The 52,093-nt window shown below is 60.1% G+C and carries 49 protein-coding genes and 2 pseudogenes; 21 read left to right on the top strand and 30 right to left on the bottom strand.

Annotation, left to right across the window (positions count from 1 at the left end):
- Both FXV83_RS38550 and phnF read right to left on the bottom strand, forming a co-directional pair.
- A partial coding sequence (locus tag FXV83_RS38550; protein ID WP_148745179.1) for an ATP-binding cassette domain-containing protein occupies positions 1 to 257 on the bottom strand: 257 nt, incomplete at its 3' end.
- 325 nt (positions 258 to 582) lie between these two features.
- Positions 583 to 1,329 carry a phosphonate metabolism transcriptional regulator PhnF gene (gene phnF, locus FXV83_RS38545; RefSeq protein WP_210250789.1) on the bottom strand — a complete coding sequence of 249 codons (747 nt, stop codon included), beginning with the start codon at positions 1,327 to 1,329 and terminating at the stop codon, positions 583 to 585.
- Positions 1,330 to 1,522: 193 nt separating this feature from the next.
- Between phnF and FXV83_RS38540 the strand changes: the two genes are divergently transcribed.
- From FXV83_RS38540 to FXV83_RS38495, 9 genes are all read left to right on the top strand, one after another.
- A complete protein-coding gene (locus FXV83_RS38540; protein ID WP_148745175.1) occupies positions 1,523 to 2,692 on the top strand; it encodes an alpha-D-ribose 1-methylphosphonate 5-triphosphate diphosphatase in 1,170 nt (389 codons plus the stop codon).
- A 17-nt stretch (positions 2,693 to 2,709) separates the two neighbouring features.
- Complete coding sequence (gene phnG / locus FXV83_RS38535; RefSeq protein WP_283811748.1) at positions 2,710 to 3,189, top strand: phosphonate C-P lyase system protein PhnG; 480 nt, start codon at positions 2,710 to 2,712, stop codon at positions 3,187 to 3,189.
- On the top strand, positions 3,186 to 3,782 hold the full coding sequence (phnH, locus tag FXV83_RS38530) for a phosphonate C-P lyase system protein PhnH (RefSeq protein WP_235940553.1): 597 nt from the start codon (positions 3,186 to 3,188) through the stop codon (positions 3,780 to 3,782). Before phnG ends, phnH begins: the two co-directional genes overlap by 4 nt.
- Positions 3,779 to 4,963: a carbon-phosphorus lyase complex subunit gene (locus FXV83_RS38525; RefSeq protein WP_148745171.1), complete on the top strand. Its 1,185-nt coding sequence runs from the start codon at positions 3,779 to 3,781 to the stop codon at positions 4,961 to 4,963. The genes phnH and FXV83_RS38525 overlap by 4 nt, the downstream gene beginning before the upstream one ends.
- Positions 4,953 to 5,819 (top strand): alpha-D-ribose 1-methylphosphonate 5-phosphate C-P-lyase PhnJ, encoded by an 867-nt coding sequence (locus FXV83_RS38520; RefSeq protein WP_283811747.1) that lies wholly within the window; start codon positions 4,953 to 4,955, stop codon positions 5,817 to 5,819. Before FXV83_RS38525 ends, FXV83_RS38520 begins: the two co-directional genes overlap by 11 nt.
- A complete protein-coding gene (gene phnK / locus FXV83_RS38515; protein WP_148745167.1) occupies positions 5,816 to 6,595 on the top strand; it encodes a phosphonate C-P lyase system protein PhnK in 780 nt (259 codons plus the stop codon). Before FXV83_RS38520 ends, phnK begins: the two co-directional genes overlap by 4 nt.
- A 15-nt stretch (positions 6,596 to 6,610) precedes the next feature.
- A complete protein-coding gene (gene phnL / locus FXV83_RS38510) occupies positions 6,611 to 7,345 on the top strand; it encodes a phosphonate C-P lyase system protein PhnL (protein WP_148745165.1) in 735 nt (244 codons plus the stop codon).
- Complete coding sequence (locus tag FXV83_RS38505) at positions 7,345 to 8,079, top strand: DUF1045 domain-containing protein (protein ID WP_148745163.1); 735 nt, start codon at positions 7,345 to 7,347, stop codon at positions 8,077 to 8,079. The genes phnL and FXV83_RS38505 overlap by 1 nt, the downstream gene beginning before the upstream one ends.
- Positions 8,080 to 9,032: 953 nt before the next feature.
- Positions 9,033 to 9,980 (top strand): LysR family transcriptional regulator, encoded by a 948-nt coding sequence (locus FXV83_RS38495; RefSeq protein ID WP_148745161.1) that lies wholly within the window; start codon positions 9,033 to 9,035, stop codon positions 9,978 to 9,980.
- A 140-nt stretch (positions 9,981 to 10,120) separates the two neighbouring features.
- Here FXV83_RS38495 and FXV83_RS38490 read toward each other — a convergent pair whose 3' ends face one another.
- From FXV83_RS38490 to FXV83_RS38480, 3 genes are all read right to left on the bottom strand, one after another.
- Positions 10,121 to 10,570, bottom strand: a complete 450-nt coding sequence (locus FXV83_RS38490; protein WP_148745159.1) for a CopG family transcriptional regulator — start codon at positions 10,568 to 10,570, stop codon at positions 10,121 to 10,123.
- A gap of 8 nt (positions 10,571 to 10,578) precedes the next feature.
- Positions 10,579 to 12,555: a conjugal transfer protein TraG gene (locus tag FXV83_RS38485; RefSeq protein WP_148745157.1), complete on the bottom strand. Its 1,977-nt coding sequence runs from the start codon at positions 12,553 to 12,555 to the stop codon at positions 10,579 to 10,581.
- Positions 12,556 to 12,647: 92 nt separating this feature from the next.
- Positions 12,648 to 14,375, bottom strand: coding sequence for a relaxase/mobilization nuclease domain-containing protein (locus FXV83_RS38480; protein ID WP_148745155.1), 1,728 nt, complete (start codon positions 14,373 to 14,375; stop codon positions 12,648 to 12,650).
- 43 nt (positions 14,376 to 14,418) lie between these two features.
- On the opposite strand from FXV83_RS38480, the gene FXV83_RS38475 reads away from it, so the two are divergent.
- On the top strand, positions 14,419 to 14,901 hold the full coding sequence (locus tag FXV83_RS38475; RefSeq protein ID WP_148745153.1) for a hypothetical protein: 483 nt from the start codon (positions 14,419 to 14,421) through the stop codon (positions 14,899 to 14,901).
- 608 nt (positions 14,902 to 15,509) lie between these two features.
- On the opposite strand, the gene FXV83_RS38470 is transcribed toward FXV83_RS38475, so the two are convergent.
- From FXV83_RS38470 to FXV83_RS38435, 8 genes are all read right to left on the bottom strand, one after another.
- Positions 15,510 to 15,905, bottom strand: a complete 396-nt coding sequence (locus FXV83_RS38470) for a hypothetical protein (RefSeq protein WP_148745151.1) — start codon at positions 15,903 to 15,905, stop codon at positions 15,510 to 15,512.
- Positions 15,902 to 16,636 carry a lytic transglycosylase domain-containing protein gene (locus FXV83_RS38465; RefSeq protein ID WP_235940552.1) on the bottom strand — a complete coding sequence of 245 codons (735 nt, stop codon included), beginning with the start codon at positions 16,634 to 16,636 and terminating at the stop codon, positions 15,902 to 15,904. Before FXV83_RS38465 ends, FXV83_RS38470 begins: the two co-directional genes overlap by 4 nt.
- A gap of 164 nt (positions 16,637 to 16,800) precedes the next feature.
- Positions 16,801 to 17,307: a S26 family signal peptidase gene (locus tag FXV83_RS38460; protein WP_148745147.1), complete on the bottom strand. Its 507-nt coding sequence runs from the start codon at positions 17,305 to 17,307 to the stop codon at positions 16,801 to 16,803.
- Positions 17,307 to 17,771: a DUF2840 domain-containing protein gene (locus FXV83_RS38455; RefSeq protein WP_148745145.1), complete on the bottom strand. Its 465-nt coding sequence runs from the start codon at positions 17,769 to 17,771 to the stop codon at positions 17,307 to 17,309. The genes FXV83_RS38460 and FXV83_RS38455 overlap by 1 nt, the downstream gene beginning before the upstream one ends.
- A 446-nt stretch (positions 17,772 to 18,217) precedes the next feature.
- Positions 18,218 to 18,496: a helix-turn-helix transcriptional regulator gene (locus FXV83_RS38450; protein ID WP_148745143.1), complete on the bottom strand. Its 279-nt coding sequence runs from the start codon at positions 18,494 to 18,496 to the stop codon at positions 18,218 to 18,220.
- Positions 18,497 to 18,628: 132 nt separating this feature from the next.
- Positions 18,629 to 19,171, bottom strand: coding sequence for a DUF2285 domain-containing protein (locus tag FXV83_RS38445; protein WP_148745141.1), 543 nt, complete (start codon positions 19,169 to 19,171; stop codon positions 18,629 to 18,631).
- 46 nt (positions 19,172 to 19,217) lie between these two features.
- The gene (locus tag FXV83_RS44595; RefSeq protein WP_235940551.1) at positions 19,218 to 19,349 is read right to left on the bottom strand and encodes a transcriptional regulator domain-containing protein; all 132 of its coding nucleotides are present in this window, start codon (positions 19,347 to 19,349) and stop codon (positions 19,218 to 19,220) included.
- A 212-nt stretch (positions 19,350 to 19,561) separates the two neighbouring features.
- Entirely contained in the window at positions 19,562 to 19,849 is a 288-nt protein-coding gene (locus tag FXV83_RS38435) for a DNA -binding domain-containing protein (RefSeq protein ID WP_148745137.1), read from the bottom strand.
- A gap of 344 nt (positions 19,850 to 20,193) precedes the next feature.
- On the opposite strand from FXV83_RS38435, the gene FXV83_RS38430 reads away from it, so the two are divergent.
- Positions 20,194 to 20,421: a helix-turn-helix domain-containing protein gene (locus FXV83_RS38430; RefSeq protein ID WP_148745135.1), complete on the top strand. Its 228-nt coding sequence runs from the start codon at positions 20,194 to 20,196 to the stop codon at positions 20,419 to 20,421.
- A 429-nt stretch (positions 20,422 to 20,850) separates the two neighbouring features.
- Here FXV83_RS38430 and FXV83_RS38425 read toward each other — a convergent pair whose 3' ends face one another.
- The 6 genes and pseudogenes from FXV83_RS38425 to FXV83_RS38400 form a co-directional block, all read right to left on the bottom strand.
- Positions 20,851 to 21,174, bottom strand: coding sequence for a DUF736 domain-containing protein (locus tag FXV83_RS38425; protein WP_148745133.1), 324 nt, complete (start codon positions 21,172 to 21,174; stop codon positions 20,851 to 20,853).
- 758 nt (positions 21,175 to 21,932) lie between these two features.
- Positions 21,933 to 22,856 (bottom strand): DUF2493 domain-containing protein, encoded by a 924-nt coding sequence (locus FXV83_RS38420; RefSeq protein ID WP_148745131.1) that lies wholly within the window; start codon positions 22,854 to 22,856, stop codon positions 21,933 to 21,935.
- Positions 22,857 to 23,196: 340 nt separating this feature from the next.
- Complete coding sequence (locus tag FXV83_RS38415) at positions 23,197 to 24,255, bottom strand: DUF7146 domain-containing protein (RefSeq protein WP_148745129.1); 1,059 nt, start codon at positions 24,253 to 24,255, stop codon at positions 23,197 to 23,199.
- A pseudogene (locus tag FXV83_RS38410) lies at positions 24,255 to 24,491 on the bottom strand (hypothetical protein); the annotation flags it as partial. The gene FXV83_RS38415 and the pseudogene FXV83_RS38410, both read right to left, overlap by 1 nt.
- Positions 24,492 to 24,842: 351 nt before the next feature.
- Positions 24,843 to 26,960, bottom strand: a complete 2,118-nt coding sequence (locus FXV83_RS38405; protein ID WP_148745127.1) for a ParB/RepB/Spo0J family partition protein — start codon at positions 26,958 to 26,960, stop codon at positions 24,843 to 24,845.
- 267 nt (positions 26,961 to 27,227) lie between these two features.
- Complete coding sequence (locus tag FXV83_RS38400; protein ID WP_148745125.1) at positions 27,228 to 28,421, bottom strand: DUF932 domain-containing protein; 1,194 nt, start codon at positions 28,419 to 28,421, stop codon at positions 27,228 to 27,230.
- A 158-nt stretch (positions 28,422 to 28,579) separates the two neighbouring features.
- Here FXV83_RS38400 and FXV83_RS38395 point away from each other — a divergent pair, with 158 nt between their 5' ends.
- Positions 28,580 to 28,933 (top strand): hypothetical protein, encoded by a 354-nt coding sequence (locus FXV83_RS38395; protein ID WP_148745123.1) that lies wholly within the window; start codon positions 28,580 to 28,582, stop codon positions 28,931 to 28,933.
- Between the two features lie 854 nt (positions 28,934 to 29,787).
- Here FXV83_RS38395 and FXV83_RS38385 read toward each other — a convergent pair.
- Positions 29,788 to 30,054 carry a DUF3551 domain-containing protein gene (locus FXV83_RS38385; RefSeq protein WP_148745121.1) on the bottom strand — a complete coding sequence of 89 codons (267 nt, stop codon included), beginning with the start codon at positions 30,052 to 30,054 and terminating at the stop codon, positions 29,788 to 29,790.
- Between the two features lie 405 nt (positions 30,055 to 30,459).
- Positions 30,460 to 30,732 carry a hypothetical protein gene (locus FXV83_RS38380; protein ID WP_148745119.1) on the bottom strand — a complete coding sequence of 91 codons (273 nt, stop codon included), beginning with the start codon at positions 30,730 to 30,732 and terminating at the stop codon, positions 30,460 to 30,462.
- A gap of 680 nt (positions 30,733 to 31,412) precedes the next feature.
- Here FXV83_RS38380 and FXV83_RS44585 point away from each other — a divergent pair.
- The gene (locus tag FXV83_RS44585; RefSeq protein WP_148745117.1) at positions 31,413 to 31,667 is read left to right on the top strand and encodes a helix-turn-helix transcriptional regulator; all 255 of its coding nucleotides are present in this window, start codon (positions 31,413 to 31,415) and stop codon (positions 31,665 to 31,667) included.
- Between the two features lie 175 nt (positions 31,668 to 31,842).
- Here FXV83_RS44585 and FXV83_RS38370 read toward each other — a convergent pair whose 3' ends face one another.
- The 5 genes from FXV83_RS38370 to FXV83_RS38350 all read right to left on the bottom strand — a co-directional run bounded on the left by FXV83_RS38370 (position 31,843) and on the right by FXV83_RS38350 (position 38,577).
- Positions 31,843 to 34,269 (bottom strand): hypothetical protein, encoded by a 2,427-nt coding sequence (locus tag FXV83_RS38370; RefSeq protein ID WP_148745115.1) that lies wholly within the window; start codon positions 34,267 to 34,269, stop codon positions 31,843 to 31,845.
- A gap of 107 nt (positions 34,270 to 34,376) precedes the next feature.
- Positions 34,377 to 34,787, bottom strand: a complete 411-nt coding sequence (locus FXV83_RS38365; protein ID WP_148745113.1) for a hypothetical protein — start codon at positions 34,785 to 34,787, stop codon at positions 34,377 to 34,379.
- A gap of 84 nt (positions 34,788 to 34,871) precedes the next feature.
- Complete coding sequence (locus FXV83_RS38360; protein WP_148745111.1) at positions 34,872 to 36,533, bottom strand: phospholipase D-like domain-containing protein; 1,662 nt, start codon at positions 36,531 to 36,533, stop codon at positions 34,872 to 34,874.
- Positions 36,534 to 36,592: 59 nt separating this feature from the next.
- Positions 36,593 to 37,696 (bottom strand): LOG family protein, encoded by a 1,104-nt coding sequence (locus FXV83_RS38355; RefSeq protein ID WP_148745109.1) that lies wholly within the window; start codon positions 37,694 to 37,696, stop codon positions 36,593 to 36,595.
- A 23-nt stretch (positions 37,697 to 37,719) separates the two neighbouring features.
- Complete coding sequence (locus FXV83_RS38350) at positions 37,720 to 38,577, bottom strand: S1/P1 nuclease (RefSeq protein ID WP_148745107.1); 858 nt, start codon at positions 38,575 to 38,577, stop codon at positions 37,720 to 37,722.
- 117 nt (positions 38,578 to 38,694) lie between these two features.
- Here FXV83_RS38350 and FXV83_RS38345 point away from each other — a divergent pair, with 117 nt between their 5' ends.
- Together FXV83_RS38345 and FXV83_RS38340 are read left to right on the top strand one after the other, a co-directional pair.
- Complete coding sequence (locus tag FXV83_RS38345; RefSeq protein WP_148745105.1) at positions 38,695 to 39,786, top strand: DUF3616 domain-containing protein; 1,092 nt, start codon at positions 38,695 to 38,697, stop codon at positions 39,784 to 39,786.
- A gap of 471 nt (positions 39,787 to 40,257) precedes the next feature.
- Positions 40,258 to 41,064 (top strand): hypothetical protein, encoded by an 807-nt coding sequence (locus tag FXV83_RS38340; protein ID WP_148745103.1) that lies wholly within the window; start codon positions 40,258 to 40,260, stop codon positions 41,062 to 41,064.
- A 698-nt stretch (positions 41,065 to 41,762) separates the two neighbouring features.
- Here FXV83_RS38340 and FXV83_RS38335 read toward each other — a convergent pair.
- A complete protein-coding gene (locus tag FXV83_RS38335) occupies positions 41,763 to 43,739 on the bottom strand; it encodes a tetratricopeptide repeat protein (protein ID WP_148745101.1) in 1,977 nt (658 codons plus the stop codon).
- Positions 43,740 to 43,742: 3 nt separating this feature from the next.
- Positions 43,743 to 44,264, bottom strand: coding sequence for a hypothetical protein (locus FXV83_RS38330; protein WP_235940550.1), 522 nt, complete (start codon positions 44,262 to 44,264; stop codon positions 43,743 to 43,745).
- Between the two features lie 503 nt (positions 44,265 to 44,767).
- Between FXV83_RS38330 and FXV83_RS38325 the strand changes: the two genes are divergently transcribed.
- Genes FXV83_RS38325 through FXV83_RS38310 form a run of 4 tightly spaced genes read left to right on the top strand, consistent with a single transcriptional unit; the run spans position 44,768 to position 49,255 of the window.
- Positions 44,768 to 45,748 carry an ABC-three component system protein gene (locus FXV83_RS38325; RefSeq protein ID WP_148745097.1) on the top strand — a complete coding sequence of 327 codons (981 nt, stop codon included), beginning with the start codon at positions 44,768 to 44,770 and terminating at the stop codon, positions 45,746 to 45,748.
- Positions 45,736 to 46,221 (top strand): ABC-three component system middle component 2, encoded by a 486-nt coding sequence (locus tag FXV83_RS38320; RefSeq protein WP_148745095.1) that lies wholly within the window; start codon positions 45,736 to 45,738, stop codon positions 46,219 to 46,221. Before FXV83_RS38325 ends, FXV83_RS38320 begins: the two co-directional genes overlap by 13 nt.
- Complete coding sequence (locus FXV83_RS38315) at positions 46,218 to 48,089, top strand: hypothetical protein (protein WP_148745093.1); 1,872 nt, start codon at positions 46,218 to 46,220, stop codon at positions 48,087 to 48,089. The genes FXV83_RS38320 and FXV83_RS38315 overlap by 4 nt, the downstream gene beginning before the upstream one ends.
- A 47-nt stretch (positions 48,090 to 48,136) precedes the next feature.
- Positions 48,137 to 49,255, top strand: coding sequence for a GIY-YIG nuclease family protein (locus FXV83_RS38310; protein WP_210250788.1), 1,119 nt, complete (start codon positions 48,137 to 48,139; stop codon positions 49,253 to 49,255).
- A 50-nt stretch (positions 49,256 to 49,305) separates the two neighbouring features.
- On the opposite strand, the gene FXV83_RS38305 is transcribed toward FXV83_RS38310, so the two are convergent.
- Positions 49,306 to 49,722: a hypothetical protein gene (locus FXV83_RS38305; protein WP_148745091.1), complete on the bottom strand. Its 417-nt coding sequence runs from the start codon at positions 49,720 to 49,722 to the stop codon at positions 49,306 to 49,308.
- A gap of 365 nt (positions 49,723 to 50,087) precedes the next feature.
- Entirely contained in the window at positions 50,088 to 50,792 is a 705-nt protein-coding gene (locus tag FXV83_RS38300; protein WP_148745089.1) for a hypothetical protein, read from the bottom strand.
- A gap of 245 nt (positions 50,793 to 51,037) precedes the next feature.
- On the opposite strand from FXV83_RS38300, the pseudogene FXV83_RS38295 reads away from it, so the two are divergent.
- Together FXV83_RS38295 and FXV83_RS38290 are read left to right on the top strand one after the other, a co-directional pair.
- Positions 51,038 to 51,270: pseudogene (locus FXV83_RS38295) on the top strand (JAB domain-containing protein); the annotation flags it as partial.
- A gap of 67 nt (positions 51,271 to 51,337) precedes the next feature.
- Complete coding sequence (locus FXV83_RS38290) at positions 51,338 to 52,078, top strand: bestrophin-like domain (RefSeq protein ID WP_148745087.1); 741 nt, start codon at positions 51,338 to 51,340, stop codon at positions 52,076 to 52,078.
- The last annotated feature ends 15 nt before the right edge of the window (positions 52,079 to 52,093 follow it).

The following is a 52,093-nucleotide window of genomic DNA, read 5'->3' as shown; positions in this document are numbered from 1 at the left end:
AGCGCGTAGGACTGGAACACCATGGCGACATCACGAAGCTTCGGCCGCACGCCATCGACCATGCGCCCGCCGATTTTCACCGAGCCGCTATCCTGCACTTCCAACCCTGCCAGAATTCTGAGAAGCGTCGACTTACCGCATCCCGACGGGCCCAGCAGCGCCACAAACTCCCCATCTTCGATCGCGAGCGAAACGCCGCGAAGCACGGGCGTCGGACCGAAGGATTTGGTGATGTGATGGAGGTGGATGTCACTCATCTGCCAAAGTCTTTCCAGCGAGGTTTGGCCCTCCTCTCGCCGAGGCGCCTCTAGGGATCTCTACCGGGCGAGGATGAAGCCGCGCTGACAGAACCGGGACCATTGCGCCAATCATACCCATTTCGACGGACCTAGAGCGGCCCGATCTAGAGCGAGCTAGAGTGCGTTCAGAAGCCGGATGCGGGCCGGATGACGGGCAAAGATATAACCTTTACCACCGTATCGGCCAGGATGGTACGGTGCGTACCATGTCGGCACCGCCCGGGGAGAGAGCGCGGCGCGTCACAACTCTGCCCTGATAGAAGGACGAGACGGACGAGACGAGCTAGTCGAAGTTGAAGACCAAATCCATGTGCTGGGGGGCGACGCGCACCCTCGACAGCACAATGGGAACGCCAGCGGCGTCGACATTGACGTTGGTCACCAGGATCATTGGCTGGCGCTGTGGCAGCCCGAGCGACGCCGAATCGGCCTTGGAGAGTGCGATTGCCGAAATCCTGGTTTCGTGGCGCTTGTAGGTTGTCACGCCGAATCTGCGCCAGGCCTGCGTGAAACTGCCGGTTTCAACGATGATTTGCTCAATGCGTTCGAAGCGCGGCAACGGAAAATAGCTGGATGCGACGGCGATGGCGAGGCCGTCCACCATCGTGATCGTGTCCACCTTGCGGGCGAAATGGTTGCGGTCGAGCCTGAGGTCGCGACCGAGGTCCCTTTCAACCCGAACCCGGCTGAAACCGAGAACGCGCCTTTCGCCGATCCGATGGATGTCGCGCAAAGCCGTACTGAGGCGCGACGTCGGATCGATGTGATGCCGCACCAGCCGTTCCTTGACGAAGGCCCCGCGCCCCTGCTCGATTCTCAAGAGATTGCGCTCTCTCAGAGAGGAGAGCGCGTGACGAATCGTCTTGCGGTGGACCTCGAAACGGGCGGCGAGTTCGAGTTCCGCTGGCAACCGGGCGCCAGGCCTCCATGTCCCTGCGCGAATCTCTTGTTCGATTACCCGCTCGATCAGGCGCCAGCGTGAGGTTACGCCACGCCGCTGTTGCAGCGTCTCGTCATTCGCAGATGGCATCGGATCTCGCACGTTCAGCCCTCGCAGCCCGCTTCGTGGCCAGGCAAGATTATCACGGGCATAGCCGCTCTATTTGAAGACAAGGGTACAAGTCCGTCAAAGTGACATGATTTGTCATTGAGCTGTCTCTCGTCGCCTCTTTGATAGCTGATAGAACCCAAGCAGTTCAAAGACAGGAAAGAGGCGCCCTCCGATGGGTCAATCGGCAAATTCTCCAATTCGAAGGCGGCAAAACGCCACTCGATTTTGCGAAGTTGTTTTGACGAATGCGAAGATCGTGACCCGATCGGAGTGTTTCAACGGAACGGTTCAGATTGTCGATGGAATGATTGCCGACATTTCTACCGGCCTGACGACCGCCTCGGGCGCGCTCGATGTTGACGGCGACCACCTGTTGCCTGGCTTGATCGACGTTCACACCGACCACCTCGAAAAGCAGATTCTGCCCCGCGCCGGCGTGACGTGGGATCCCCTCGCCGCTGCGGTCGCCCACGACATCCAGCTCTGCGCCGCCGGCACCACGACCGTGTTCGATTCGCTCATCGTCGGGGCGATGGGTAATCCAGAGCGGCGGCGGCTGTTGCCGATAATGCTGGAGGGCCTCGGCGAGGCACGCCGGCACGGGCTGCTTAGGGCCGACCACCTGCTCCATCTTCGCTGCGATGCCCGCGAGCCCAAACTTGTAGACCTCTTCCTCGCCCATGCCGATCATCCCGAACTTCGATTCGTGACAATCATGGATGATAGCCCACGCCGGGACCCAAACCGCTTCCGCTATCTTGAACGGCGGAAGAATACGCCTGAGGTAGAAATCGAGGCGGCGATCACCGCCGTGGCCAGCACAGCGGACTGTACCGAAGACAATCGACGTCGCTTGGTGGCGCACTGTCGTGCACGGGGGCTGCCCTTCGCAAGCCATGACGACACCACGGCCGCTCAGATCGCGGAAGCGGTGACCTACGGCCTCGCGATCTCTGAATTCCCAATCACGTTGGCGGCGGCAAAGGCGGCCCGCGCCGCCGGCATGACGATTATCGTCGGCGGTCCCAACCTCGTCGCAGGACGCTCCCACATCGGCAATGTATCGGTGAGGGAGTTGGCGCAGAACGGGCTCATCGACATCATCAGCTCGGATTATATTCCCGCGAGCATCTTACGCGCGATCTGGTACCTGGCAGGTCAGTCCGACGGGCCGACTCTTGCGGAGGCGGTGGCGCTTGGAAGCTTGCGCCCGGCAGAGGCCTTCGGGCTCGCCGATCGTGGCGAGATCGCGACGGGCAAGCGTGCCGATCTCGTCCGCGTCGCTGACCGGGCCGGTCCGATTGTCCGCGCGGTTTGGACGGCCGGCCGGCAGGTGCTCTGACGCGGGGTGAGAGAGAAGTGGATATATCCCCGACGCACATCGCTCCAGGCGATCAATGCAACCGTCAAGATTGGATAACCTTGCTCGCGAAGGCGCCGCTCTCCGAACTGGAGCGACACTGGGCGACGATCGTACGTCCTAAGTTTCAATGGATTCGTCGGCCGGAATATGGCGCCGTCATGCTCCAGGGAGCGGTTGGGCGCACTGGCGCGGTCTTCAATGTTGGGGAGGCAACGGTAACGCGTTGCACAGTTCAGATCGAGACGGGCGAGATCGGCATCGCCTATGTGCTCGGTCGCAACAAGCGCCACGCCGCACTTGCTGCGCTATTCGACGGGCTGATTCAACGCGACCAAGTCAAAGCGACTGGCACGATCACCGCGATCATCGCCGCGCTCAGGCGTTGCGTGCACGTAGAGGAGGAAGCGGTCCGGCGCGAGGCTCAACAGAGCAAGGTCGATTTCTTCATGCTGGGGCGGGAGGCCAGCGGCGAATGACGGCTGATCTGATACCGCCCGCCTTCCGCGATCCCGTTCACGACTCGCAGTCGGCCTTCCGCCGGCTCCTGAAGGCACTCTCACGACCCGGCACCCCCGTTTCGCTTACCGGCCCTGCGCAGCCGCCGGCGCCGATGGGCGGGCCGCTCGCCGCGATCGCTCTTACGCTCGCCGACGCCGATTGCCCGATCTGGCTTGACCCGGCGCTGTCGACTGAGCCGGTCCGGCGCTACCTTCATTTTCATACAAACGCGCCGCAGATTGCCGATCCGAAGGCCGCAGCCATCGCCCTGATCGGTGATGCCGGCCGGCTGCCGGGGCTCAACGAATTCCATCCGGGCGAGGCCGCCTACCCCGACCGGTCCACAACGCTGATCCTCCAGTTGCCCGCACTCACTGGCGGGCCCTCCGTCCGCCTCTCTGGGCCTGGGATCGAGACCACCGCAAGCCTCGCACCCCGCGGCCTGCCGGGCTGGTTCTGGCAGGCCTGGCATGAGAACGCCGCGCGCTATCCGCTCGGCGTCGACATCTTCCTCACCGATGACCGCATCGTCATCGGCCTCCCGCGTTCCACCAAGGTTGAGGCACCATGATCACCTCGATCAAGGGCGGTGAAGCCGCCATTGCCGCCTCGCACCGTCTGCTTGCCAAGCGCCGGCGCGGCAACCCGGCGATTGTCGATCTAAGCGTCGACCAAATCCGCGAGCAATTGTCGCTCGCTGTTGACCGCGTGATGAGCGAGGGCTCGCTCTATGACCCGGGATTGGCGGCGCTGGCGATCAAGCAGGCCGAAGGCGACCTCACTGAGGCGATCTACCTATTGCGCGCCTTCCGGACAACGCTCACCCGTTTCGGGCATGCCAAACCGGTTGACACGTCGGCAATGGTGGTGCGCCGGCGGATCGCGACGACCCACAAGGACGTGCCGGGCGGCCAGCTCCTCGGGCCGACCTACGACTATACCCACCGCATCCTCGATGTCGCCCTGATGGGAGAAGCGGGAAGTGACGATCTCTCCGATCTCGACGGCGAGGGAGCGGAGAAAAACGAGGGGCGCAACCGAGATTGTATGCTTGACGCGGCGGCCTGTGCCTTGACGAGAGACTGCGGTGTGCTTGCGCGGGCCGAGATCGTGGAGAACGCCCGGCCGGATGAAGAAGGAAAGGTCGCTGACATCACTCGCGACCCCGTGGTGTTTCCGTCCAGACGGGACCAGCGGCTGCAGAGTCTTGCCCGGGGTGACGAGGGATTCCTGATGGGGCTTTGCTATTCGACTATGCGGGGCTATGGGCGCAGCCATCCCTTCATCGCCGAACTGCGCTACGGTGACGTGACGGTAGTCCTAAGCATCCCCGAACTCGACATATCGGTCGGCATCGGCGCCATCCGTCTGACCGAATGCCAGACAGTACATCTGACCACCCGCGACGGCTCGCTGCCCCCCCGTTATACGCGGGGCTATGGCCTCGTGTTCGGTCATGGCGAACGCAAGGCGATCTCGATGGCGATGCTCGACCGGGCGCTGCGATCAGCCGAACTGGGCGAAACGGTCGCCTATCCAGCACAGGATGACGAATTCGTCCTCTCCCATTCAGACAGCGTTGCGGCCTCTGGCCTGGTGCAGCACCTGAAGCTGCCCCACTACGTCGATTTTCAGGCCGAGCTGCAGTTGCTCGGCCAGATGCGGGCGGACTACGCGGAACGGCATGCAGACCCCGGCCTCAAACCCGTCGCCGGGTTGGCCCCGATCATGGAGGCGCAGGGTGGAGACTGACCTCGCATTTGACGACGACGACGTCTACAGCTTCGCCTATCTCGATGAGATGACGAAACGGATGATCCGGCGGGCAATCCTGAAGGCGGTGGCCGTGCCCGGCTACCAGGTGCCGTTCGGCAGCCGCGAGATGCCGCTTCCCCCCGGCTGGGGCACTGGCGGCCTCCAAGTGACGGCGAGCCTTCTCGGCCGGGACGACCGGCTGAAGGTGATTGACCAGGGCGCCGATGACACTACCAATGCCGTCTCCATAAGGCGATTCTTCGCCGAGGTCTCCGGTGTCGCCACGACTGAGCGCACTGGCGAGGCGACGATCATCCAGACGCGCCACCGGATTCCCGAGCGAGCACTCACCGAAGATCAGATCATCGTCTTCCAGCAACCGCAGCCAGAGCCTTTGCGCCGCTTTATTACGGAGGAAGCGGTCGCCCGGAAGATCCATGCCTTTGCGCGCTACGGCGTAATGTACGTGCGTCTCTACGAGGATATTTCTCGGCTTGGCCACATCGCCATGTCGAGCGACTATCCGGTCGTGGTCAACGGGCGCTATCTTGCCTCGCCATCGCCGATCCCGAAATTCGATAATCCAAAACTTCATCGCAGCCGCGCGCTTGCGCTTTTCGGTGCGGGGCGAGAGCGACGAATTCACGCCATCCCACCTTTCACAGAGGTCAAAAGCCTCGATTTCGCCGACTACCCCTTCACGGTGCAGCGCTTCGAGGCGTGTTGTTCGGCTTGCGGCGCGCAGGACAGCTATCTCGACGAAATCCTGCTCGACGATGGCGGTAGGCGGGCCTTTGTATGTTCGGATACCGCCTATTGCGCCGAGCGGCGCGGCGAAAGGACTGAGTCATGAAACCGAGAGCGAGGGAAATTCTCCGGGTGGAGCGTCTTTCCAAGACTTTCGGGCGTGTTCCGGCTTGCAGTACGGTATCGTTCTCGCTCCGTCAGGGTGAGGTTCTCGGCATTGTTGGAGAGAGCGGCTCGGGTAAATCGACGCTGCTCCGCTGCCTTGCGGGCCGCATCCAGCCGGATGAGGGCAAAGTGCTGGTTGCCTCCGATGATCATGTCGTCGATATCTGGGCAATGGACGAAGCCTCGCGCGAGCAATTCCTGCCGACGACGGCCTCACTTATCCACCAAAATCCGCGTGATGGATTGCGCCTCGATATCAGCGCCGGAGGCAATATTGCCGAGCCTCTGATGGCCGCCGGCGGCCGCCACTACGGCTCCTTACGTGCGACGGCGCTGGAATGGCTTGAGAAGGTCGATATCGAGGGGTGGCGCATCGACGACCTGCCCGAGATCTTCTCCGGCGGCATGCAACAACGGCTTCAGATCGCCCGGGGCCTCGCTACCCACCCACGCCTCGTGCTGATGGACGAGCCGACCGGCGGCCTCGATGTCTCCGTCCAGGCAAAGCTGCTTGACCTGCTGCGTGGCCTCGTTCGCGAACTTGGCATTGCCGTTGTTGTCGTCACCCACGATATCGGCGTGGCGCGTCTGCTCGCCGACCGGTTGATGGTGATGCAGCGCGGGCGCGTCATCGAGGAGGGACTCACCGACCAAGTGCTGGATGATCCTCACCACCCCTATACGCAACTGCTCGTCTCATCCGTGCTGCAGGTCTAAGGAAAGGCACCGGTCATGATCATCCTCATCAGCGTTGGCGGCCTTTCCAAGACCTTCACGCTTCATACCCAGGGCGGCGCAGAGATCGGCGTCTTTGACGACATCTCACTTGAGGTCCGCGCGGGAGAGTGCATCTGCCTGCATGGCCCCTCCGGGGCCGGCAAGTCGACGTTGCTGCGATCGCTGTATGCCAACTATAAGCCGGACGCTGGGCACATCATCGTGCAACATGGCGACGAATCGATCGACCTCGTCAACGCCGAGCCTTGGGAAGTGGTCGAGGTGCGGCGCCGCACGATCGGCTATGTCAGCCAATTTCTCCGGGTCATCCCTCGCGTCGCCACCATCGACATCGTCACCGAACCGGCGACCACCATTGGTATTCCGGCGGACGAAGCGCATGCGAAGGCGAAGGCGCTGCTTGCCCGCCTCAACATCCCCAAGCGGCTCTGGTCGCTGGCGCCCGCCACATTCTCGGGGGGCGAGCAGCAGCGCGTCAACATCGCTCGCGGCTTCATGGTCGACTACCCGGTCCTGCTACTCGATGAACCGACAGCCTCGCTCGACGCCGCCAACCGCCAGAGCGTGGTCGAACTGATCAAAGAGGCCAAGGCGCGTGGGGCTGCCATCGTCGGCATTTTCCATGATGAGGAGGTGCGTGAGGCTGTGGCCGACCGCCTGTTCAAAGTGGCCCAGTCGTCCGTTCGCAAGTCTCGGCGCAATATTACAGCGGTAGAACCTGTCGCATAATGCCCGAAGCGTCCTCGCCCCGCTATGCGATCTACTACACTCCGGCGCCGGAACACCCGCTGACGGTGGCGGCGAGAGCCTGGCTCGGACGCGATGCGTTTGCTGGGAGCTCGTCCACTGCGTCCGCTGGACTCGCTGACACTGGTACGAACTCGGCTCGCCGCGCACGGACCACCGCGGCGAGCCGCTATGGCTTCCACGCGACGCTCAAAGCGCCCTTCCGGCTGAAAGAGGGGTGTTCGGTTGAGGAGCTGGAGCGGGCGCTTCGCACGTTCGTAACAGCTTGGCCTTCATGCCCAATCGGTCCTCTGAAAGTCGATCTGCTGGGTGGTTTTTTTGCGCTGGTTCCTGTGAGTCCGATTCCCACTTTGCACGGCTTTGCCTCGTGCATCGTAGAAGAGTTCGACCGCTTTCGAGCGCCGCTGAGTCCGGGCGAGTTTCAACGACGTTTATGCAGTCCGCTTGACGACATCGAGACCACTCATCTTGCGCGATGGGGCTACCCGTACGTTTTCGATCGCTTCCGCTTCCACATGACCCTAACCGATCGTATTCCTGCTGATAGTCAGGCCGAAGTACGGCAGGAGTTGGATGCGGTCTTCGTACCTTTGCTCCTCGAAGATTACAGCATCGACGCCCTTTCCCTCTTTGCTCAGGAACATTCCGACGCTGATTTTGTCGTGCGATCCCAGTTTGCCTTGAGGAGCCGTAGCCTCCTCAAGGAGGCGGTATGAGCCCATGTCCTCTGCGCGTGGCCCACCTGATTCTCGTCGTTGGCCCCAGCGGTGCGGGCAAGGATACCCTGATCGATTATGCGCGCGCGCAGTTGCGGTCCGATCCAAGCTTTCATTTCGCCCGTCGGGTTATCACCAGGCCTCCATCCGTCGGCGAGGATCACGAATCTGTCGATATCGAAGAATTCCAACGCCGCGCCGGCGCGTTCGCCCTGCACTGGCAGGCGCATGGGCTTTTCTACGGGATTCCTGCGACAGTCGAGGACCAGCTTGATTGCGGCGCCGTCGTGATCGCGAATGGCTCCCGGGCCATTGGCCCGTCAGCGCTATGCGCAACTACGTGTCGTCAATGTCACTGCACCCGTTGCGGTCTTGTCCAAGCGCTTGGAGGGGACGCGGACGGGAAAGTGAACCTTTGTTGAAGCGACGCCTTGAGCGAAGCGTAATGGGGCCGATCGGAGGAAATGACGTGCTGCACATAGAGAACGCCGGTTCCGTGAACGTCGCCGGTGATCGGTTCATCGATGCGCTGCGCACCTACGAAGTCAGGCGCGATCACGAAAAGTGTCCTGACTGGAATCATGCGGACAACGCCGTGCAGGGATCAGGAGGAAGTAAGTAGAACTTTAAGAGTGCTCGCCATCACGAAGCTTCATCGGATTCGTCAAGGATATGGAGACCAGTCAGCCGGTGTTTTGGGCCTATATTCGTAGGTGCGCGGCCGGTTTCGCTTCCGCTTGAGGGACACCAATAGGATTCCGACTGTGGCGTCAGCCGTCGGTCCGTCTTAGTCGTCAGACCGAGCAGCCGGCCAGGAGAGTTGACGGACTGTGGCCAGCATGAGCAGCGATCGGGGTGTTTTCTCCTGATTTCGCCGTGAGCGGCACGCAATCGTCCGGGCGTGCAGCCAAACCAGCATGGATCATTTAAGACACAGACATCACGAGCAAGAGATGGCGCGCGCTGCAAAACGCAACCTCAACACACCAAGGAAGAACAGTACAATCCACCTTCAGCAACTGCGTTACGCCGTTGCGGCCGCGGATCACGGCAGTTTTCGAGGTGTGGCGGAGACGATGAAGGTTCAACAAGTGACGGTGAGCCGCTGCGTTCGTCAGCTTGAACAGACGATTGGCACTCGCGTGTTCGACCGATACAGCGGGGGTGTTCGGGCGACTCAGTTCGGACAGACATTCCTGCGCGTCGCAAGAGGCATCCTGGAGCAGGCCGACAGTTTGGTAAACTCGGGGCGGATGACCGGACGTGGTGAATCTGGCCGACTTTCTATCGGCTTCTACACGTCCATTGGCGCTGGCAATCTTCGCGCGACGCTTGTCGAGTACACGCAGCAATTTCCGCAGGTCGACATCGAAATGATTGAGCGTTCGAGGGACCGTCTCACGACGGCCTTGCGCAACAGGGCCGTCGACGCCGCAATTGTGACCGGCGAACGAGCTCTGCCTGGAGCGAAGTCGATGCCGCTCTGGAGCGAACGCATTGTGGCTGTCTTACCCGAGAACCACAGATTGGTCGAAAGCCAAACCGTTACGTGGACAGATCTCAGCGGCGAGACTCTCTTGCTGGGTCGCAGAGATCCCGGACCTGCAATTCACGAGTGTCTCATCGCAAAGCTCATTTCGCCAGAAGATCGACCTAAAATCGCATGGCACGATGCAACCCGAGAAAGTATCAAAAGCCTGGTTGGCGCGCGTCCAGGTATTGGGCTCACACTCGAATCCTCCCTTGGCACGAGCTGCGACGGCGTCGTTTACAGAGAAATTCAGGATAGCGCTGGTTTGACACGAATCGGGCTCTCTGTGAACTGGCGAGCAGACAATGAAAGTCCAGCGCTGGCAAATTTCTTGAAGTTACTGAAACAACGCTATCCATCACCGTCCTGATCCGTCTGGGGCCGCAACACCGACGCTCCGCATGGATTGATGAGTAGTGACGGCGACAGAAAGGCAGCAGCGCAACGATATCAAGCGACAGGAGACGGCGCTCGAGTTCTGGCGTAGGAAAAGAAAGGATGGTCGGTCGATCAATGAGAGCCGGGATCGCCTGTGACTGGCGTAGTACTCCCAGGATCGCTTGATTCCATGCTCACTTCCTTAAGTACCGTCGATCCACTAGAAAGTCGTCGCCCCAGAGCTTCGACAAAGCGGTCGTAGCGCTCACCGCCCTTGGCACGCGCGGCTGGGCTCGACTGCTCGGGCAAGGCGGGGGTAGACGTCAGCCAGAAGCGGACGAACAATGCGATCGTCTCCAGCGTGACGCTGTCATTCCGTTCGAGTCGTTCCAGCATGCGTACGATGCGGTCGAGCCGCTTGGCTATGGCCGCCTCCCGCCGGTCGGAGTCGTCCGGCGAGAGGAATGAAGAGATCGCGGCCTCGGCGACCAGAGACTTGGGCTTGCTGTGACGTTTTGCCAGAGCCTCGAGGCTGCCGAAGATACCTCGATCGAGGTAGATGCTCAGCTGGACCTTTTTCATGGCGACGCTCAAAGCCCCATTTTGTCGTCAGGGTCGAGGCTGACAGAACGTGCAAGACCCCGCATCGAGCGCCTCATGGCCTGCGCCTGGACGACGTCGGCGTCGCCATCGTCGGGGGCGGTGTCGAACTCGTTTTCGGCAAGCGGGGCGCTGATCACCACTTCCTCATGTTGCGGCAGTTCGGGTTCGCGGCGAATACCGCCATTCGTATCCCGGGCTCTGTGCTTTAAGGTCGCGAGAAGCTCGACGGAGGGCGGAATCGGCGTTTGGCCCGACCACTCATCCGGCAGAGCGATCGGTACGGCTGGACCTGCGCCCGACGGTTTCAATATCCGGCTTTGGAATTGCGGATCCTCGTAGTACCGAACCTTGCGGGCGCGCACTGGGTGCACGCCCGAGACCATCACGACCGCCTCATCGGGCGAGAGCTGCATGACTTCCCCGGGCGTAAGCAGCGGCCGGGAGGTCTCCTGGCGGCTTACCATCAGGTGGCCGAGCCAGGGCGAGAGGCGATGCCCGGCGTAGTTCTTCATCGCCCGCATCTCGGTCGCGGTTCCGAGCGCGTCCGACACCCGCTTGGCGGTGCGCTCATCGTTGGTCGAGAACGCGATCCGGATATGGCAATTGTCGAGGATCGCGTGGTTCGGCCCATAGGCGCGTTCGAGCTGGTTCAGGCTCTGGGTGATCAGGAAGCTGCGGATGCCGTAACCTGCCATAAAGGCGAGCTGGCTCTCAAAGAAGTCGAGCCGGCCAAGTGCTGCGAACTCATCGAGCATGAGGAGCAGCTGCTGCCGCCGGCGGTTGGTGTCGAGGCTTTCGGTCAAGCGTCGGCCGACCTGGTTGAGCACAAGCCGCATCAAGGGCTTGGTGCGGGCGATATCGGAGGGCGGCACCACCAAATAGAGCGAGATGGGTCGGGGTCCGTCCACGAGATCTCGGATGCGCCAATCACATCGGCCGGTGACCCTAGCGACCACCGGATCGCGATAGAGCCCCAGGAAGCTCATCGTCGTCGATAGCACGCCGGAACGTTCGTTTTCGCTTTTGTTCAGGAGTTCTCGCGCCGCCGAAGCGACCACGGGATGAACCCTCTTTCCCAGATGCGGCGTTGCCAGCATCGCATTCAGCGTCGCTTCGATTGGCCGCAACGGGTCGGACAGGAAGTTGGCAACGCCGGCGAGCGTCTTATCGGCTTCCGCGTAGAGGACATGCAGGATCGCGCCGACGAGCAGGGAGTGGCTGGTCTTCTCCCAATGATTGCGGCGCTCGAGCGCTCCTTCCGGGTCCACGAGGATGTCGGCGATGTTCTGTGCGTCCCGCACCTCGCAGTCGCCCTTGCGGATCTCGAGCAGCGGATTGTACGCGGCACTTGCCGGATTGGTCGGATCGAACAGGAGCACCGGGCCAAAGCGGGCGCGCCAGCCCGATGTCAGCTGGAAGTTCTCGCCCTTGATGTCGTGGACGATGGTGGAACTCGGCCAGGTCAGAAGTGTCGGAATGACAAGGCCGACGCCCTTGCCCGAGCGCGTCGGAGCAAAGCACAGCACATGTTCCGGACCGTTGTGCCGCAAATAGTTGCGGCCAAAGCGGCCGAGCACGGCGCCGTCGGGACCAAGAAGCCCAGCACGCCGAATCTCCCGCGCATCCGCCCATTGCGCCGAGCCATAGGTCGTGACGTGCTGCGCTTCCTTGGCCCGCCAGACCGAGAGGAAGATGGCAACGCCAACGGCTGCTATTCCGCCTCCAGCCGCGATGCATGCGCCCTGCATGAAGATGACGGGCGCGTAGGCATCGAACTTGAACCACCAGATGAAAAACGCGGCCGGCTGATAGATTGGCCAGTGCCCGATCATGAACCAGGCGGGCCCGAGCTGCGGCTGGAAGGCCAGACGCCAGGCCGTCCATTCGGTCGCTGCCCAGAGGAAGGCGAGCACGACCAGCGAGACGACGATCAGTTGGCTCCAGACAATCTTTGTCGCGGACATGGACCAAGGCAATGCGGCAACGCCAGCTGCTGGCGCAACGGCGATCCGCTCGGCATCGTAGTCGCGCGCAGGTTGGCGCGGAGATCGGCGGGTCAGAGCGAGAGGTCGCGCTTGCGGCCGAAACTCCAATCCACCCCGCCGGGACCGGCAATGCCGCTCACCTGCCTGCCCAGTTCACGCTCCAGCGATGGTAACCAGGGCACGAGCTGGAAACCGAGGCCGTTGTCGATCATGGCGAAGCGGCCGGAGGCGAGCGATAGCCTCCGGCTGTAAACCCCCGAAACGGACTCTCCTGCCTCCGCGGGCAAATGCGCCAGCCCGGTTTCGGAGGCCAAGCGCCGCCCCACGGTCTCGAGCTCGCGGTTGCGCAGGGTGCCAATCAGGTTGCGACCGAGTGTGACCTTGTCGCCATCCCGGCTGGCGAGGCCCTTCTCTACGAGGGCGTCGATCCTGTGGTCGAGCGCGGCGCGGACTTCGGCGCCGAAACCGGCACGAGAGAAATCGGCGCCTTCACGAGCGACTAGGCGCCGGTCGAGCCAGGTCGCCCCATCCGCCGTCACCTGCTGGTCAAGATTGAGGTCTGAGCGGACAGCCAGCGCGATCCGCTGCCGGCCCCTCGTATCCTCGAACCGCCGCAGCTCCATGATGCCACCGATAGGCCCGTCGCCAGCCGCTTCGACGTCCGGCAGCTTCAGGTGATGAACGCGCCCATCGATCCCATCGACCACCGCGAAGGCCGTGCCCCTGAGCTCATCGTCAAGCCCACGTGCGATAAGGCGGCCGATCACGGGTTCGCCATGGCGTTCGCCTTCGAGTGCCCAGGATGACGGTGCGCGTGCGGCGCCATCCTTCGTGAGGCTCTTGTGCAGCCGCTTGATGATATCGCCGCGCTCCCCGAGCTCTCGCAGGCGCTGCTCCGCGTCAGCCGCCAGCACCCAGCGCGCCGGCCCGGCCGGCTCGGCCAGGCCCAGCCGCTCGAGGTTGCGCATCCTTCCGATCCGGATCTCACGTAACGGGTCGCGCGCGAATTCCCGGTCCGGCCGGAGATCAATGACCCCGTCCGCCGCCCCTGCTTCCCGGGCCAGCACCCGATCGAGCCTGGTCCAACGTTCAGCCGTCACTTCCCTGTCCAGGTTTTGGCGGATCTCCAGCTCTGATCGCGGGCCGAGTTCACGCGTGACGAGATCCCCAGCACGGGCGCGCAAGCCCCTCGAGATATAGTCCCGGCTGATGACAAGGTCCTTGCCGTCATCGCCACGGCCCCTCACGAGGACGTGGATATGCGGGTGCTCCGTGTTCCAATGATCAACCGCCACCCACTCGAGTTTGGTGCCAAGGTCGCGCGAAGCCTGATCCATCAGTTCGCGGGTGAAGGTTCGTAAGCTTTCCAGCTCAGTGGCATCATCGGGCGAGACGATGAATCGGAAATGATGCCGATCGTCCTCGCAGCGCTCGGCGAAGGCGCGGCCGTCGGCCTCATCGCCTGCGGCGTCAAAGAGCTTGCCGGGCGCTCCGTCGCGGGTGACGCCGTCGCGCTGGAGATAGCCGATATGGGCACGCAGCGCGCCTGGCGAACGCATCCGGCGCACAACACGCGCCTTGACGATGGCGCTGCGGGCACGGTTGTTGAGGAGCCGGGTCGCGGCAAGGCTCGCCGCGCGGCCACGCCCAAACGTGCTGCCATAGCTGCGGCCACCACGTGAGAGGCCGCCGGCCTTCTGCGCAGCTTTGAGAGCCTGCGCCAGGAACGGTTTTGTCCGAGCCGGGCGCGACGAGCGGATGCGGCCGGGACGGATGCGGAAATCATCGTTACCGGCCATCGTCCGCTCCGCAGGGTGTCGAAAGCTGAACGAAAATAGCGCGTTGCCGAAAGTCGCAAAGTTTGCTGGACATTGGCAATGTTTGCAGCGTGATTTGAATTTTCTGCTGATTCCTGCCCCGACCGACCGGCCGCACCTTGCGGCTTTTACCCTGCCATCGTCGGCTGGCTTCACTGTCGCACCATCTCACCCATCGTCTAACGTCTCTTGTGCTGCGACAAGGCGCTCTGATGTGCGCCACGGCTTCCGGCTCTTCGACACCAGCCATTCCCGACGGGCCATGCAGTGTTTCGCAGTCATCGACGGGATGATGTCGCTGCAGCAAAGCAGCACGGAGGCCGCCGCGGCGCATCTTTCGACCGGATCGACCAGGTCGCATCACGGGCGGTCCGGCGTCGTCGAGCTTGCAATCGAGCTGCATGGCAATAGGCAGGTCCGCGTGTATCCGGTCCTGATTCATCTGACCAACTCTATTCCGCTGTGGCGGAGCTCGATATTCAATGTCTTGCACTCGATGTGTCATTGATCTGCGAGTATCCGGGCTCAACTAAGCAGCGCTGCTAATTGGGCGCAGGCACCGCAAGCGGAGGACAGAGGTCAACCAGGCACCGGTTCGACGACGAATAAAACGGAAGATTCCGCAAGGGGCAGCGTCAGGGTGGCGCGGGTTTGCCGCCGGCACCAAGTCAGCACCAGAATGGTGGACTCCACGTTCAGGTGTTGCGCTGATCTCGCCATTGATTTGCAAATCCGCTGTTCTGTTCATGCGTTTGCCCCGAGCAGCTTGCGCTTCACGTCCGCGCGAAATGCGCTCAAGCGCGCCGGGGATGATGCTCAGTTGCTGCAGCAAATGGCGCCGTGGCCCGCACCGTATGTGTGATCACGGCTAGCCTGGGCGCGACCACCACGCTGGCTTGGCGTTGCAAGGAGCGCATGGTATCGCCAGCCATCCCACATGGAGGGTCCTTCTCCGCGCGCTTGAAACGCGAACGGCTTCGGCGAATGCAAGATCGTGTTCTCGACAAGGGAACTTGCGCTTCAAATTCCGGCGTGGGTTCAACAACGATCGCAGTCGGTAGCAGGCTGCTCCACCTAGCAGGCGTCTTGCCAAACAGCCGGTGCGAGTGAGCTATGCTATGCAATGCCGAGCACATCGATCTTGCCATTCTTGTTGCACTGTGCGCTCGTCGCCGAACACACATGCAGCGTCCCAAGGGAGATCGCCGACAAGCCGAATTTGGGCAAGTTGGGATGCACGCAAGTTGACGAGAGGCCGGAGTCGCGCTCGATCCGGCGTAGCCGTCCGAGATACGGCTTCAGGGCCAGTTTGATCACATCCGGATGTGTGATCAACATCTGCATGACCACCCTGCCCGTGTCGTTCACCAGGTAAAGGCCGGCGCGTTCATGCCGACATCCAGTCACGAGAAGAATTCCATGCGCTGGCTCGCGTTGCTCAACGTGAGACGTTTGCACCATAGGCAACTTGCCGGTCGCTTGATCGTGGGACGTCAATCCGGAGGCCGTCATCGGGATTGTGCTTCGTTTAATCGCTGCACAAACACGCCGGTCGGGTGAGGTGCGAGTGCAGATTGAGCCGCTGTAGGTGTGTCGTTTGGCGCCTCCATTGAGTGCACATCGGATGCCGATTTGCGGCCAGCCGATGAACTGCCGGGCCGCTGTACAAATATGGGCGCCTGCTGCCACGCGACGATATGTCTGGCGACTGCAGTAACGCGCACGCGCTGCTCAAGGCCAATGAGTGATGCGACTTGAGCGACGTATGCTTGCGTTTCTTCCGGAAGCGGGCGACCGGCAGCCAAATGCTCTTCGTATCGCTTCGGCCCGGCGTTGTAGGCCGCGAGGAACCCTTCAGTTCCGAAGCGGTCAAGCATCTGGCGAAGGTATGCCGTACCGGCCGTGATGTTGTCGCGCACGTCAAACGGATCGACGCCGAGGTCGTAACGAGCACTTAAGTCGACCCAGGTCTGCGGCATGATTTGCATCAACCCCAGCGCTCCCTTGGGCGACGTCGCACGTGCGTTCCAGTCGCTCTCGACCTGTATTACTGCGTGGACCCAACGCTCCGGGATCGCAAAGCGATGGGAAGCTTCGGTTATAAACGCTGCGTACGCGTCAACCGAGTTACTGCTCGACGAGAGCGGTGTTTGCACGCGGCGTGCAATTTCAGCTCCGCCGGTCGGTGGCGTTCCGAGCGTCAGCAGAACTGCGAGACCGCAAGCAACGGTCCCGCGCAGCATCGTGCGCGCTGCCGGGAACGACGGAGTGCTGCTGCGCCCGGCTCGCAACCGCCCTGGCCCGCCGGGAGGTGCGCTGAGTGTCGAGAATCTGGCCGGGACGGAGGAATGGTGGAGCAACTCGCCGGCTAGAGAAATGGCGGGCCATTGGAGCAAAGCAGGCATTGTCACTCCTCCCTGGTCCACACCGGGATCGCCTGCCCGATGACCGCCGATTTCAGCATCGGTCCGAAATAGCGGCCATCGAACGAGTCGCCCGACTGCCAGTTCATGAGAAAGACTTCGTCGTCGGCGATGACCCGGCAGCCCTGCCAAACTGGCAGCGGCCGGCCGCGGCCATCGCGCTCGCGTGCCTCGCCGATCTCGATGCTGTCGACGACGATGGTGAGCCCGGTTCTGCAGACGGTTTGTCCCGGCAGCGCCAGGAGGCGTTTGAGCATCGGTAGACCGCTCGGCAGATAACCGTTGAAGTCGAGGAAGCTCGCGAGCGGCTCGGGCGGCAGAACGGCCACGAGCTCAGTGACCTCCAACGGTCCGGGCTCTTGCAAGCGATAGAGGCCGATCGGCACGCTTGCTGAAGCGTTCCAGATGTACAATGGCGTTCCACCTTTGAGCGACGACAGAGTGAGAAGAGTGGCGCCACACGCCGCTAGAATGATCGAAATCCGTCCCATCAGAGTGTCACCCTTCGCCGCTGCAGCCACGCCTGGTGGCGGGCACGAGTGTAGGTTCGCGGGGTTTCGTTGACGGAGAGACGGTTGTGAACGTGATGCCAATACTCAGGCGCAGCCTCGGCGGGATTGATGCCAAGTGCCTCCACCGCATCGATCAACTGGAGAGCGCGCTCGACCTTCGGCCAGCCAGATAACCGCAGCAGGCTTTCGCCGCCGGGGCTGACCCAAGGCACGGTGGAATAGCGCTGCCCCGGCGCGACCGCGCGCAAAATGTCGAGGCGAGACAGGACGGTTCCGAAGTCGTTGGACGTCCAGCGCACGAACGCGAAGATGTTGCCGGGTGCGAATGAGAGGACGCGGCGCTGACGGTCGATGATCTTTTCGGCTGCGGGCTTGCCGAACCGAATTCGGTTCTCGATCCGCTTGGCGAGCCACAAGAGCTCGACGGTTGTGAGTTCGCTCACCTGGCCGCTCCGTATGGTTGAGAGAGATTTGTGGGCTGTAACGACAGGCAAGCCGCCGCTGGCAAATGAACACCAGAGCCATGGCTGTGCCGAACCGCGGTGGTGAAGCAGCGCCGCATCGGCGTTGCTGAAGCCCTGCGGGCATGCTGCCGACATCGCAGCCGAAAGGCTACGATCTCGGCGAGGTCTGCCGCATCTGGAAGGCCCGCGCCACAGATCGTCGGCACGCCGTGCTCGGTCGCGTCTGCGATGTTGATCGCGATTGCTTCCCCGCGAAGGGCGATCGGTACAATTCGCTTGGAATTCGCGAGCGAACGGAACGGATATGTCGTTAGGTCGTGTCGTCCACGGGGCACCAGATCGCCGGGAATCGCGCGAGCCAGATCAAGCTGGTCGCGTTCTGAGTGACGCCACCCGCGTGGAGAGGAGCTGCGGTTCGACATGGATCAGCGTCGCTCTTTGCCGGCATAGGGAATGGGTGTCTGCCGTTTGGCGGGCAGCACGGTGCCTTTGCCGGGATCGCTGGTCGACGTCTTGGCTCCGCGATCCACCCAGGCCTTCAGGTCTTCGATCGCGTAGACGACGCGGCCACCCAGCTTCCGGTAGATCGGACCGGTGCCGTAGGTACGGTGCTTCTCAAGCGTGCGGCTGGACAGGCCGAGAAAGCGCGCAGCTTCGGGCGTACGCAGGTATCGCGGTGGCAAGCCGGCGGTGGGATCGGGCATCTGCGAGGCTCCGTGATCGTCTGGAGCGCGACCGGGTTTGGTCGCGCATCGGCGGTCATGATGGCGGAGTAGAAGCCCTTAGGGGGATGACGAAGTTGAGGGGGTGTAAATTCGGCACCCCCTGAACGGCGCCTATTTCTTTTTCTTTCGGGAAGCTGGACGGAGTAACTTGCGATAGCCGCCGCGAATTAAGCTGCGGCCGTACTGGACCAGGCGACGCATCTGGCCGCGCAACTCGTGGGTGCTCCACTCACGTTCGGAGATGCGATTCAGCCCAAACAGGACTTCGGCGATTTCTCGATAGGTAGCTCCCTTGATCCGCGCATCCTGCGCGCGCAGAGCGAGGACCACGCGGCGACGGCGCAGCCGCGAAAGGGCGCGCAGGGGATCCCCAGGAGGCCTGCCATTTGCAGCGCGCCACAAGCGCGTGCATGCATGCGCCCGGAAATCAACGTCGCGGTCGAACAGAAATTCAATCGTATACGCGGGGGAATCGAGCGCTGGCTCCTTCAGCCAGACACGGTGCTCCACTCCCTGCAGTTGAAAAATGGCGTGCCAACCGTCTGGGCCTTGTCGGACCTGGCCTTGGCTCAAGTCCCTGAAGTTCAGGGGAACGACGTCCGCGTCCGGACCTGCGAACAGCGCGGGCCGTACAGGAACGACCGTCGGCAGCACCTCCGGCGCCCAGAAGACAGTCTGTTCGAGGTGGGACTGATCGGGATCAGCTGCGAAAAACTAACCCCCAACGCTGTCGAAAGTCAGGAGTCACGCTGGGAGCGGCGGGCGAAGAATTCTGGTGATCGTGTTGGAAATCGGCATTGCGGCGCAGACATTCCCAGGCAAGCGCGGGCATCTCCGCGTCATAAGCTCGATCATACGCATCCGACGACCTCCAATCGAAGTTAGGCATCTCGCTCCTCACCATATTGCAGATTGCATTACGTAAATTTGCGGCGCGCAAGTTGCAGGAAACGTCGGAGAGTCGTGAAGTACGAAATCATGCATCGCGTTGTGCATGCGATCGCAGTCCGAGAAGTTTCTTCTACAGATTATCGAAACGGGAGCTTAAAGATTTGGGTTTGCAGTGCCGCCTCGCAACAACTGACGATATCCTTGCTCGGACATCCATTTTGCGCGGGCCAGATGCGTGTCGAACGCGCGTCTCGCGCGATCGTGCTCTCGTTCGGGATCAATATGTAGCACGAGTTGCGCCACTTCCCGCCAATCCGCTCCTTCTTTATCGGCGTCGAGCATGCGCCAATAGGTTACGAGGTGCTGCTCGTCGTACTCCGTTAGCTTGGAATCCGTCGGGGCGACGTCAGCAACCGCGGTATCGGGAGGTGGTTTTTTCATGTGTGTAACAAATAGCCAATGACTGCAACGTTCCGACAACAACGCAAGGTCCCGACGGGCTTACTTTAGCCCCATTTTGATCGGTGCCGCCAGTGCGACTTAGTCGCAGCAGCCGGTAGGTGCTCCTCAAATCGCATCGCTGATCGCTCATAGAACGTCCCGCTGTCGGTGCGCGAAGTTTCGCGACGTTCTCCCGGCGAGTCGTGCTTTACAGTACGAGTTCATAGAGCCTCAGTTCGCGCATTACGGAACATCGACAGTGGCTTTTACAAATAGCACATCCTCGGTCGAATAGGAACTATCGTTCCTGTAACGATCGTTCGTGTTCGAGTTCCCATACTGCCATGGATCTCAAGGAGATCATGGCGGTGAACCTGCGTCGGAAACGCCACGATCTGCAAATGACGCAAGAGGAGCTAGCCGATCGCGCTGGCTTAAGTACTCGCTACGTCGGCAAAATTGAGCGCGCCGATGTTTCGGCGAGCGTCAGCGTGCTTGGAAAAATTGCTAAAGCACTGGGGGCCGAACCGGGAGACTTGCTCAAGAGAGCTGGGCACGGAAGGAAATCGTAGCCGCGAGACAGGGTTGACGGACGTTGCGCTATCGCGACGGACTGACGGCCGCCCAAATGTAGCCGTTTGCCATCCGGACTCACCTGCATACCCGGGGCGCGGTAGCTCTTTCTCTTCAAAAGCTGCCGGCGCCGTGAGCGCGATTGCGCAATTCACCATGGCAGACGTTGATCTGGCGGTTCGCACGGCAACAGCTGCAGGCGCCGTGATTCGTAACCGATCCAACCGGATCAAGCCGGGCGGCGCGCCGCGTCCGTGTTCGACCCGTTCGGCCACATCTGGGGACTCGTCGATGACAAGATGACCACACAACCCGCGGCGGTGTAAGAAGCCGTTAGCGAGCCGGCGATCTTCAAATTGATGCTTAATGCGATGCCAGCCTTACAGGAAGAAAGCCCCGCCCGTGGGCGGGGCTTGGGGAGCCGAGCTCTACTCCCCGTTCTTCCGCGGCCGCGACCAGAGCAGGGTGTAACCTTCGCCGCCCTCGTCGTCGAACAGGTTTGCGTAGATCGGCGCGTTGAAGGAAGGATCATCCAGCTTGAGCGATAGGTAATCGCGGCCTTCGTCGGAGCGCTTCGACCATGCTGCGCCGATCTCAACTCGTCCCAAGTAGACGCGGTGGCTCGGAGCGTTCTCGCTTGCGCGGTTAGCTTCTGCGACGATGCGGACGCCCTTGGCCTGCAAGCTCAGGGTGATGATTTCGCCCTGGAATTCGGAATCGCCGACTTTCTTGAAAGAACCGATTGTAGCCATTTCTCTTCTCCTGTTTTGTTTCGAGCCCGCGACCACCGCGGCCTCGATGGCGATCTAAAGGCCGAGGACGATCGGCGACGCACCCGCTTGCGGGCCGGAGCGCAGCGGAGGACGCTGTCGTGAGACTTTCTTGTCTTCCGCGAGGAATGGGCGTTAGCCCAGGGGAAGAAAGTCTTGAGCGACGGCGTTGCGGCTCAGACGATCGAGGCGCAGCCGGTCTTCGGCCAGATCAAGCCATCACAGAGGCCAGGTGGGTCCGCATGCTGAACAAAACTCTCGGGAGAAGATCTGGCGGGTCTCGGTTAGGCTATACAAGAGGTCGGAACGTTCCGGCGTAGAGAAAGAAGAAATTTGCAGGCAAACGGCGGTGTCATAGCCCAAGAAACGGGCGAGAGCGAATGTCCTTCCCAGCGTGTCTCGCGGCGGGGCGGCATCGGCACGGCATGGTCAAAGCGCTCGGAAAACGATCGTGACCACTCTTCCCTTGAGCTCGCTGGCTCCTTTCAACGCCGATCTGCGCTGATCTGCTCGACGACCGAAATGACGAAGACCATCTCTCGCGCGCGGCTGCTTGAGAACTGGCTGAGATGCAGTCTGCCGACAGCATTGAGGGCGAGCATGGTGGTGGTCCGGCTGCATGGATGTAGGGTCGTGCCTTCCACCACCACCGCGGCGCAAATTCGGACATAGAATCGAAAGCAGGCGCAGTTGCGGCATGCTCCTACTGCATCTCGGTGTGAGACGGAGCAAGATGGCGCTTACGCACCACCGAACTTCCAGACGATGATGCCCAGTCGCTTCGCCTTGTCGGCAAGATTGTCCTGGATTCCCGTGCCGGGGAAATGCATGACGCCGATCGGCAGGAGTTCGAGCATGGCGTCGTTGCGCTTGAAGGGCGCCGCCTTGGCGTGTTTTGTCCAGTCGGGCTTGAAAGCGATCTGTGGGACCTTTCGGGTCGTCGCCCATTTGGAGGCAATCAGTTCAGCACCCTTTGGCGAGCCGCCGTGGATCAGGACCATATCGGGATGCTTGGTGTAAACTTTGTCGAGACGATCCCAGATCAGACGGTGGTCGTTGAAGTCGAGACCGCCGGTGAGTGCAATCTTCGGCCCGGGCGGCAACATGACCTCGGTCTCAGTTCGACGCTTGGCGGCGATGAAGTCGCGGGAGTCGATCATCGCCGCGGTCAGCGTGCGGTGGTTGACGAGTGATCCCGATCGAGGATGCCAAATCGAGCCAGCGTGGATTTCAAAGCGCTCCGAGGCATGGTCGCGGAAGAGCTCCAGGCAATTGCGGCGCTCGACCAATGTGATGCCTTCGGCCGTCAAGCGCTCGAGTTCGACCGATCTCACTTCCGAGCCATCCTGCTCGCGCTGGCTCTTGCGTTGCGCCTGTTCGTTGTCGTCGAGCTGGCGGCGGACTCGGTCTGTGGCACGATGGAACAGATTGACTGTCGACCAGAGCAGATCGTTGAGGTCCGGTTCGAGCCGGGTGTCGCTTAGGGTCCCAACCAGGGCGTCGAAGATGTCGGCGACGGCATCAGCGATCATCCGGTCTTCCGGGAGTGGTCGCGGATCAGGCTGGTCGTCGAGTGGACGGTAGCCGAAGAGCTGCAGTTCGCTAAGGACGTGCTGGGTCGGAGATGCGGCATGCGGCGGTTCGATTTCGTCACGGTCGGTCATGAGAGGAGGTCCTTTGTCGGATCGGCCGCGCCCATCGCGGCCTTCGTGGCGATCACTCAGGCGGCGGGCGGATCGGGCCAGAACCCGAATGGCCGAAGCGGCAGTGGAGGATGGCGGAGGCCGGCTATTTTGCTTCGCGATGCAAAGGCGGTGATCTAGCCGATAACTCTTCGTGGCCTTATGAGCACCGCCGGCGGAAAATAGCCGGACGCAGCCATTGCCGGCCCGAGCCGCCTGCCGTCCGATCGCCCTCTAGAAGGCCGTGGGCGCGGCCAAGTCCGGCAAGTTAGTTGGCCTTCCGTCAGCCGTTGATCGACATCGATCGAGAGCAGTGAGCGCTCTATGCGACGGACGTCGACGAGAGCAGGAAGCGGACCACGTCCTCCGGTGCGAGCTGAATCCGCAACGCTGCTCGCAGCGCCTCGAGGCCGAAGATGTGGAGATCTTCGTTGAAGTCGCCGAGCCGTGGCGACAACGTGATCGCTTCAATGCCGGCGTCTTCTGCACGCTCGGTCAAAACTGTCTGCACGATGTCTCCGGCAGCATCGTCATCGCGGGCGATATAGAGCCGACGCAAGCCCTCAGGCAAGGAGATGGCCGAGAGGTGATTGGCCGAAAGCGCAGCAAGCATCGGCAAGGCCGGCAACACATAGCGCAGCGACAGCATGGTCTCGATGCCCTCGCCGGCAGCGAGCACATCATCAGCCACACCGAAGCGCACCGCGTTGCCGAGCAGGTCACCCATGGCTCGTCGTGGCGTGTCAATCGGAGCCTTGCCGAGCCGAACGCGGTCAAAGCCGTCCGGGTCAAGCCAGGTGCGGTGCACGCCGGTGATCTGGCCATCGAGGTCGGTGACGGCAGCGATCATCGCCGGCCAGGTCTCGGTCGGCAGATGTTCTTCGGGCCGGTAATAGCAGCGCGGGTGGAAGCGCAGGCTACCACCATGGTGGACTTGAACAATTCCACGACGCTGCAAATAAGTCTCGACCATGGTCCCTCGAGTGGGAACTGAGCTCGAAAACAGCCGTCTGGCAGCCTCCTGTGATCCTGCAGGTACTGCCGGGCGAACTGGTTTCGCGTCAGGTTCGAGTTCAGGACGCGGCAACTTGAGAAAGCGTCTCGCCTCTTCGGCGACCTCACGGAAGTCGCGCAAGCCGCAAGTTTCTCGAATAATGTCGAGGAGATCGCCGTGTTGTCCGGTCGCGCTGTCGGTAAACTTGCCGGCAGGCCCCTTTGGTGATTCCTGAAGCCGCACGAACAGCGAGCGGCCCGGGGTGTTGTGGACATCACCAACCACCCAGTATCGCCCGACCCGTCGGCCGTTGGAGAGATAGTGGCGGCACACCGCCTCGGCCTCGCGTGCGAGGCGGCGTGCCAATTCGTGGGCGTCGCGGGCCATCACGCAGCCTCCCGCTCGCCGATGCGCTCAACCGGATAGCGGTCGAGCACCTTGGCCAGGACTTCGACGCCACTCGCATCCGTCGGCACGAACATGCGCAGCTTCCAGGAGATGATCTCCCCAAAAAGCCCATAAGCGCGCAGGCGATCGCGCATTGTGTCATTGAAGCCGGACAACTCGATGCGGTATGCCGCCATAACCGGGACGCTCCGCAGTTGCAGACGCTCGGCCAGGACGAAGGCAGCCTCCATGGCGCCGCGCAGGACAGCAGCATCGATGCGACGGCCGCGTTCGAGATCGATCAAAAGCTGTCGCGCAGCTTTGAGGAGAGCGGATGTGGTAGTTGCAGAGGTCCGCATCGGGAGCGACTCGGCGGCGGTGCCGCTAGCAAGAGATTCGGTCATGGGCAGGATTTCTCGGGAGAGCGGGAAGGGATCGAACCGCCCGGCGCTCTCCTTTAGACCGGGACGGCTCAAACCCTTCCCGGCGGCCTCTGCCTCTAAAGTCGCCGCCAAGAAAATGGGGACCTGTGCTGCACACCGGTCCCCAACACGGCGAGACGGACGGAGCCGTCCCTCCATCAAACGTCATTCAGCCGCGTCAAGCTGTTGCCAATCGTCATCATCCGCGACATCTGCCTCTTCCTCATCGCTGAGGAATTCGGGCAGCGGTCCGGCTTCACCATCGTGCTCCGCCGGTGCCGGCGCGATGTCGACGAGACGGAGCTGCTCCGGCAGCCAACCGGAACCATCGAGAAGGCGCTCGGCCTCCTTGGCCATATCCGACTTTTTTAGATGGTCGAGCAGGTGCGCCGACGACTCGCCCTTCGCTTCGCGAACGGCCTCCAGAATTCGAGGTTTTGTCACCCGGCCGAGATAATTGTCGACAGTTGGTTTCCAACCGGCCTGGACCATATCGAGACCGACGGCGCGGGCCAGGATATCGGCCTGATCAAGACGAGCGCGAACGCCGTGGGCCGAGACACGGCCCTGATTGTAGCGGTTCGCCGGCTCGTACAGCGCGTTGACGGCAAATGACGCACAGTGGGCAAACAGGGAAGCCTGAGCGTTACCGTCCAACGCGGTGAGTGCCTCCCAGAGCTCCGCCTCGTTCTTCGGAAGCCGAGCCTTCCAACCCTCGTGCCGCGCCTCGATGGCCTTGGCCGACACGCTCTCCTTCAGACCGGTGGGCTGGGCTGCAAAGGTCGGCGTATGAAGTCCGATCTCCAGGCAACTTTTCGATGATGCAAACCGGTAAAAGGTCGTCAGCACGAAGTTGTGCAGCACCCCCTGGAACGTGATCGCCGGATTGTCTGCCAGCGCATCACGCAATGCCAGCGTCCGGTGGGCCGTCAAGTCGATGATGAGCCGATCCGGCAAGGGTTTTGCCGCGTCCTCCTCATCCTCCTCGACTTCAGGGGGCTGACCGGCGACCGAGATCACCGCGCGCGGCACGGAAGCTCCGACCTCCTGCCCTTCGGTCGACGATGTCTCGACGTCCTGCCCGATGTCCGAATCTGTCGCTGGCGCCTCGTCCTCGGGGCGGACATAGCCCCGGTCGACCGAGAGCCGCCCCTCCGAATCGATGCTGACGAAAACGCCGGCTCGGGCGATCTCCGCTGGATCATAGGTGACAGGCCGCTCTTCGAATGCCAACAGTGCCGCCTCGATCTCGCTCAGACGCTGATCGACCTCGTCAGGCAGTTCGTCGGCCTGCTGATAGTCGAATTCGAGCTTGGCTTGCTCGGCGTTCAGCGCGTCGATCGTCGCCTGCTCGTCGGCGGTGAGATCGACGGGCTTCCCTTCAAGTTCACGCAGGCCGTTCGCATGGCCATAGGGGAAGTCGACGGCCACCGAGAGCCACTTCCACCCCTCTGCGGCAATCGTCTCGGCTTCGGTTTTGAGTTTTTCCGTGACGATACGGTCGAGCAAAGCGACGTCCTGAAGCCAACCACCGTCGTCGTGCTCGAACAGGTCACGCAAGATGCTACCGCCGGCCTGCTCGTAGGCATTGAGCCCAACAAATTGCGCGCGGCGATCGGATGCACGAACGGTGTTTTCGGTCAGCATGCGCCGGATCTGATAGGGTTCATCGTAGCCGGAGCGACTGACGCTGGCCCAGATTTGCTCCTGTCTCGCCTGATCTCCTGTGACGGAGAATGCCATCAGCTGCTCGAGGCTCATGGAGTCATCGGCATAGACCTCGTGCAGTTTCGGCGACACTGATGCCAGGCGCAATCGTTGCTTCACGACCGCCGCAGTGACAAAATGCCGAGCGGCGATTTCCTCCTCGCTCATGCCGCGTTCGCGGAGCGTTTGGAAGGCGCGGAACTGATCGAGGGGCGAAAGCCCCACGCGCTCGTCGTTTTCAGCAAGCGAGTCATCCTCGGCAATGCCACCTTCGCGCACGACGCAAGGAACAGGCTGCGTCTTCGCCATGCGCTTTTGCTTCACGAGGAGCTCAAGGGCGCGATAGCGCCTGCCACCCGCCGGCACCTCGAACATGCCGGTCTCATTCCCTTCCGCATCCACGACAGCCCGAACGCTCAGACTCTGCAGCAGAGTCCGGTGCGCGATGCTCTCGGCCAGTTGGTCGATGGAGACGCCCGCCTTCACACGGCCGACGTTCGATTGGCTGAGCACGAGCTTGTTGAAGGGAATGTCGCGCGAAGGGGACAGCGAGATCTTTTGAACGGCTTTCGTCATTTTTGCTTCTCCACGACGGGCGGCCAAGAGACTCTCTCTCGCCTTCCAACCCATCGACCGAAAAGCACCCCTCCTCTCGCTCTCGCTTTTCGGCAGGGAATGGAGATGCCTGCGGTCTGCCGCGCTATCGGCTAGGGCCGTCGCGGGATTGTCGGCCCGCGACGGCGTCGCATTACGTCCTTCCGAGAGCGCAGCGCCACCGAGCCCGCGAATCGGAAAGGGCAGACGCACCAGGACGGAGACTGAAAATCCCCGGCATGGCGCAAATCACGCCACCCGGTCGAGCAACTTCTTGGCCCTGGCCTCCATGTCCAGGCGGGCATCCTGATGCGCCTTGTCGCGCGCGACGGCGGTGATGCCTTGGACGAAATCGAAGATGCTTTCAGGCGGGCGGCCTTCCTCCGCCAATACTGCGTCGATCACTTTTCCTGTCTCGGCCTTGGAGAAGCCGCGGCGGCGCAGAAACTCGGTGCGATCCTCGTCGCTGCGTGCCACGATTCGCTCGCCGGCGGCCTTGATGCCATTGACGAAGGGCATGGGTGAGGAGTTGGCGAAGTTCAGCAGCGCCGGGGCCGCCTCGTGAGCGAAGCGGGAGGCCGCGTATTTGGAATGGCGGATGGTGATCTCCCCGAAATCTTCAACGCCCCACAGATTCCGGTTTTGGCAGACCGCGCGGAGATAGAAGCTCGCCATGCCGAGGGTCTTCGCGCCAACTTCCGAGTTCCAACAATAGAAGCCGCGGAAATAGAGGTCGGGCGAGCCATCCTGGAGACGACCAGCTTCGATCGGATTCAGGTCATCGACCAGGAAGAGGAAAACGTCTCTGTCTGATGCATAGAGGGTCGTGGTGTCCTTGGAAATGTCAACACGGGGATTATAGATCCCGGTTGACCAATCGAGCACACCCGGGACCTTCCATCGCGTATCGCCTGTGCCATTGCCGGCGATGCGCTGCACGGCCTCTACCAAATCCTGGTCGTAAATCCTCCCATAGTCAGGGCTGGTGACGGCGCGCAGCTGAACGCGCCTATCCTCGGTCTCCAGCGTTTTGATCTGTTCGACGCGACTAGCGGTCAGGCCATATTGCAGGTTGATGCCTGCAAGTGCCGCAGGGAGCTGCCGCAGGTAAGCGGCGGGAGCGCCAACCTGGCTTGCAAGCTGGCCGAAGCTCCAGTGGGTCGGCGCGACTGGCGTGTTCGAGCCGGGCAGCATCAGGGCCAAGCGCTCTGGGTCGGCACGGTTTGCTTCGACCTGGATGAGCGCGCTTTCGACCACGCGCGTCCGGCTGCGGTCCGTGCGATCGCGCACCGTGCGGGCGAGTTCGTTGAGCGACAGATAACGCTCATCTGCGGGGCGGGAAAACCACTCCGAGGAGACCCGACCGACGCGCTCGCCGCGGTTCACATCCACTCTGTAACCGCCACTGGCGTCGCGGCGGGCATCAAGAAGCTGCGTATTCATGGGAGCAATCTCCATGACGGGCGCCGGAAGACTCTCCTCCGACCCTCAACCCGTCACGGCCAACGCCGCTCCACTCTGCCTCTCCTGCCTCCTCAATCGCCGACGCCCACGACATTTCGCTGCCGCCGCAGCTTCCGTCAGGGATGGAAGCCCGAAGGGTGAAAACCCGGCAGACCGCCGGGGTTTCAGCGAAGCCGACAGCCCGGTCCCGACAGGGAGACGCCCCTACAGGAGATGTCAGGTCCTGCTCCGCCTATGCCAAGCTCTCCTCATCAACGCGACGAGCAGCATTACGATCATCAGTACTGATTCCGTTCGCCGATTGGATGAGGGACCCTATTCGCGATCACGACTGCTCGCGCGAGCGCATCGAAACCCGAGCAAAAGCCGATACCTACTTTGACCTGAGAACGAAAGCGACGCTGTTCAAGGTCGCCGAATATGATCGGGTAGCCGAACGAGCCAAGCATTGGCAAACGACGGACGAGTTGAAAGACCGGGGCCGGAAATGACGGCAAAGAAATGAATGACTATGAGACGAACCGCAGCGATTTACCGGTCGATGATGACGTCTAGTGATCGGACTATTCGTCCCCGACCGATTCTGAGGTCTGGATGTCGCTGCCGAATTCCCATCACGGCGCTCAGCAACTTGGCTACCTCATCGGAATGTGCTTCCGCCAAGTTCGTGGCGGACGCGGTCACATCGCTCGTCCGCTGCAGGACCGGCCCCGTGGCACGCCAGTGACAACATCATACTCGGCTAGCCTGTTGCCAGATTGTCGGGCTTTGGAAAGAGCATCGCGACCAATCTGTTTGAGGCGGTCAGATCTTATCTCGCCTGTGGCCGCGGCTTCCAGAATTTTCGAGGCGACATGGGTGCGAGCACCGGTATCGTACCGGGAAAGATCCTTGCACACCTCGTCGAGGACCACCCGTAGGAGGGCAGTGGTAGGGGCATCCAACATTTGGAGATCTCCCTCATTCTCTAGCAGGTAACGCAGCGTAGATTTCGCGTTAAGAGCGGCACGTGAAAAACTACCCCAAGCCGTATTGTTATGAGGTGACTATGGAAGAAGAAGCTGACAAGGACGCAACAAGCAGATGTCTTTTTGTTGCTTTCTCGTCGTTTTTCCTTGAATTGAATTAAAGGCCGAACGAGCGACTGCGCGTGACGCCGGTGAGCTACAGCGTACAATCGTTGCTGCTTCGCGTCCCGATGCACCTTGAGGACTTCGTTGCGAGCGCTCTCGAACGGGGGACGTTCGGTCGAGCGGAGGTCCAAGGTCCCTCAACCTTGCACGGCAGGTCCATTTGTATGAGCAATACTCAGACTTATGTCCCGCTCACGCTTGACGATCACACATCAGTGCGATTGTCCTGCCTGTCGCTGGAACGCGTAGATCGGATTCATACCGCAATAAGCGTAGGTGCCGGATGCAGTGGCCATGCACTGATCATAGGTCGAGAACTGGCAATTGCCCGGATATCCCCAGGTACGTCCCTGTAGGCAATAAACGTCCTGCCGAACCGGAAGAATGTATGAACGACCCCGCGGAGCGGCGGTCGAAGACGATTCAAAGCCGGCGAGGATGGGAAATGCAAGCAGACCGATAAACAGAAGATTGCGCATGACACCTCTAGCCTCCGTTAAGTCTTGCTGAAGGATAGCTGATCCGGACTTGATGTTTTGATCTTAGTCAATGGCAAATAGCCGGTCGCCGATGCACCTTTCGAAAGAAACCCGAACGCGACGGCTCCCCGAGTCCGAGCGGAATTCCTGCCGTTTAAAGATAGGAACGCATCTTTCCCGCGTGACATTTGCTTGCGCTGCGGAAAAACGCCTAGACCAAACAATGTACCGCGCTTGAGAACTCGCGCTCCGGAATGAGCCGGTTCTGGTCGGCCGTAAGTCTGTGCCGACTTATCAATGGCTGAACCGGCCGAAAATGAACGTCCCTCAGGTTTGCGGTCGAGCGCAGTTGCTTGAGCTGCACAAGGGAACTAGCAGAACTCGTGAAGGGTACAACGAGCAGCTCTAAGATTTCGTGATCGGCCTGATCCGGCGCAGCAGTGAATCGGCGTATTGCTCGCGCTCGCGCATGAAGCGCTCTTGATGCGCTTTGAAGCTCTCGACGCGCTTCCTGATCTCATCGCGTTCGCTGGTGCCATAATCCAGCACACTGAGGCCACCCCGCTCGTCGATTTCTATCGGCTGAGACGGGGGCCGCTCGATCTCCACCTTGACCGATTTGGCGAACGCCATCGTTTCAGCGACGAGCGCATCGAGTTCGCTCTTCCAATCATGCACTGACGCACCCCCCGCGCAATAACCCCGCCACGCTAGACAGGCCAGTGCATCACAAGCCAGGCTGCGACAATAGCGCAGAGGCCGATTGCCAAATAGGGCAGCCCAACCCTCATCCGCTTATCCTCGAAAAAGGCCGCCGACAATTTAGCCGGCGGCCCTCCGGGTTCAAAATTGTTAATCGTGAATAAATGCAGTCCAGCCCCGGTGGTAGCCATCCTAGACTCAAAACGCGCCGTTTTCTAGTTTTGCCGTTCAGGAAGCTTAACGAGGTTGATTGCGGTTTCCGCTCGGAACAGGGTGCGGCGTTCGGAATCCCCGCCGCCCTCTTCCAAATCACGTGCAATCAGCCCGGACCTGGTTTCGGGTGGCTCGCCCGCTTAGCTGAGCCGCCAGATCGAGCCCGATACTGGGCTACTGCTTCGTCCGGAAACCTTAGCAGCATGCACGATTTTCGACTTCAAGGTCGTCACCTCCGCGGACAACCATCCCCGGCGTTCGCGCTCCTCGTCGAGGCTCGCCGCACATAATTCCTTCTTCTATCCGGTAGCAACCGTTTTCTCGACGAGGGCAATTTCCGCTTTTACACGGACGGCCGTTCCATCAGACAGTGCATGAGCATGATTGGGCGCTCTGTAGCTTCCTAAATGTGATCGACGTGTGGGCCCACCTGGGGGAAGTTGATGTCCGACAGAAGATTTCTAACGGCCGAAGAGGTCTCTGAACGATATCGTGGCAGCGTTTCAGTTGGCACTCTTCGAAATTGGCGAGCGATGAAGATCGGTCCGACGTTCGTGAAGATCGGCAAGGCTGTTTTGTATCCAGCGCATGAACTTGATGCCTGGGATCAAAAGAATACGGTGACATGCCGAGCGTCAAAGGGACTGGACGTGGATACAGGGAGCGTTCGTGTCGACTCCTGCCTACCTAACGATTGACGAAACTATAGTGCGATACGGCGATCAAATTTGCGAAGGCGCATGACATAACTGGCAATCAATGCAAATCGGACCACGTTCGCGTAAGCATCCTGATGACGATCCTTCAAGACTCCAAGGATATCCTTGGGACCATTCGACATGCGCGACGCGCGGGTTTGAACTTGCCGTGCGCCTAATTCGTTTGCCCGCGCTGGAGTTCCTCAACGACACGCGTTAGGACGTTGATGTTTTCCTGGTTGCAAAGTTCGGCATCCAAGACGCGTTGCGCGAGAGGAGAAAGCCACCAACTCATCACCGGCTGAGGGAGTGTGATGCTAGTAGCCTTCTTTCGGTCGGGCACATCGATGCACCAATTCGCCTCGTTAGGCCAACGGGTAACAAACGAGCTACGGGTTACCCGAACCGGGAACAAGTTATCTCCAAGATCAAGCATTCTTTCGAGCGCCGCGCCCTTGTGACCGGCCCTCAGTCGGAGCAGCGTATCCAAGGGCTCCTCAAACCAAGGCAAGAGGCGCTGCCACGTTCCTTGCTTCGGTTCCTCAAGCTCGGCTGGAAGAACGTATTGCTGCAACGGATCGTGACGCAGGCGCCCGGCGCGAACACTGGCTTTAAAAAACCAAGGTTCATTGGTCAGATAAAGCACCAGAGGGTTCAAACCGCGCTTCTGCAGGAACGGCACCAACCTGGTCAGCGTGTCAAGGCCGCTGTTATCGTAGTAGCCACCGTCGACAATGTGATCTGTTTCGAGATCGCGAAACTCATTCCTGAAACGCAAAACACCAGCCGGAGAAATAACCGGGAAACGCGCGCTCAGCACCGCGGCGGTTGACAGCCGAACGTCGTGAGCTTTCTCAAGGCCTTCGTTCTTGCACGCCGCGACCGCATCCGCGGCCGGCTCCTCCTTCGCGAATGGGTTGGTGGCGTACATCTCGAAGAGATTCTGGACGGAAATGAACAAGCGGTTGCAATTGGCTGAAGAGATTCCGGTTTGAATATCGGAAATCAGCGTGGGCCGCCCCGTGTCCATCGATGTTGCATTCAGCAGAAGCAAAGGCAGCCAATGCCCGGGCCCCTGCGACAGGTAGCCGAAGGGATGGCAGAGTCCCCGTTCATCTTCCCTACCTTGGCAGGGTGAACGCGTCCCGTGAACGACATAGTTGTAATGTCGCTCGATTGATTGTTCGAGCAAAACGGCACGATCATGGGGCGCAACCAAGCCGAACGGGTCGCGCCAGACCAGACCCACAACAGCCGGGATCAGGTAATCACCTGATGTTAGCAATTGGAGGCAGGCCCGCCAGCTTTCCGCTGGATTGCGCGCGGGATTTTTGTGGCCTTCATTGGCTCCGAACCACAATGGGTCGATGTGGCGACAAGGTGGATGGCGATCCGAAGACTCGGCAAGCGCGGTCCGCACGGTTGCCAAGCCGACCGCCCCTCCCGAGACACCCGATAGCGCAAACAGCGACCGGCGCATATCGACTGCGCTGTTGTTAAGATCGGTTGCGTCGATCAACGCTCCAAGGACCGTCGCCGTAAAGAATGCAGCACGGCTTGCCCCACCTTCTGCCGCAACCAGTAAGGGCCGAGGCGTGCATTTCGCCAATGGGTCGATGCAACCGTTGACAACCTTCCATCGGTCGATCGCGTCTTCGAGCAGTCCCTGGCGATCAACGCCGGGCCCGTGACTCTTGGCTTCTGTAAGTTGCGCGTTATCCCAATGCCGCGTCTGATACAGCCGCACATCATGAAATGTTGGAAGAAACGCTGATATCGTCCCGACTACGACCACTACCAGGCCGATGGCCCATTTCATTTTCGCTTGAAGCATCATGACGAATTCGAACAGCAGAACCCAGCTTCCTGCCAGTATTGGAATAAGCGATGCTCGCCCCAAGTACATGGGCAGAGAATGTGGCCAACAGACTGTCGCTACAAGCAACGTCGTTGAGACCGCGCACGTGATCAGGAAGCCACGTTCGGAAATACGGTAGGCAAGTCTTAAAGGCAAAAGCCAAGCGACCCGAGTTCCATCCGGATTCCATCTCGCAGTCATGGCTTTCGAAATGCGACGGGCGTTCACGAGAAGGACGAAAAATACCGCGCTCAGGCCGACAAGAACGGCGAGCGCGGTGAGTTGGCCGAGCGCGTCGCCGATCTCCGGTATAGCATATCCGGAGAAGGGCTCATCCTGATTTGACTCGAACTCCAGTTGCGCGTTTGTGGGCGCGTACCCAAAACAGCGATGTAACTGGTTGACGTCCGAAATACGGGAGCAGGAAAGAATGTCGCGCCTCAAGAGACTGATGCTAAGAAGTACGGCGATAAAGGGCAGCAGCCCCGCGATAAGCGGAGTAGCGAAACTAAGTGACCATTTCTCATTATGTTCAAGGTTATTGACGCGCCGAATCGAAGAATAGAGTGGAAGCGACCATGCGGTCAGCAGAACAGCGCAAAATTCTAGATGCCCAAGGACTCCCGACCGCTCAAGAAACAGTTCCCGGGCTTCTCCAGGCAGGAGAAGTAGTGAAACGCCGACGATAATACTCAGGAAAGGAAGTTTAACTTTCCATAGCCGTCCAACCAGCCAGTAAACCATTGAGGTCAACACGTCGCCAGACGCATAGCGAAGATTCGATGGCGGCCATCCGCGCATAAAAGGGCCCATCCGAACTTAGCTAACATTGGTGTTCACACGCGATACCGCTACCTGTTGAAGAGCGTCCGCACCGCCTCGCCCGTCAGCGCAGCGGCGCCGGTTGATTCCAGAAAAGCGGTTGCCTGACTGTTTCCAAATTTTGAATAGCGGATGCGGAGAGGCTTCTCGTTGCGCAAGATATTCAACAGCGTGTCGAGCAAGCTGATCGGCGCATCCATAACCACATAAGTCTTGTCGCTGTTCAGGTGTGGCTCACGCGGTGCGGTTTCTGTGACGTAGATGTATCCGACAATCTGGCTGCCGTTAAGCAGTTCAATCCACCCCCACAGTTTGTTGTCGCTTCCGTTCGATAACGTCAGCTTGTGAGCATTGAAATCGAAGCTCTTGTTGTCGTCGGCGCGAGCGACCGACCAGAGACCTATCCACAAGCAAATCAACACAAGCAATCGCTTCGACATGTCTCCTCCAATCATTACGAGACCAGGTTAGGGCAGAATCAAGCCGATCAAGACTACGAAGCCAGACGGCGCAGGCCATCCGGCTTAACGCAGCCAGAATGCCAAGTCGCGCTCCCGCGATCCTCCAGCCTTCCATTCCTTCAGCGACTGAAACAGAATGTCTGGATTGCCGCCTTCGCCAAGAAATGCTCGCCACGAGTAGTGATCGTAAACACCCTGGATGTGCACGGCGTAAGCTTGTGCCAGAAGCCGATTACCGCGGACGATAACTATATTCTCGTCGTTACTCTTTGAAGCTGAATCGGAAAAGTTGTGCGAGCCCGTGACAACCGCACAGTTGGCCGAGAATGGATCAACAACAATCACCTTTGAATGCACGATGGCATTCAGCCCCGCCGGAAAGAACATGCGGCGGTTAAACTCTTCCTTTGCCCAGGACGGCAGGTTGTCCTGCGGCAATCCGTCGGGAAGCAGCGTTGAATCGCGAAATTGCTTTTCCTCGCCGCGCCGAATGACACGCGCGCCGTGCGCAATAATGGTGCCGTTCGCGGTCTCACGTACATCCGAAACAACACCTCGGACATAGGGCCCAACAGAACCCTGGCTGCGGATCAGAAGGGCGTCCAGCAACGGCGATTGGCCCGGCGTAAACATCAGGAAAAATAAACCGTCTTCGGCCTCATCAATGAGCTTTTTCACAGGCTTGAATTCGGCTTCACCGGATGTGGCCGCGAACGCAACCGAGACCGGACCATCTGTTGTCCAACGGGCGTTTTCCCGCTTAAGTTCATCAGGCATATCATCGCCTGCGCCGACGAGATCATGCCATTGCTTGACAAAGCGCTCGGCAATCTTCGGACGTTCAGTCACGAAGACGTTGTTGAGCTGAGTGCAAAGCCCCGTAGTCGTCCAGTTTGTGCTTCCGGTCAGGACGCGCACCGCCTTTCCCGTGCGCGGATTCCCTTCGACGACAAATTTGTTGTGCACGCTCGGCGAAGATCGACCGGCCCGGGACAAATCGCGCTCGTGAACGGTTAGCTCCGCACCGGCGAGTTCGTCAACTACGCCCGCTTTCGTGGAGCTTCCATTGCCCACGATAACATTGCCGCGGCTTCCAAAAGCCTTTAGAGCATCGATCAATTCCTGATCGTTCAATTCGTACAGAGCGGCATAAATCTCGTTCCCGCGCCGATCAGCGTCAGCGAGGTACGAGAGGATCTCGTGTCGGGCATGCCCGGATAGATATCGACGTGCTGGAAATCCGGGAGTGCTGAGGCGGGCCTTGAACCGCTTTAGTGTCGCGACACTGATGTCGTCACCCACAAAGCGGCTGACGATTTGCGACATAATGGTGCCGCGATTGAAGTACGCCGAAACCCCGTCGCCGGCGTCCGCGGTCGGGCTGACGGGTGGCGTCCAGTCGCTCGCAGCTTCGGAGACAACCGCGAATTCTGACCCGCTCTTGCGCATGGGCGTGACCCGGTATTCCACCTGGTCCGCGTTATCGACGCGATGGTCGGTCCAAATGCAGCGAAGCAACGGCGATCGGTCCGATGAAATACCTTCGGGCGGGACTGCTCCTTCGCCCACTTTCGCGGGAATTCGGTTGTTGATGACCCTGGTCTCCCCCGTCATAGTATCTTGTATTTCGAGCATGAAGCCGACCCAATCGTCGGCCCACGCGTCGGGTCGCCACGCGATTAACGCGTCGTCTTGGTTCGCATGAACCGTAATGGTAATCCCCATAATACGCTCCTGCTGTTGACTTGATTGAAAAAGCTCGTTCCGAGTGACCGGTTAACGGCCTATGCAATGTCTTGCCGCGATGGGCGATTAAGTAAGGTTGAGGTGATCTTCAAAGCGTCGCCCGCCAGCGAAAACGCGAGATTCTGCTGTGCGACGGGCGCATGCGTTCGCAATATCTGATTGATTACGGAAAAATCCGTTGTGAACCGCACCTTCTTAAGTACGGTTGCGCTGTCCTTCCGACCGTAACGGAACATACGCGTTAGTAGCTCATCGACCTTGACGCCCCGCAGGGTGATCCCGCCCGCGTCAAACTCGGCATCATGCTCCCAGAAACCGTCTGGATCGAAGAAGATCATCGGGGTAAAATCAGCGGTGGTCGGCGCATAAAAGTTCTGTTCTGCGTCTTCAAAAATTTCCCGTATCGTTCCGCCACCGCCCTGCGCATAGACAATGCCCGCGCGAGATTGAGTAATCAGCGCCTCCTCGCGAATACTGTTCTGGAAAAATTTCGCATAGTGAGTGGCAAACGGTATGGTCGGCTCATTACCATAGAGCCAGGTCGGAATGGCAAGGCTCGGGCCTCGTTGCTGTGGGGCCATGTCTTTGACGTCCAAGGCGGCATTCAGCCACTTCCTGGCGTCGTCCAACGCGGCTTCTTTTCCGGGCGCAATGTCGCCCGAGTTGCTGACGACGTCGTTCAGTGGCGGCAGTCTCGGGACTTTGGTTATCGCTGTCAGCGCCTGGTCCATCGCTCCATCGGTTGCTTCGGAAAAAGTAGCTCCAAGGTGGGCAGCTTCCATTGCTCCAGGGCCGCCGCCTGTCACAACGAGATAACCTTGCTGCGTCAGGTAGCGTCCTAACCGCGCTACGGCGATGTAAGCGGCATCCGTGCGGCTAAGCCCGTGACCACCCATGATGCCGACCAGCTTCGGCTTCGGCTCGCTATCAAGTAGGTTCTTGAGCGCCTCAGCGATATGGGCGTCATGGTCGGCCTGCGCCCGACGTACCTCAAGGGATCTAGGCGTTGCTGCGCCATCTGCGATGTACGTCCTAAACATACGAAAGTCCCAAGACGCCGCAAACGCCATGGGATCGTCGCGTCTATATCCTTCCAGAAGATCTGAAATTGAATATAACCTGTCGGGATTACCATAGGGCACTGCGAATTCTCCCTCGCTACTAGCTACTGTCCCGAGCAATCGGTGTTCGCGTAGGCCTCGTTCAAGAATCTTGCGAGACGCAGTCCGCCACGGCCAAGCTGGCGATCAAGAATGGGCACCATCGCAGAAAGGTAATCATCCGTAAGCTTCGTGTCGGCGGGGACCGCATCCCACGCGATGCGCGCCTCCTTGTGCGATTGCTCTACCCAGTCCTGAATGCTCCCTTGCTCAGCGTTGGCGGCTTCAGGTGACTTCAACCATCCTTCCTCAAGTCGATCGACATACGAGCCCCAGTTCCAGACGAATCGGGTAATAAGCACGCCGTCCCACATCTGATGAAGATTGCTGGCTGTTACGCACTTGTTGGGATCATTCGCGGTCGGCCGACATGTGTTACCCTTGATCATCGAGGTCACATCGACACCGTTGCCTCCTCGCTTTTCAAGGACGGTGTGCAAGGGCTGATGCACATCACCGACAAAATGCACCGTGAATTTGAGCGCTTCCGCTTTGGCTTCATTCGTTGGTGCGCAGCTAAGCTCTTTTTTCAACCGTCCCAGTTCCGCAATGATACAATCGCCCTTGGCGGGAACGAGCTTGCAGTCGCGGTTCGCGTCGTATGCGTCTGCGGCGAGCGGAAGGTCGACGAAGTGCCAGTTGTATGTGGTCGGACGGGCGTCTCGCACGTCATCCGCCCAGCTTCCCACGGCAGCAAGCGAATGACCCCTGCCGAGTGCGTTTTCGACCGCCGTCAGCGCCTGCGCGGTTAGGCGTCGATTGGCGATTTCGCCGATGATGGAATGTCCTTCTTGGCCAAAAGCCAACGCTGCGGAGGTTGGCAGCCACACCATGGCTATCGCCAATGCTGCTTTCGCAATCATCTTCGCTCCCAACTCGGCAATGGAATTTTCAAAGCTCCAACGAGCGATTGAGCCTTTTGAAATATCGTTGGTAGTTTTGCCTGAAAGACAAGTTGCGCTGAATGTATATTCGGCGTATTGCGCAAAAATTACAACTACAGATTTGTGACAGCACGGGAGGCCGAAATGCCCGGGACTTTAAGAGCGACGGCACGCTCTGTTCGGGATATTCTGCTGGCGTGCGCCGCCATCCTCGCGTTCGCGGCCGGGAGCGCCGCGAGCGCCGGCGACGACACCGCTTGGCCGGTCCACGGCAATCTCCTGGGCAAGAAGGGCAAGAACTCGAAGGATGTGAGCGGTATCGCCTGTGCCAGGCCGCAGGGCTTTCCGCGCTCGTGTGTTGTCATCGACGACAATGTGCAGCAGGCGCAGTTCGTCACCGTGAAAGACGGTAAGATCATCACGGGCGACGTTATTCCTCTCATCTACAATAAGTTCAAACGCAAAGCGCTCGAACTCGACGGGGAAGGCATCGCCTATGCCGATGAGTTCTACTATGTGATCGGCTCTCACGGCCATCCGCGCGACAGCCACCATAAGCTCGATCCGAAGGAAGACGAGGAGGAGATCGCGGCGAGGATCGCAGCCAGCAGCCAGATTGTCCGATTCCGCGTGACCAACGGTCACGCCGCCCTCCCGGCCGAGCGGACAGGAAAGCTTAAGGAGGTCATTGCGCGAGAGCCTGCGCTCGCTCCCTTTCTCGACCGCAGGCTTGAAAACAACGGCCTGACAATCGAAGGCATCGCCATCAGGCGGGGGAGTATATTGGTGGGATTCCGCGGTCCATCGCTCAGCGACGGCCGCGCTGCCGTACTGTCCGTCCCCGTTGACAGTGTCTTCGGCGGAGCGTCACTCGACGCCCGGCTCCGTCGGCTGCCGCTGGGCGAAGGCAGGGGCGTTCGCGATCTTGCGACATACGGCGACGGCGTACTGGTCCTCGCCGGACCTACCGCGAACGGCCCAGGCCCCTACGCTATCTATTGGTGGGATGGAGAGACGGAGGATGTCCGGCTTCTCAAGGAGCTCGCGGATATCGTCGGGAAGAAAGGAAAACGCAAGGCGGAGGCGCTGCTTCCGCTTGACGAGGGCGCGTCAGGCCTGCGCGTTTTGATACTATTCGATGGTGAGAAGAAGGGCGCGCCCGTTCCCGTCACGATTCCGCAGCCGTAAGACAGTGGGCGAGAGCATGCGACAGAAGCGCCGTACTTTTGCTGCGAGTGAAGCAAAACGATGCCTGCAGGAGATTTTATCTTTGTTCGTATCTAAGGTTGGACGCGTCGCACTTGTGACTTGTGAAAAGGCGCGTGCATCGGTTTCTGAGGCTCAATGCTTGATGCACCTGATGCGAGGAGAGAGGGAGAGGCAATATGAGCGCGAAACTTCGCTGACCCGGTTTTGACGGGCTTGGATCGAGCGCGGAGAAACCGCAAAATCAGTATGATCAACTCGATAGCATTAGTATTCCCGTCCGGCCGACGCGTGGCCCGACAGGAAGCAGTCCTAGCTGACCGTCGGAAAGGAGCCTTAGGATGGGACGCTCCACAGCAGCGATGAAAGGCACTGGGGTTAGAGACTACGAAGAGAAGACCTATGATTGATAGTGTGTGGTGGTAATCACTGATAGATTCATTGGAGGGATCGATGACGATAGAACTTCAAGAATGCAAGAGTATTGTTGAGCAATTCAAGTCCCAGCACCGCTTGCTTATGATGCGGCACGACATCCATGGAATCCAGATCAATGTGGAAGGTGATCCCGTCCTTGAAATCGTTGTAGACGGATCAGCAGAAGAAAGCCTTGTCGCGTCCGCCCAACGTGTTCCAGACACGTTCGAATATGCTCACGAGGGCCAAACAAAATCGATTCCCACCGTCATCTCGCGAAAGGCAGTTCCTCGTGCCCACTCGTCGTCACCTGCACGCAAGGTTGTGCCAGAAACCGGGATAGGAGTGAGAGGTGGTGATGAGGCTTGGGGTAGTGGCCTGAATGGCCACGGAACTGTGGGATGGAGTTTTTACTTAGACGGTGTGCCAGTTTGTCTGAGCAATTGGCACGTCTTTTGTGCAAACGGAAACCAAACTCCGCTTGGAACTCCCATCTTCCTGAAAGGCGTTTCCAAGGCAACATTGTACATGTTTCAATCGCTTGAAGCTTCGGGAAATAGCTTTGATCTTGCTCTCGGCCGCTACAACGATCCGGCAGATGCTCTCGCCGAGATGCGGGCATGCGAGGATGGCTCAACCCGACCTTATCCAATGGCTCTCACGCCTTACCTAAAGGGTGGAGATGGAGCTACTTACTTCAAGGTTGGCGCGCGGCCGCCCACGTGTCGTAGTGGCACGTTGCGCGCCGCAGGAACCAGAAAGATAAAGTATGACGACGGCGAGAGATGGTTCGATTGGCAATTGATATTCTCGAAAATGTCAGACGCGATTCCGGTGCGGTGATCGTGCGCGGTAGCGATAACACTATCACCGGCCTGAACTTCGCCGGGAACGATGATGAAACGATTGCTAATCCTATCTTTTGAAGTGGCGCACCGTAGGTGCCATACGGCTATCGAATGGCGTTGAGGTTCCTATGCTCACGGGTGCACTCGCGCACAACAGCATGCTTAGACCCGCCGATATGCTTCATCGCTCTTCGGGCGTTCCCTTCGATCTCCCCGGTGTGGGCACTCAAGGACTCTATTTTATCACCACGGCCGCAAGTCTAAACGGCCGCTGGCTCCCCGATTCACATCCGCCTGCACCTATTCGACCTAATGTTCCCATAAGGAACGTGATGTATAGATCCCAGCCGACCGATTCGGGACTCTATGAATACTATCTTTGCTTTGGCTGAGAAGCGTATTCCTGACTGAGGTACATTCACCCTCGAACACCTTACTGAAGTCATGGCGGCTCAGATCGCGGCGGAATTTTAAACCTCTCTCATTGGTCATGTTGGACAACTGCAGCAGAAGCATGCGAGTCCATGATGTCCAATCACGTACCGTCATTCCTAGAGCATTTTCCGACCATGCGGAATCGGAAGGGATTCCCTTGCGAGGCAAATCTTGATTCACCCGGAGGGCTGGTGATGGAGGCCAGCCCCCATGGCTAAACCGCTCTCGCCGGACCTTCGCCTTCGCATTATGTAGGACTCATCGAATGGAACCCGGCGAAAAGAAGACCGGCATGTCGCGTTGGAGTTTCGCGGCGAGCTCGTGATCCGGGAAGCGGCCGATGGCCGCCTTCCAAATCCCAAAAGCCTCGATCTTTTCCCCGCTGTTCCAGTAAACGCCGCCGAGATTGAACATCGCTAGGTCGTAGTCGGGATCCAACGCGAGGGCCTTCTCATAGGCCTTGATGGCCAGCGCCGACTGGCCAAGATCACCGTAGGCTGCGCCGAGCTGAAACCAGCTCATGGCGTCAGGCTGGATGCTCTCGGCCTGTTCGCGTAGGAACGGTAGGCTCTCTTCGAACCGACCGAGGAAGTTGAGGGCCGTCCCGAGACAGTAGCCGTAGTGACCGCCCGCCAGGTCGTAGGCCTTACGAAAACAGCGCTCCGCCTCGGCCCAATCCGCTTCATCCTGCGCCCAGTGCCCAAGGCGATCCCATAGAAAGGCGGCTTCATCAATGTCCTCGACGTGCTCGATTTGCCGGTCGAACTCGTCTCGGAATCCCGCGTAGGTCCGGCCAACATCCTGCCCCTCCGTTCGCAGATACAAGGTCGCCAACAGCAGCTCGCGACGGCCGCCGGAGCTCTCGGGGTGGGCACCAACATAGCGGTGCCAGAAGCCCAGCGCTTGGCGCGCATTCTCCGTCGTTGTCCGACCGAAGCTCGCCACCAGCCGTGCGAAAAACGGCCAGATCCATGGCTCGCAATCAGCTTGGACGAGGAGGCCGTTGATCTCGCGGAACGCCGCGCTCCCCTCTCCCATGTTGAAGAGCACGTTGGCCCTCCAACCCGCAACGCCGGCCGCCTTGGCGCGTGTAGTGTCGGTGAAGACGGCCTGATCCAGATGCGCGAGGGCGTCCTTCCACTCGCCCTGGCGCAAGTAGAATTGGGCCAAGGCATTGTGGGCTTCAGGAAGGTGCGGGCTCAGCCGCGAGGCTTCGCCATAGTGCTCGACTGCTCGCTTCTCATCTCCGAGCCGCTCAAAGCTCGTCCCGAGGTTCTTACGGCCTTGGGATGCTAGGTCCGGCGCATTGGCGAACGCGGGATCGGCGAGAGCCGCCTCATAGGCGGCCTTGGCGTCCTCCTCCCGGCCGAGCGCCGAGAGGGCGTTGCCGATCGTGTAGTGAACGCTGCCCCGCTCGTAGCGGCCCAGGTCAAGCTGATCCCTAAAGTGCGCCACGGCGTCTTCGATCCGGGCGGGCGACCGACTCAACCCCGCCATGCCCAGATTGACCTCGGCCATATAGGCCAGTCCCATGGCCTCGTTATCTGCGCTGAACACCGCCGCGAACCGATCAAAGGCCACGCTGATCACGTCGTCGGCGTTCTGGTTGTAGAGGTGCTTTAGGAGCTCGCGGGCCATGGCCGGATCATCCGGAACATGGACGTCCGGCACAGCTCGGCGAAGTAGGCCAGCGAGGTCGCCAGGGGCCGCCCGGGTCTGCTCGACCCAACGATCGCGCGCCGCCCGCGCGGCGGATCTGGCCAACTCAGCCAGCCGATCCAGCCGCTCGACCGTCAGATCTTCGGTGAAATTGACGGTAAGCGATTGCTGCTGGGTCCAGTTCTTTCCCGCGTGCTCGTACTGGTGGAGAACGGTCTCCGCGAGGCAGATGCGCAGCGACGCCGTCGGGATGTGATAGGCGGCGTAGAAGCTGTGCGGGTGCATTAGCAGGTAATTCAGGTTCGCGCGGCTGACCTCGATGCTAAGAGAACCATCCGCGTTCAAGGGGCGTACGGTCCCTTTGAGCTGCACATGGACCCTCACGTTCGTCGCCTGCTCCTGCTCGACGACTTCGATCTCGCAGTCTGTGCCATAATCCTTGCGGTCGGCGCGCTGGAGGATGAAACGACCGCTCTCCGTTAGGCGCCCCTGAAAGGCCGTCTCCGCCTTCTCCTCCGTGACATGATTGGGGTCACGCTTTGGCAGGTCGTCGAGGGGGTCCGGGTTCTCGGTCATCGCCTAGCCCTTGCGCGTAATGAAGGCGAAGTCTGTGAGGCCTGCTTTCGCGGACAACTCCAGCCAATCCTCGTTGAAGTCAGGCAGGTTGGCATGCTCGAGCGCGGCCGCAGCTACCGCCGCACAGTAGGCGATGCCGACATGCACGGTCGACCCCAGGAAGTTGAGGAATCGGATCAGGTCCGGCGGGTAAGCCAGGTCGGTGTCGCTATCGAAGATCCGGTGCCGTTCGCCATCGACGAAGGTGTTGATCGCAGTCTCCAAGACCGCGTAGCCCAGAAACGCTTCGGCCGGCGCGTCAAGTTTCGTCAGAACGAGGTTGAGCTCGGGTCGCCATTCGAGGGCTTTTTGGCTGAGCGCCGGGTTGACGTGACCGACCGCGATGTTCCGGATGTACTTGGCGAATTCGAAGTTTCGCCGGTGCGGCGTGATAATCTCCGAAATGGCCGGATGGTCCTTGTAAAGCGACCGACAGATCAGCTCAAGATCGGTCACGTTGGCGCATGACACCAAAAGCTGCTTCACCAAAATGAGCCTGACGCCGTGATCGCTCGGGTCGGCCTCAAGGGCACCGTCGGCGGCGACGAGATCGCCGTGAGCAAGGCGAGCTGAAATGGCGACGTGAATGAAATCCGTGGAGGTAATGTAGACCGATCCTCTTCACATATCAGCGACCCGCCAAGGGCCTCAGAGAAGCAAAAGCCATAGGCGCCGTACTGCGGCGTCTCGGTGATCTGCGCCAGGTTCTCCGTCCTCCGCTGGGGTCAACAACACGTGCACGCCCAGCAAGCTCGTTATGATGCGGTCGCGTCAGAAAGGGCAATGGGCAAAACCAGATTCTTTATGTAGAGTCGATCACTCTCGGGGGGAGTGCAAGATTCGTGATGACAATGATAGAAATAGTAGATGATGGAATTATCAAGACATCAACGTTGAGTACGAGCAAAATCTGTATTTCTGAACCGCACAGCGGTCGCCCGTTTTATTTGTGCTAGTGCACTAACGTGGCTAGCCTCGCTGTTCGTCTAATGGAGATCGACGACACGCAGCTCGAAGAATTTGTCGAGCTGTGGGTGGATCGTCGTGCCCAGCAATACGATCGAGTCGAACGAATTGGCGCGGCGAACGACAAGGGCCGCGACGTGATCGGCTTCCTGACCCGCGCCCGGCACGAAGGGCCCTGGCATCTCTTCCAGTGCAAACGCAAGACGCGAGGCGGCAAGCTTGGAAAGCCCGAGGGGCTCGCCGAACTCGGTAAGGTGTTTTTCCATCATTGCCAGGGTGCATACAAAACCCTGCCCGAAAAATATGTGTTCGTCGCACCACGCGGCATCGTCGGCTCGTTGATGGATCTCATCAACAACCCCTCGACTCTGGGACCCACGTTGATCGATGGCTGGGACGAATACTGCTCCAAGAGCATAACACGGCGAGAGACGGTGGCGCTGACGCCGGAAATCAGAGCGGCGATCGCGGGATTCGATTTTTCGCGCGTAGAGCACCTGACTGCCCCGATGCTCGTTAAGGACCAGGCAGCGGGACCAGCCTTGTCCAAGGTGCTTGGTTTGATGCCGGACGAGGCGCCCGTTGGCGAAGCGCCGCAGGCCATTCAGCCGGAGGAGGCGCAGTACGTAGACCAGCTCCGTCACGTCTATGGGGAAGCCGGCGGCGGCACCTTCATGTCGGCCGACGATATCCTGGCCCATGCCGATCACGGCGAGCATTTTCGCAATCAACGCACACGCTTTTTTGAAGCTGCCTCGTTCAAGCGTTTTCACCGGGACAATACTGCTCCAGGCGCGATCGGGACGTTTGAGGACGACGTCTACCACGGTGTCATCGATGTGCACCGAGATCGACACGAGACTCTTCTTAGGCGTGTCGACGCGGTCATGAAGCACGCGTCGATCCTGCCAGTGAGTTTGATCGGCCGCACGGTGCGCGTCCCAGTAAAACAGGGAATTTGCCATCACCTCGCGAATGACGGGCGGCTGAAATGGGCGCCGTGAGTGAGAGCGATTTCGGAGGATTGTTCAACTCTTCACTCGAGGCCGGAATCAGGGCCGTCGTGGTGCTGGAGCATTTGCGGCCAGAAGCGCTGGATCTCGCCGAGATGGTCCTGTTCGACCATGTCGTGGTACACACCGCTGATCTTGGCGGCCCCTCTAGCCTGCATCCCGAGGTCCCCGGGCGGAAAGGAGAGCTTCTCGTCCGGCGGAGATTGATCGAGACGAGCTTGCAGCTCATGCAGCGATGCCATCTCGTTGACCAGGAGAGCGCCGAGGAAGGTATCGTTTATCGCGCCTCCGAAGAGGCCGCAGCCTATGTCGAGTTGCTTGAAACGGCCTACTCGGTGCAGATGAAGGCCTGTGCTCGTTGGCTCGCCGATCAGGTGAAGACCCACAGCAAGGTGCAGTTCAAGCAGCTGGTGCGGGAGCGGATCGGTGATTGGACCGAAGCGTTCCAGACAGGCCGGACATGAGCATTTCCGATCCAGCGCGATTCCTGCTTCGCCGTCTTGCGATTACCGGGCCCGGAAAGAAGCTCGTCACCCTCATGTTCGGAGAGCGCATCAACGTTATTTGGGGCGCCTCCAACAGCGGAAAATCCTATATCGTCAAGGCGCTCGACTTCATGTCTGGTGCCAAGACGCCACTGCCGCCTATTACCGAGGCCCAGGGCTACGACAAATGCTGGCTCGAGCTTGAACTTCCTGTAACCGGCACGGTGACGCTGGAGCGGGCGATGAAGGGCGGAGATTTCGGTCTGCACATCGGTTCCGTGGATCCAGAGTCAGTTGGTCGACCCGATCGGACACTATCCTGGGATCATCGCGGCAAGGGCGAGAGCCTGTCGGGTTTCCTGCTCGGCGAACTCGGGGTCGGCGCGAAGGAGATTGCTCGAACGCTGACGGGCGACAAGAACGCTTTCACGTTCCGGCACTATGCCGCCTTCGTTTACACCGAAGAAACGAACATGATGGGGGAGTGGAGCCCCATCCGAATTTCGGACCGTAGCGGCGAGACATTCGACAAGAACGTCCTAAAATTCATCCTGACTGGCGTCGACGATTCTGCGATTGTCACCACGCAAAATCCCGATTCCCAGAGAACCGCGAACTTGGGCAAGGTCGAGATCGTCGACGAAATGATTGCCGCCGCGCAACTGGAATGGGAGCGAGATTATCCCGGCGACCCGGACCTGAACGATCAGGCCGAAAAGCAAACCGCAACGATCCGCGACCTTCAGCAGACGATGTCGGATCGCCAATCGCTGTTGGACGATCTTCGACTGGATCGCCGGGCGAAAATGGAGTCTCTCAGGGACGCCCAGGAGCGTCGCACCGAGATATCGCTCTCGCTGCAGCGGTTTGCCTTGCTCAAGAGCGTTTACGAAAGCGACCTGCAGCGACTGGCATCGCTCGAGGAAGGGGGCGCGGCTCTCCTGGCGGGCGTACGCAGGCCCTGCCCGCTCTGCGGCGCGAATCCATCGCATCAGCTTCACGCGCACGGCATCGACGAGGTCGAGATAACTCAGAGGGCGGTTCGGGCCGAGATGGTTAAGATCGCGTCGGAGCGGGCCGACCTTGCGAAGGCAACCCGTTCTCTGGAGGCCGAACAGGAAGGATTGCTGAAACGCGCCGAGCGGCTTTCAGGCGAGATCGAGGACGTCGACCAACAGCTCGATGAGGTGAAGCCGCAGGAAGTCGCCACGCGCCGAACTTACGAGGAACTAGACGCGGCCCGCTTCGTGACCAGGCAGGGCCTTGCCCTGAGACAGCGGATTGACGAGCTTCATCGCCGAAAGGCGCAGCTTGAGGCGTTCAAAGCGAAGTCCCTGCCGCGCGGCAGCGTGACCTCCGGCATAGATGGAGTGACGGGACACGAGTTTGCGACCACCGTGCAGACGGTGCTTCATGCTTGGCAGTTTCCAGGCCTGCCGACCGTCTCCTTCGACGACAAGACGCACGATATCCTCATTGACGGGAAAAGCCGTCGCGCAAACGGCAAGGGAGTACGGGCGCTGATGAACGCCGCGTTCAAGATCGGCGTCTTGCTGTACTGCCGGCAGAAGGAGCTTCCGCATCCAGGGATCGTGGTTCTCGACAGCCCTCTGCTGAGCTACCGCGATCCCCTCACCTCCAGGCATGGCGAACTGGGTGCTGACGAAAAGCAGGTGAAGGATAGCGGGCTCAAGGAACACTTCTATCGGTTCCTGGTGGCGCAGAAGGATCAGGCTCAGTTCGTGATCATAGAGAACGACCCGCCTCCGATCGCGCTTGGCGAAGGGTCGATCGTGACGTCCTTGGCCGGATCGCAAGGAACCGGTGAGCGGCGAGGCTTGTATTGAAGCGGCGATCCGGCAAGGCGTACCGCCGGTAGAATTCTGGAGGTTGCTTGGTCTCGATCAACCGCGCCTGGTGGGAGCATCTCGCTCCGAAACCAATGCATCGCCGGTTTCGCGAGATCGAGACATTGCTGCGCCAATGGTGCCGGTCCGAATACGGCGCACTCTGGCTCAGGATCGCGAGGCAGAAACACGGGGTGATCCGGGTGAAACCGGGCCAGTTCATTCCGGTTGTCCACTTCGTCGCCCTCGGCGACAAGCCGGTATTCATCGCGCCCCAGTTCAAAGTCAGGCCAGGCCACCGTATGGTGGGCTCCGATCAGTTTCGATCGGGCCATACACTTGAAGAAGGGGAACTCGCGCTTGGACCGGCAATACGCCTTGATGTTGTTGAGGATCAGGCACTGCTGGCCGCCGCATTACGCGGAGACATTTCCACCCACATCGCTGGCGTGAAGATTCCAAGCCAAGTATTTTCGGCGCCAGCGCCTCTTCTTCTGGCTCCGGATTCATTTCCGAAAAGGAGCTTTGTTCTGTATCAGCACATTTTCGGTGCGGGACCGTCATATCCTGATGATGGTTTTTTCTATGTCGGTGTTACCACCCGAAGCTGGCAAAAGCGATGGGCAGAACACCAACGGGCGATCGAGACCGGAAGCCCCTTGTTGTTTCACCGAAAGCTGCGTGAAGAGATGAACGCCGGCCGTGTGACCTACATCCACCATAAGGTCATGGCGATCACCGACGATATCGAGCGACTCTATGCGACAGAGGAATGGCTGGTCGAAGGGCATTGGCACGATGAGCGGCGCCTCAACATGATCCCAGGCGGGAAATCTGGGCTCCGATATCTTCGCGAGAACGGCATGTTGACTGCGCGGGTGGTGCCAATGCCTGACGAGCGCGATCGTCTTGTTGAAGCATGGTTGCGCGAGCATCCGCGCAAGGGCCTGCCCGCCCCCTGGGTCTCGGAGAAATGGAAGGACGACGCCTGGGCGGTTGCCCAGATCTGCGGCCGCGATGACCGCTTGTCGGTTGAGCAGGTCCGGGCTATTCGGGAACTTGCGAGGACCCATCCGGCAGAGACCATCACCGAACGGATCGGTGCGCGGAATAAAGACCAGGTCCAGCGGGTGATTGATGGAGAGACTTATGCGCGGGTGACCTAAATGACGAGTGTCGTTCCAGCAATTCTCCGAGCACATACTCGTGTTGATGCTCAAGCAAGGTTAGAGCTGCGTCGCCCTGATTGGAGTGGTCGATACCAATCGGCGCAGCCCGCCAGCCGCATGAATTCCGGCGAGGGATGAACATGCACTTGGCGAATGAATGCCCCCGGAAGGTGCTGCTTGATATTATCTTCGACATGGCTCGAATTTCGACTCGGCGTCCCTTGGGCCACCACGAACCTCTGACCAATGTTCATCGCCAGACGCAATCCACGATCTCCCCCGCACCATGCGATCGGGATCTCTGCTTCGACGATTGCCGGCCTCCCGATCGCGGCGATTATCGGCCCCATTTCCGGATCGCGGTCATGAGAGTTATAGACGGCCTCGCCGCCCCAAAATCGGAGAAGATCGCCGATTCCGCCTTCACCAGCGATCGCTGGCCTGAAAAAGCAGAACCACAGCATGCCGGCGCGATATCTTTCCGCGGCCTGATTGGTGCGCGCAAGACGGTTACCGTGGTCGGAAGAGCAATCGCGCCCGGACTGCAGCACCGATCCGGCGCGACACGAGATCGATGTCGAGAAGCGTCATGCCGTTGGCCTTGATGTCCTCGACCTCGTGATCGGCTAGGCGAGTACAATGCCAGCCGACGACCACTGTAGGGCTGCAAAGCCTCAACGACGCTGTCGAGCGCCGCATCGAAAACAATTGCTCAGTGGACCGACCTCATGCGAACGCAATGCGTCGTGATGCTCGGTAAGAACGCTCAAAAGATCGGATGGCCATGTATCAGGCTGATCGAGATCAATGATTTCGCGTGTGAGGCTGATCATTCGCCGCCATCCGCGCGTGCTGCAGCCGCCGCTATGACCCGGTCGCGCTGATGTCTCATCATCAGCATGGCGAGAATGGTTGTAGAGGTCAGCTGGGAGACCCGGAAGAAGGCGTCGCACACCTCATAGTAGACCGTTTCATCCTGCTTCGGGTCGGTGCCGCTGATCGCAAGCGTCGCCATGCGCGTTTCCGAGTTCGTGTCAACGATCGCGGTGAAGAGGTGCCGAAAGCTAAGATGTACGAAGTCGGAGGTCTGCGCATATAATGGTTCGATCCAGGGGTGGTCTTCGGCAAGTTTTCTTTTAAGGAAGGCATCTGTGAGGCGTTCCGGCTTTCCACCGCCAACCGGTGTGCCGGACATCAGGCGATCGAAGGTGCGCTCTCCCTTGAAAAGCCTCTGAACGTCAGCCTCAATGTCGCCCATCATCGTCAGCCCGTTGATGCGCATCGCCGTGTCGATCTGGGTGCGCAACAGGATCGTCGCCGAAGGAAAGTTCTTCGTTTCAATCAGTGTGCGGAAGCCACGGGATTGCGAAAGCGTCCGCTGGGTGGCGCCGAGGATGAAGAAGTCAACGATATTGACGGCACCGTTGGGCAGCATCTCGTGGGCCTTGGCGACGAGCTCCTGTTCCAGCTCCTCGATGCTTTCGAGCCGGTGCTTCAACGTTGGTCGCAGCGGCGGGCTGTTCTCCTCCGTCATTTGCTTGTCCTTTAAAATGCAGGGAACATCCCTCGACGACGTGGGTCAGAACTCGCTGAAATCGAGATTTAACCGAGCGGGCTCGAACACTGCTTCCGGCGAGGCTCCTTTCGTGATCTGAGTTCTTTCATAAGCACACCTACCACGGAGAACTCGTGATCCCGCATGTGTTTCCGGGAGTAGTGAGGATCAGGCGGAATGCGGCGGGATGATCACAGAACATCATTTTTTACAGACACCAGACCCATACCCCTGTTTATACGCAGAAACTCATAAGATATTGAAAAAACAAAGAAGTATTCCTTTGGCTATGTTGATGCACAACCATCCGAGCGGCGATCCCTCGCCCTCGCAGGCCGACATCCAGATGACCAAGGCTATCATCGACATCGCAAAACCGCTGGGGATTGCCGTGCACGACCACATCATCGTCGGCAAGGGCGGCCATGCGAGCTTGCGGGGAATGCGGCTGATCTAGGATCTCAAATCAGATGACAAGGACACGATGAGCAACTGGCTGCACAATTTGCCGGTGCCGTGGATGGATGGCGCTGGTCATCTTTGGATTCACCTATCTTCTGGCCGCGGCCATATTCGCGGCGGTCGCGATGGCCGCGACGGAGGAGCGCGCGAAATCGCTGAAGGCGATCTCGCCGGGCATGCTGCCGGTGCTCGGCATCATCTTCGGCCTGTTCGTCGCCTTCACCGCGTCACAGGTCTGGGGCGACAGCGACCGCGCCAGCGCCGCAGTGAGCCGCGAGGCAAGCTCGCTGAGAAGCGCCGTGCTGCTGGCCGCCGGCTTGCCTGCGGAGCAGGAGACCCGGCTGCGCGCCTTGGTGCGCGACTATGTCGGGCAGGCCGTCACGGTGGAATGGCCGATGATGGCGCATCAGGAGGCGTCGCTGAAGGTCACACCGCCCGCGCTCGCCGAAGCCCTGCAACTCGTCGTCGCGATGACGGGTCAGGCGACCGTGCAGCGCGAGCTCATCGACGCGCTCGAGCAGGCCCTGGATGCGCGGCGACAGCGGATCATCGTCAGCCTCGCCGCGGTGAATCCGGTCAAGTGGTGGTGCCTGTACCTTCAGGCGGCCTGCGCGCTATTGGTGATCGGCCTCGTTCATTGCGACAACCGCCTGGGATCGGCGATCGCGATGGGCCTGTTCGCGACCGGCGTCGCCACCTCGGTCCTGCTCATCGCCGCGCACGACCGGCCATTCGCCGGCCAGATCTCGATCCAGCCGGAGCCGCTGCTCCAGATCATGCCGGAGGCACCGGCGAAGACCTAGCATTACAGTTGTTTT

Origin of the sequence: Bradyrhizobium hipponense, from assembly GCF_008123965.1 — a bacterium.
Classification (GTDB): Bacteria; Pseudomonadota; Alphaproteobacteria; order Rhizobiales; family Xanthobacteraceae; genus Bradyrhizobium; species Bradyrhizobium hipponense.
Note: the sequence above shows the minus strand (reverse complement) of the source record. Positions and strands in the feature narration are given on the sequence as shown.

Excerpts from the sequence above, each read along its gene's own strand:
- phnF (WP_210250789.1), bottom strand. The coding sequence starts at position 1,329 with ATGCCATCTGCGAATGACGAGACGCTGCAACAGCGGCGTGGCGTAACC.
- FXV83_RS38540 (WP_148745175.1), top strand. The coding sequence starts at position 1,523 with ATGGGTCAATCGGCAAATTCTCCAATTCGAAGGCGGCAAAACGCCACT.
- phnH (WP_235940553.1), top strand. The coding sequence starts at position 3,186 with ATGACGGCTGATCTGATACCGCCCGCCTTCCGCGATCCCGTTCACGAC.
- FXV83_RS38525 (WP_148745171.1), top strand. The coding sequence starts at position 3,779 with ATGATCACCTCGATCAAGGGCGGTGAAGCCGCCATTGCCGCCTCGCAC.
- phnK (WP_148745167.1), top strand. The coding sequence starts at position 5,816 with ATGAAACCGAGAGCGAGGGAAATTCTCCGGGTGGAGCGTCTTTCCAAG.
- phnL (WP_148745165.1), top strand. The coding sequence starts at position 6,611 with ATGATCATCCTCATCAGCGTTGGCGGCCTTTCCAAGACCTTCACGCTT.
- FXV83_RS38505 (WP_148745163.1), top strand. The coding sequence starts at position 7,345 with ATGCCCGAAGCGTCCTCGCCCCGCTATGCGATCTACTACACTCCGGCG.
- FXV83_RS38495 (WP_148745161.1), top strand. The coding sequence starts at position 9,033 with ATGGCGCGCGCTGCAAAACGCAACCTCAACACACCAAGGAAGAACAGT.
- FXV83_RS38490 (WP_148745159.1), bottom strand. The coding sequence starts at position 10,570 with ATGAAAAAGGTCCAGCTGAGCATCTACCTCGATCGAGGTATCTTCGGC.
- FXV83_RS38485 (WP_148745157.1), bottom strand. The coding sequence starts at position 12,555 with ATGTCCGCGACAAAGATTGTCTGGAGCCAACTGATCGTCGTCTCGCTG.
- FXV83_RS38480 (WP_148745155.1), bottom strand. The coding sequence starts at position 14,375 with ATGGCCGGTAACGATGATTTCCGCATCCGTCCCGGCCGCATCCGCTCG.
- FXV83_RS38470 (WP_148745151.1), bottom strand. The coding sequence starts at position 15,905 with ATGACGGCCTCCGGATTGACGTCCCACGATCAAGCGACCGGCAAGTTG.
- FXV83_RS38465 (WP_235940552.1), bottom strand. The coding sequence starts at position 16,636 with ATGCTGCGCGGGACCGTTGCTTGCGGTCTCGCAGTTCTGCTGACGCTC.
- FXV83_RS38460 (WP_148745147.1), bottom strand. The coding sequence starts at position 17,307 with ATGGGACGGATTTCGATCATTCTAGCGGCGTGTGGCGCCACTCTTCTC.
- FXV83_RS38450 (WP_148745143.1), bottom strand. The coding sequence starts at position 18,496 with ATGCCCGATCCCACCGCCGGCTTGCCACCGCGATACCTGCGTACGCCC.
- FXV83_RS44595 (WP_235940551.1), bottom strand. The coding sequence starts at position 19,349 with ATGCCCGCGCTTGCCTGGGAATGTCTGCGCCGCAATGCCGATTTCCAA.
- FXV83_RS38435 (WP_148745137.1), bottom strand. The coding sequence starts at position 19,849 with ATGAAAAAACCACCTCCCGATACCGCGGTTGCTGACGTCGCCCCGACG.
- FXV83_RS38430 (WP_148745135.1), top strand. The coding sequence starts at position 20,194 with ATGGATCTCAAGGAGATCATGGCGGTGAACCTGCGTCGGAAACGCCAC.
- FXV83_RS38425 (WP_148745133.1), bottom strand. The coding sequence starts at position 21,174 with ATGGCTACAATCGGTTCTTTCAAGAAAGTCGGCGATTCCGAATTCCAG.
- FXV83_RS38420 (WP_148745131.1), bottom strand. The coding sequence starts at position 22,856 with ATGACCGACCGTGACGAAATCGAACCGCCGCATGCCGCATCTCCGACC.
- FXV83_RS38415 (WP_148745129.1), bottom strand. The coding sequence starts at position 24,255 with ATGGCCCGCGACGCCCACGAATTGGCACGCCGCCTCGCACGCGAGGCC.
- FXV83_RS38405 (WP_148745127.1), bottom strand. The coding sequence starts at position 26,960 with ATGACGAAAGCCGTTCAAAAGATCTCGCTGTCCCCTTCGCGCGACATT.
- FXV83_RS38400 (WP_148745125.1), bottom strand. The coding sequence starts at position 28,421 with ATGAATACGCAGCTTCTTGATGCCCGCCGCGACGCCAGTGGCGGTTAC.
- FXV83_RS38385 (WP_148745121.1), bottom strand. The coding sequence starts at position 30,054 with ATGCGCAATCTTCTGTTTATCGGTCTGCTTGCATTTCCCATCCTCGCC.
- FXV83_RS44585 (WP_148745117.1), top strand. The coding sequence starts at position 31,413 with ATGTCCGACAGAAGATTTCTAACGGCCGAAGAGGTCTCTGAACGATAT.
- FXV83_RS38370 (WP_148745115.1), bottom strand. The coding sequence starts at position 34,269 with ATGGTTTACTGGCTGGTTGGACGGCTATGGAAAGTTAAACTTCCTTTC.
- FXV83_RS38365 (WP_148745113.1), bottom strand. The coding sequence starts at position 34,787 with ATGTCGAAGCGATTGCTTGTGTTGATTTGCTTGTGGATAGGTCTCTGG.
- FXV83_RS38360 (WP_148745111.1), bottom strand. The coding sequence starts at position 36,533 with ATGGGGATTACCATTACGGTTCATGCGAACCAAGACGACGCGTTAATC.
- FXV83_RS38350 (WP_148745107.1), bottom strand. The coding sequence starts at position 38,577 with ATGATTGCGAAAGCAGCATTGGCGATAGCCATGGTGTGGCTGCCAACC.
- FXV83_RS38340 (WP_148745103.1), top strand. The coding sequence starts at position 40,258 with ATGACGATAGAACTTCAAGAATGCAAGAGTATTGTTGAGCAATTCAAG.
- FXV83_RS38335 (WP_148745101.1), bottom strand. The coding sequence starts at position 43,739 with ATGACCGAGAACCCGGACCCCCTCGACGACCTGCCAAAGCGTGACCCC.
- FXV83_RS38325 (WP_148745097.1), top strand. The coding sequence starts at position 44,768 with ATGGAGATCGACGACACGCAGCTCGAAGAATTTGTCGAGCTGTGGGTG.
- FXV83_RS38320 (WP_148745095.1), top strand. The coding sequence starts at position 45,736 with ATGGGCGCCGTGAGTGAGAGCGATTTCGGAGGATTGTTCAACTCTTCA.
- FXV83_RS38315 (WP_148745093.1), top strand. The coding sequence starts at position 46,218 with ATGAGCATTTCCGATCCAGCGCGATTCCTGCTTCGCCGTCTTGCGATT.
- FXV83_RS38305 (WP_148745091.1), bottom strand. The coding sequence starts at position 49,722 with ATGCTGTGGTTCTGCTTTTTCAGGCCAGCGATCGCTGGTGAAGGCGGA.
- FXV83_RS38300 (WP_148745089.1), bottom strand. The coding sequence starts at position 50,792 with ATGACGGAGGAGAACAGCCCGCCGCTGCGACCAACGTTGAAGCACCGG.
- FXV83_RS38290 (WP_148745087.1), top strand. The coding sequence starts at position 51,338 with ATGGCGCTGGTCATCTTTGGATTCACCTATCTTCTGGCCGCGGCCATA.